The sequence below is a fragment of the Prevotella sp. KH2C16 genome (assembly GCF_900113305.1).
In the GTDB taxonomy this organism is placed as follows: Bacteria; Bacteroidota; Bacteroidia; order Bacteroidales; family Bacteroidaceae; genus Prevotella.
In genome coordinates, this window is record NZ_FOOW01000006.1 from 1 (window position 1) to 57671 (window position 57671).

The window sequence follows — 57671 nt, forward strand, 5'->3', positions numbered from 1 at the left end:
AAGACTTTCCATAATAAAGTTGTATTCATAATGGCCGTCGTGAAATACTTTGAGGGACTGCATGGCTGGAAGGATTATCCATACGTCGGATATGGTCATCAGTTGCAGCCGGGTGAGCACTTCACGGCAAACATGACGGAACGGCAGGCGGACTCGCTGCTCCGTGCCGACCTTTGGAAATGCTTTGAACACTTCAAGGGATATGGCAAGGACGCCCTGCTGCTGACCTTGCTTGCCTACAATGTGGGCGTGGGACGACTGCTCGGCTATGACAGGCACCCCAAGAGCCGACTGCTGCAAAAAATAGAGGCTGGGGATAGGAACTTTTATCGGGAGTATGTTTCATTCTGCCGATACAAGGGAAAAGTTTTACGTGGATTGGTCAAGCGGAGGCAAATAGAATTTGCCTTATTTTTTATACACTAATTATAAAAAGAGGCAGCGCAAAAGCCGCACTGCCTGTTCATGAATTTTAGTCTTCAATGTGTAATAAAGGGTAGCATTTTTAAGAAAAAAGCTAATGCTTCTGGCTAAAGGAAGCATAATGTGAGAAATCCCACTATTACAATCATCTTTAAAAATGTTGTTCCGCTCATCTCAAAGCCTATGGAACATTTCGAGGTGCTTTTAAAGTCGCCATCTTTACCTCTCTCAAGATGGGTTGACTATTTGAAAATTAAATTCATAATAGCAAAGATAAGAATTTTATCTCAATATACAATAAAATTCTCTATTTTAAAGTATAAAATCAGGAATAGGCTAACTTTATGAGTAAAATGAAAACATCATCAACGTGACACTACGTATTTGATTTCCTGCGACTTTCTTTTGCTTCTTTGCTTTGGTCGCCTGCTTGTTCAAAGGCAAAGAAAAGAAGCCACGCAAATTTTCGGTTTGCGTGGCTCGTGGTCTTATTCAAGATGCTGTTTCTACACTTTCGCTATTCTGTCTATCCGTTCATTGGGGTGTCTGTCAAATGCCCAATTTATCTCATCATCGGGCAGGGTGCTGTGAATGCTTCCACCCATGACCAGCCCACAATCTTGCAGGACTTTCTGCCGTGCTTCCTCCTTGCTCTCTGCGACCACATCGAATACGCCATCGAAAACATATTGCGTATATACCAAAAACCTCTGTTTCTTCTTCATATGGAAAATCCACTCGAAACTGGCCCGGTTGACCTACGCAAAGTGGTCCACTCAAGTTACTGCACATCTGATATGTTAAAATGTTCCTCATTCTTCCTTTGAGCTGTTCTTTTTTCCTACGCCATTGTCAGTAATTGTTTTTTGCAAATATAAACATTATTTTTGATGTGGCAAGCGTTTTAATTCTTTTTTACTTGCATTTTCCGTAGAGATTCTCCTTCAAGTTCTATCCTGATGGCCTGATGCACGATTCTGTCCATGAGAGCGTCTGCTACGGTCTTGTCGGCAATGGCGTCGTACCATCCCCGTACGGGTATCTGTGAGGCGATGATGGTTGACTTTCTTTCATGCCTGTCCTCGATGATGTCCATGAGATGGTTCCTGGCCTGTGTGTCGAAGGGCTGTAGTGCGAAGTCATCGAGTATGAGCAGCTCCGTGCGCTCTATTTTCTTGAGTTCCTGCAGGATGGTTCCCTTAGTCCTGGCCATCCTGAGCTGTGCCATGAGCCTTGCCATGTTGGCATAGAGCACCTTGTGGCCTTTCTGGCAGGCCCTGTATCCCAGGGCCGTGGCCAGATAGCTTTTCCCCGTTCCCGTACTTCCGGTGATGAACACGTTCCGTCCCTCTGCCATGAAGCCCAGTTCCGCCAGGCGCTGTACGAGATTGCGGTCAATCCCCCTCGGGGTGCCGTAGTCAATGTGCTCCACCGAGGCCTGATAGCGGAAGCCTGCCTGCCGGATGAGCCTCTCTATGGTACGGTTGCACCTGTCGTCCCACTCGCTGGTGACGAGCCAGGAGACGAACTCGTCGGTTGTCATCCTGTCGGTGGTGAAGTTCTCCTGTGAGGCCCTGGAGGCCGCGTGCATGCCCAGCAGGCGCATCTGCAGCATCCTGCCCAGTGTTTCCCTGTTCATTTCCATTGCTTTGTTCCTTTAAGTTTGTCAGTTATAATAATCCTTTCCCCTTATGTTTCCGTGCCTTGGCGTTGATTCCGGCATCGTCCCGTCCTCGGGGGCCGAGGTGCGGTCCTGTCCGGTTCTTAATATATGCTCCACTGCCGCGTAGTTGTAGGCCTGCAGCTGCATGGCCAGCCTGCAGGCGGCCACGAGGCGTTCTTTCCCGGCCTTCTGTCCAAGGGAGAGGATGCCCCTGCAGGCATTGCAGGCCTGCTGCGGTACTTTCTTGCCCGTGACGACCATCCTGAGATACTGCTGAACTGCCGGGTGGATGTCCCCGGCCTGGCGTATATACGGCGTGGGGTCGTCCTCCATGGCCATGCGCTGTCCCGGGGGCAGGTGCTCCGCGGCGGTGGTATATCCAAAACCCTCCGCGCTTCTGGGATGGTGCGCGATAAGCCGGTAATGGATGTACACGTCCACATCGGAAGAGTTGTAGAATACGCTCACTTTCCTGCCCGCATAGCTGTAAGGGACACTGTAAAAATGGCCGTGCAGGCGTATGTGCCCGTTGCGCTGCACGGTGAGCATGCACCGGTTGTGGAGCTCGAAGGGGCGTTCGGGAAGCGGACAGAGCGCCGGGCGCTCAATGTCCTCGAACTGTTCCCTGCGGCTGTACGGCCTGCCCGTGAGCGGTGTGTTGTTGTGAGCTTCCAGGCCCTTCCTGATGGCTGCGTTGAGCAGTTCCACGGAGACCGCGTCCTCATCGGAAATCATGGGATAGATGCGCTGGTAGGTCAGCCTGACGGCATCCTCCACGAGCGCCTTGTCCCTGGGCCGGCGCACCCTTGCCGGAACGACCGCGCAGCCGTAATGCTCGGCAAAGGCCTCGAAGTCGTCGTTGATCACGGCCTCATAGCGGCCGGGCTTCTTCACGGCGGACTTGAGATTGTCGGGAACGATGATTCTCGGAGCGCCGCCGAAGAACTCCAGCGCATGCCGGCATGCCGCAATGAGGTGTTCCTTGTCCTGGCTCATGACCGCCTCAACGTAGGTCAGCTGGCTGCAGGGCAGGATGGCCACGAATACCTCCACGGCAGTCCGCTTCCCCGTTATGGGGTCGGTCAGGCAGAGCCTGTCGCCGGCAAAGTCTATGAACATGCGCTCGCCGGCCCTGTGCTCTATGTGCATGACGGTCTTGCCCTGCTCCATGTAGGCCAGCAGGAAGGAGTTGAAACGGCTTTTGGAGTAACCTGCGGGATGCTCCCTGCGGTACTCCTCGAAGAGACGTTTCTTGGTCATCCCACGCTTCCTCAGCCGGCGGGCATACGAAGGAAGCAGAGCCATGAGTTCCCTGGCCGACGGACTCTCAGGGCGGCCGGAGTTGGGATTGACCTGAAAGAGTTCATACAGCGTGGCGTCGTCCTTGGAAAGGAGTTCCCCAAGGGACAGACCCAGCCGGTGGTAGATACGGAGGTACTTCCTCACCGTCGTACGGGAGAGACCGAGCATCACGGCGATGCTGCGGGTACCATGGGCGCTGCCGCCCAATCTTAATACTTGACGAAGTTTGTTCATCTTGATGGCATTGTTAGGCATAGGCATCTGCAATTAGTCCTCTTTAGAATAATTAACAGATAAAGATAGCCATTCTCGGGCAATCAGAGGAACATTTAACAAAGAAAATGGGTGGGCCATTTTCAGCAGGTCAGGTGGACCACTTTCGGCAGGTCAGGTGGGCCACTTTCAAATTGGCCGGGTGGACCACTTTGGATGGGTTTCTCCACCGGCGACTATGTGCTCACCTTCGACCTTGCCAACTACACCATAGAGGCGAAATATACGGGCAACTAAACGCAAGGCGGCATGGCGCGGCGGCAGTATAGTCAATGCCTGCCCAAGGCACTACAAGCACTAACCGCCCACACTGCCGGACTACGACAACAATGAATAAGGTGAGAGCAATTCATACGAAGCTCTCACCTTATTGTCTTTACAGGCAAAGGGAATTGACCCACACAATGCATAATGCTCATTCCCAAGTCCTTAAGAACACAAATCTCACATTCCGCGGCATCCTTCCGCCGTGGCACGACGGCCCGTCGACGGGTTCGTCTCACCCGTGGCATTTCACGCACGCCATAAAACCGCAGGAATGAGGCTGTCATTTCGGCGATTTCATCCCTTAATTTCGGCGGTTTCATAACCAGCCTCGGTTTTGCCTCCCTCAAGCAGGCATCGGCGACAGGGAATCACCCCTTTGGCACCAGACGCAAGCCCCGGCACCATGACAACACGCCACGGGGCAGAAAATCATGCAAGCAAAGGGCCGATAAACTTTTGCCGTTTGCTTTTTTTTGATTATCTTTGTGGTCAGTAAGCAGAAACAACGATTCATACATATTTCCACATCGCGGCATCCCATGACACTATCAACCGAAAACATATTCCTGCTGGGTTCGATTCTCGTATTGGTAAGCATACTCATCAGCAAGACGGGCTATCGCTTCGGCATCCCCACGCTGCTGCTGTTTTTGTTCACGGGAATGATTTTCGGCAGCGACGGCGTCGGCATCGAGTTCGACAGCCTGCATAACGCCCAGAATATCGGCATGCTCTCGTTGAGCGTAATCCTCTTTACCGGCGGCATGGACACCAGGATAAAGGACATCAGGCCCGTGCTCGGGCAGGGTCTGCTGCTGTCGACGCTCGGCGTAGTGCTCACCACCCTGCTCACCGGACTGTTCATATTCTTCATAACGAGCCGCTTCGGGCTGTGCGTGGAACTGTCGCTGATAGTCTCGCTCCTGCTCGCCGCCACGATGTCGTCGACCGATTCCGCCTCGGTGTTCAGCCTGCTCCGTTCGCAGGGAATAGGCCTCAAGCACCACCTGCGACCCATACTCGAGCTCGAGAGCGGCAGCAACGACCCGATGGCTTACATGCTCACGCTCGCCCTGGTGGGCGTGGCGGTAAACATCGGACACGTGTCGGCATCCGGCATCCTCGCCCAGCTCGCACTTCAATTCATGGTCGGAGGCGTGGTCGGATGGCTCATGGGAATGGGAGGCTCGATGCTCATAAACCGCATAAACCTGCCGAACACGTCGCTCTATCCGGTGCTCCTGCTGAGCATCGTGGTCATGACCTACCCCATCACTGACCTGCTTCACGGCAACGGATACCTCGCCGTTTACATAGCGGGCCTGGTGGTCGGCAACCGCAAACTGTCTTACAGGCGCGAGATGACAACCTTCATGGACGGGCTGACGTGGCTGCTTCAGGTGGTGATGTTCCTCACGCTGGGACTGCTTGTCAACCCCAACGAGATGATAGACATCATTCCTCTGGCCGTGGCAATAGGCTTGTTCATGATGTTCGTGGCCCGCCCCGTCACAGTGTGGCTCTGCCTTCTTCCCTACAGGGGGATGCCACGCAATGCAAAGCACTTCCTTTCGTGGGTCGGCCTGCGCGGAGCAGTGCCGATAATCTTCGCCACCTACCCTATGCTGGCCGGACTGGAGAACTCACATATCCTGTTCAATATCGTTTTCTTCATCACCCTAATGTCGCTTTCGCTGCAGGGCACCACCATCTCATGGCTTGCCCGCAGGCTACATCTCGACTGCGAAGAGGAGAAGCCGAGCGAGTTCGGGATAGAGATTCCCGAAGAAATAGGCTCGCGGCTCTGCGAGAGGAAGGTCACGCCGGAGATGCTCACCGCGGGAAACACCATCAGCGAGATGAATTTCGGACAAGGCACTCTGATAATGCTCGTCAAGCGCGGCGACAGCTATATCGTGCCCAACGGCCAGCTCGAACTGCATCCCGACGACGTGCTGCTGTCGATATCACTTAAGGAATAGCGCCACGCCGATAAGCAGGCGCCGCCATGCCATTTCAAGATAGGCATAAACAAACGGCAATCGTATATGGAAACCAGCATCCCCCTCCGGGGCGCACACCTTAATGATATGATTCACTGAACACCAAGCGGACATCAACGCGCGCGCTGATTGCATTCGCCGGCCGGGCAGATGCGCAGGCATTGCTTCGATGGCGTGCCGGCCGGCGGAGGAAAGACGAGCGCTTCGGATGCACCGGAAACGGTGGCCGAGGTGTTGCGCGCGATGACAAAAGGCAATTGAGACAGCTCAAGAAAGAACAATAAGAGCAGGAAATACGTCATTGTCTTGGTTATTTCAGTATTTTGCCGTAACTTTACAGCCGAAAGGCAAACGGCCTTTTAAGGGGTGCTCGAGTGCTCGGGCTGAGATCAGACCCTTTGACCTGATCCGGGTAATGCCGGCGTAGGGATTGAAGAGAACCCCTTATTGTATTATGTTCTAATATAAATAAGGTAAATGAACAAAATTCTTTTTTCGGCCATTGCGGCGCTCTTTGCAGGCACGGCGACGGCTCAGACAATGGATTCGCTGCGGGTCGAAGAGCTCGGCGAGGTTGTGGTGAGGGGCGTGAAGGCGCACAAGGACGCGCCGTTCGCCGTGGCAAACATCGACAGGAAACGGATTTCCGAATTCTCGACGACCGCGAGGGAGCTGCCGTTCCTGTTCGCCCAGACACCGGGCGTGGTGGCCTGGAGCGAGAACGGACTGGGAATCGGCACGACGTACATGCGCATACGCGGCGCCGGAGACTCGAGAATCAACGTCACCATCGACGGCGTGCAGCTCAACTCGCCCAAGGACCAGAGCGTGTTCTGGGCGAACATGAATTCATACTCCGCGCTGCTGGGCGGAGTGCAGATACAGCGCGGCGTGGGAACGTCGACCAACGGCGACGGAGCTTTCGACGGAAACATAGCGCTGACAAGATGCGCAGACTACACAAAGACAAGTGTTTGCAGAACTCTTGGCGTGTGGAGTGGAGCGTGTATCTTGGCTCTTGACACTACAAAAGCTCCCGATAGTGTTACTTCAAGTTATGTTCTCACCGTCTATCGTTGGCAGAGCATTGACCTCGATGAGCAGAACGATTGTCCCTGTCAGCTCGGTGTATAGTTTCTCATACTCCGGACTTGCGTCGAAGTCGTCCGTCAGTTCGTACTTGTCGAAAACGCTTTGCACAGCCTTGTTCTTCAGAAGTAGCGGGGAAAGCCTTTCGGGAGCGGGGAGGGCAGTTCCTTCTCAAACTCATTCTCCAGCACGGAAACAAGCGTGTCGTACTTGGAAAAACGCAGCCCTCGGTACAGCACCTCGCTTGCCATTGCCTCCGCTCCGGGATGTGAGAAGCCTTGCGCCACTGCATCGCAGTAAGTGGTAAGGGCTTCATCGGCTCTTGCCGTTATGAACGGCTTGTCATTCTGCATTTCGGGGAAATGCTCACTGAGGTAGTTCTCCAACTTCAGACGGAAGTAGGACAGTTCTTTCTTTGTTGTTTCCATTGTTAATTTTTATTTTTAGAGCTATACATTATTATATTATCGGATGCCCATCGCCTTGTTGAACTTGCCGAGTTTGTCAGCGAGCTGCTCCATGTCATGCTCAATCTTTTTATTCGTAATTCGGGCATATATTTGTGTGGTCTTGATGTTGGTATGCCCCAGCATCTTCGACACGCTTTCCATCGGAACGCCCTTGCTCAGTGACATTGTGGCGAATGTATGTCTTGCAAGGTGGAAGGTCAGATTCTTCTTGATGCCACAAATATCGGCAATTTCTTTCAAATATGCGTTGGTTTTTTGATTCGTTAATATGGGAAAGAGTTTGCCGTCCCGATAGGTCTTGTGGCTGTACTTGGCGATGATAGCCTTGGGAATATCCAGCAAGAGTACATTTGTTTCAACATTCGTCTTTTGCCGCTTGGTCATAATCCACTGCTTGTCATCGAGCGTAACGATGTTGTCAGGCGTGAGATTGGACACGTCGATATATGCCAGTCCCGTGAAACAGGAGAAGATGAAAATATCCCTTACCAATTCCAATCGTCCTATGCTCAAATCCTTGTTGGCAATCTTCATGATTTCCTCGTCCGTGAGAAAGCCGCGATTGACAGGCTCCAAGTGAAAACGATGATTGAGGAACGGGTCGTGAAGAAGATAGCCTCGCTTTTGTGCATAGATGGTTACGGTCTTGAGTGTCTTCATTTTCTTGACCGAAGTATTGTAAGCGCAACCTGCCACAGTACCCAGATATAACTCAAAGTCTTGTACCACGGATGGCGTGAACTCTGTAAGTCCTATATCCTTCCTTCCATACTTATGGATAAGAAATTCTGAGAAATGTCTTCTCAAAACGCTGTACTTTTGTAAGCTGTCTTTGCTGATTGTGTGTCCGACACGCTGCTTGATGTCTTCGTTGAACCTGTCGAATACTGGGAGAAAAGTTGTGTACTCTCTGCCCTTCCCCACAAAAAACGAGCGGATTTTATCCAATGACAGAGATTCGTCATCCTCTAATTTGTGATAGATGTTATTCAGTGTAACAGAAATAGAGTCCAATGCGGCATTGGCGGACAAGGCTTCAGTCGTCCTACCTTTGATCCGGCTCGTAGCATTGTTCCACATTGTCTTGTCCACGAAGATTTTCGTAGATCCGAAATTAGCCATCTCTCCGTTAAGGAATACTCGGAGCATTACAGGCGACTTTCCTTCTTTGTTCTCATAGTTTGAGCGTAGGTAGAAGGACACCTTGAAGTTTTTTCTCATAATGCATCTTTCTTTTGTGTAGCACTCGGCTGCAAAGTTAATACTTAATATGTTAAAAAAGAAAGAGTTGATGGCGTCAATATGGTATTCAGAATCCCGTCACTGCTACATTTTTTGCTACTGTAATTTTTGTGTAGCAATAAGTGTAGCAGAAATTGACCGAAAGATGACCGTCAAAACATAGGGTTATGCCGTCAGGCAATGGAGGTATATACAAAGAAAAATCGTTGTAAAACCTTGATTTTACAACGATTAGCTAATTTTTGAAGGCTTATTTGAAGACCCTTATGAAGTCCTTTTAAAACCTCTTAGCGGAAAGGGAGGGATTCGAACCCCCGGTACCTCTCGGTACGACGGTTTTCAAGACCGTTGTAATCGACCACTCTACCACCTTTCCTTGCGATTCCAAGAATCGGCTTTGGTCGAAAAGCGAGTGCAAAGGTATGGATTTTATGCGAGAAAGCAGAAATGGAAAGAGAAAATCACCATACGATTAACTATTATTAACAAACCTTGCTGGCGGACATTATCTTAAAAGGAGTAATTTTGCAATACCGTGCGAAGTGCCTTCCGCTGTAAGGAGTGGCATCGGCAACCATCACACGCAAGAGACAAGACGATGATATATCCAAAGAACTTTGAACAGAAGATAGGATTCAGCGAGATTCGCGAACTGCTCAACGCCCGCTGCCTGACGGCATTGGGCAAGGCATGCGTCGCCCGGATAACCTTCTCCACCGACGCAGAGCTCATCAACAGCCAGATGGAGCAGACGCGCGAGTTGCGCCGCATACGGCAGGGAGAGGACGGTCTGCCCCTCGGAGCCTTCTTCGACATCCGTGAAAGCATGAAGCGGCTGCGAGTGACGGGCACCTACCTCGAGGAAGAAGAGCTCTTTGATCTTCAGCGAACGCTCCAGACAATACATGCTTTGGTAAAGTTTCTGAAGAGCGGCGAAGAGGCGGCCGACGGCCGGACGGTCTACGACTATCCTGCCCTGGCCGAACTCACCGACGGCGTCATCCCCATGCCTACCGTCATCCAGCGCATCATGCAGGTGCTGGACAAGTTCGGGCATATACGCGACAACGCTTCGCCCGAACTGGCCGACATCCGCAGGGAACTGGCCCGGACGCAGAATTCCATATCGGGCATCCTGAACAACATCCTTCTCTCGGCGCAGAAAGACGGGCTGGTAGACAAGGATGTGGCACCCACCCTGCGCGACGGACGCCTGGTACTGCCCGTGGCCCCGGGCCTGAAGCGCAAGATACGGGGCATCGTGCACGATGAGAGCGCCAGCGGTCGCACGGTCTACATAGAGCCGGCGGAAGTCGTAGAAGCCAACAACCGCATTCGCGAACTCAAGAGCGACGAGCGACATGAGGTGGTGCGAATCCTGCGTGAGGTGGCCGATTTCGTCCGTCCGCACAGCGAGGAAATCCTCTTCTCGCTTGAATTCCTTGCACAGGTAGACTTCCTTCAGGCCAAGGCCGACCTCGCCGAGAGCATGCGGGCGATGGAGCCGGAGGTGGAAGACCACCCTCACATCGACTGGATTCGCGCCGAACACCCGCTCCTGAAGCGGACACTTGAAAAGCACGGGGACAAACCGCTCGTGCCTCTCGACATCCTGCTGACGGCCGAGAAGCACATTCTCATCATCTCGGGACCCAACGCCGGCGGAAAGTCGGTATGCCTGAAGACCGTGGGACTGCTGCAATACATGCTCCAATGCGGCCTGAGCATCCCTGTAGGAGACCGCTCGAAAACCGGTGTCTTCGAGGACATTATGATAGACATAGGCGATGAGCAGAGTCTGGAGAACGACCTCTCCACCTACTCCTCGCATCTGCTCAACATGAAAAACATGATGAAGCAGGCCGGCAAGGAGACCCTCATCCTCATCGACGAGTTCGGAACGGGAACGGAGCCCGCCATCGGAGGTGCCATCGCCGAAGCCGTGCTCGACCGTCTGATGCGCGATGGAGCCTGGGGTGTGATAACCACCCATTACCAGAACCTGAAGCATTTTGCCGACAATCACGAAGGTGTGGCCAACGGGGCGATGCTCTACGACCGGGGCGAGATGCGCCCGCTCTTCCAGCTGGCGATAGGAAGACCGGGAAGTTCGTTCGCCATCGAGATTGCCCGCAAGATCGGCTTGCCGGAAGAGGTCATCCATGAAGCCTCCGAAATCGTGGGCGCCGACTATATACAAAGCGACAAATACCTGCAGGATATCGTGCGCGACAAACGCTATTGGGAGAACAAACGCCAGAACATCCACCAGCGGGAAAAGGACTTGGAGCAGCGCATCGCGCACTATGAGACCGACATCACTAACATCAATCAGGAACGGAAGGAGATCCTGCGCAAGGCAAAACAGCAAGCCGAGGAACTCCTCAGCGAGACCAACCGCAAGATAGAGAACACCATCCGGGAAATCCGGGAAAACCAAGCACACAAGGAAGAGACGCGCCGCATCCGTGAGGAGCTGGAGCAATTCAAGCAGGATGTCGCAGAAATCGACACCCGGGAAAACGATGACAAGATTGCCCGCAAGATAGCCCAGATACAGCAGCGCAAGGAAAGAAAGGCCCAGCGCAAGGCTGAAAAGGCCGAACGCGAGGAGAAGGCAGCGGAAAGCCTCCGACGCACAGCGCGAAAAGCTGCGGAAGCAGACAGTTCCGCACCCTTGAAAGAAGGCGATTCCGTTCGCATAAAAGGCACGAAGTCGGTCGGTACCCTCGAGAGTATGGATGGCAAGATGGGCACCGCCATCTTCGGAGGAATGAAAACCCGCCTCCGACTTGACAGGCTGGAACGCGCGGAAGGGTCTTCAGCCCAGGAATCGGAAGCCCCATCCAAGACCAAGGCCGACGAGCTCAAGGAAAGCCTGCAGGCCTTCCACATCTCCCACATAACACAGAATACCATCGACGACCATCGCAGAAATTTCCGTCAGGACTTGGATATCAGGGGCATGAGGGGCGACGAAGCCCTGAACGCCGTACAGTATTTCATCGACGACGCCATCCTGGCAGGCATGCCGAGGGTGAGGATTCTCCACGGCAAGGGCAATGGCATCCTCCGCCAGCTCATACGCCAGTATCTGGCAACGGTGCCCAATGTAACGCACTTTGCCGACGAGCATGTACAGTTCGGGGGAGCGGGAATCACCGTGGTAGATATGTAAGGGAGAAACAGAAAGGAAGCCCGGCCTCAACCGAGCTTCCTTTCTTCAGGTGAGCCTCTTGTCGGATTCGAACCAACGACCCCGAGATTACAAATCACGTGCTCTGGCCAACTGAGCTAAAGAGGCGGGTGGGCAAGCGATTCTTATCGCGCCGCTACAACCTTCTGCCCTTGCTATGTTCCCATCCTGGGGGATTCAAAGGGAGCTGGCCGTAAGAGACTTGCCCGTTTTGCGCATGCAAAGATAGACATTTTAAACGAAAAACGAAAAGTGATAAATGAAAAACAGCCCCCCTTTAACTTATTTTATAAAATAACTAAAATTTCAAAAGATTATACCTTTAGTATTAGATAAAATGCGTATTTTTGCATCTGATATGACTTTTGCAGAAGCATTGACACAGATAAGGGCCTTTGCCCGTCAGGATGGATTTATCCTGGCACTCGCATGGATAGGGAGTTTTGCCTCTGTCCTCTATGTCCCGCAGTCAGTAATAGGGTCTCTTCTCGCCATGGCGACGCCCTTCATCGTGATATGGAGGCTGGTCAGATTCCGCAACGACGCACTGGATGGAATCATCTCTTTCCGCCGCGGACTTGTCTATTCATGGTTCACCTTCTTTTATGCAAGCCTGCTTTTCTGTCTTGCCCAGTATGTCTACTTCCGCTTTTTGGACAAGGGACTGTTCAATTCCATACTTATTAACGCTACCCAAGTCATGTCGGAGGTCTACCAGACACAGGGAATCGACGCGAAGGATTTCACGGATGCCGTCAGCGTATTCACGAGCATGAAGCCCATCCAGCTGTCGTTCGTCTTCATGATGCAGAATATATTCATGGGCACCATCATGTCTCTACCCATCGCGGCACTATGTATGCGGCGCGGACCCTACAAAAGAAACTACAGAAAATGAAACAAAATGGAGATAAGAAAATGGATATTTCTGTTGTAATACCGCTTTTCAACGAGCAGGAATCCATACCGGAGCTCTATCATTGGATAGAACGCGTCATGAAGGCCAACGGCCTCAGTTTCGAAGTGATATTCGTGAATGACGGCTCTACGGACGGCTCCTGGCAGGTGATAGAAGACCTCTGTAAGGAATCGGAAGCCGTAAAAGGCATCAAGTTCCGCCGCAACTATGGCAAGAGTCCGGCCCTCTACTGCGGATTCAAGGAGGCACAGGGGGATGTCGTCATCACGATGGACGCCGACCTGCAGGACTCCCCCGACGAGATTCCCAGCCTTTACAAGATGATAAAGGAGGACGGCTACGACCTCGTGAGCGGCTATAAGCAGAAGCGCTACGACCCTATTTCGAAGACCATCCCCACCAAGATATTCAACTGGACGGTGCGCAAGGTGAGTGGAATCCACAACCTCCACGATTTCAACTGCGGCCTGAAAGCCTACCGGAAGGAGGTTGTAAAAAACATAGAAGTCTATGGCGAGATGCACCGTTTCATCCCCTATCTGGCCAAGAATGCCGGCTTCGACAAGATCGGCGAGAAGGTGGTTCACCACCAGGCACGCAAATACGGCCAGTCGAAGTTCATGAAGCTCAACCGCTTCGTCAACGGATACCTCGACCTGATGACGCTCTGGTTTCTGGGAACATTCGGCAAAAAGCCCATGCATGTCTTCGGTTTCCTCGGCAGCGTGATGTTCTTCATCAGCTTCATAGCCCTCGCCGTTCTGGGCGTCAACAAGATCATTGAGCTCAGCAACGGCACCTACGGAAACCTGATCACGGACTCCGCCTGGTTCTACATCTTCCTCACCACGATGCTGATAGGCACGCAGATGTTCCTTTCAGGCTTCCTCGGCGACCTCATAAGCCGCTCCAATCCCAATCGAAACGACTATCAAATAGAGGAGAAACTGAAATGCAAAGAATAATCCGCCCCTTATTCTTAAGCCTCATATTGCTGGCGATGGTGTCGTGCGCAAGCATCGACTGTCCGCTAAACAACATGGTGTACGCAAAGTTCAAGTTTGCCAAGAGGGTTACCGACACCCTCACCGTGGCAGCTGAAATCTCCGACGGCAGGGATTCCATACTCTTCAACAGGGGCGTGGATGTAGACAGCATCCAACTACCTATGAGCTACAGCCGCTCGCAGGATGTATACTACTTCGAATTCAAGGACTCCGTGAGCACGAAGACCGACAAGATTACCGTTTCTAAGGAAGACCGGCCTCACTTTGAATCGGTAGACTGCAATCCTTCCGTTTTCCATACGATAACAGGAGTGTCGACCACTCACAATGTAATTGATTCTATCGCCGTCAACAATAAAGATGTAACCTATGACGCACGCAAGCCACATCTCATCATATACCTCAAGGGCAATTCTGATTAGCCTGATGTTGCTGCTTTCCCTGGGCGGCCAGGCACAGCGACGCAAGAAAATCGTAGAGCAGCCCGACACCACTCCCTTTTTCCGGGGAGCCGCCGTCTCCGTCGACCTCGTGGGGGCAGGACAACTCCTGCTGAGCAGCTACGGCCAGTATGAGGCAGCCCTCCGCATAAACCTGAAGGATAGATACTTCCCCATCATAGAGGTGGGTCTGGGTAAGGCCGACGAGGACGATGTCTCCACGAAGCTGCATTACGGGACCTCATCCCCCTATGGAAGGGTCGGCATTGACTTCAATGTGATGAAGAACAAGCATGACGACTACCGCATCTATGTGGGCGGCCGCTACGCCTTCAGCAGCTTCAAGTACGACATCTCATCGCACGGAATGACCGACCCGATATGGGGCGACCACACGGAATACAATTATCAAGACAACAAAGGCTCCTATCACTGGTTAGAACTTGTCGGCGGCATCGATGCCAAGATATGGAAATTCGTACGCCTGGGATGGAGCGTACGCTACAAGCGACGCCTTTTCCATTCCGAAGCCGACATCGGCAATCCGTGGTATGTACCGGGATTCGGAAAGCAGGGAGGCACGAGACTTGGAGCCACTTTCAATGTAATTTTTGAACTGTAACCATATGAAAACCCGGAAACGCTTGCTTTGGCAGATTCCATTTCTGCTCTTCCTCATCATAGGCTCCATCGTCATCATCCGCCAACAGCGCTCCCTCCCCTATCAACACGACGAGGGATTCATCTTCGGAACGGTCTACCACATCACTTACCAAAGCGACCGCAACTACCAGAAGGAATATATCGAGGATGTGGGCGAGCTCAACTGGGTGAACGACGAGTTCTCCATGTTCGACAAGAACTCTACCGTCTCCCGTATCAATGCCAATAGGACTCCCATCAATATTAGCGACCGTTTTCTTTCTGTCTACCGCCTCGCGCAGGAAGTAAGCCGGGAAACCAACGGAGCTTTCGACATCACGGTTGCCCCCTTGGTAAATGCGTGGGGGTTCGGATTCAAGCATCAGAAGCTCCCAGACAAGAAGCAAGTAGACAGCCTGCTGCAGTTCGTGGGCATGGACAAGTTCCGCATCACGCCCACCCGACGCTACGAGAAATCCGACTCGCGGGTGATGCTCGACTTCAGCGCCATCGCTAAAGGCTATGGAGCGGATGTCGTAGCCCGCTTTCTGAAAATAAAAGGCATCAAGAACTTCATGGTCGAGATTGGCGGAGAGGTCGTGGCGAGCGGCATCAGCGAGAAACGGGTGCCTTGGAAGATTGGCGTTACAAAGCCAGCCGACGACTCCACCAGCACCGACATGCAACTACAGACCGTTCTGAACATTACCGATATTGCCATGGCCACCAGCGGCAACTACCGCAATTTCTATTATAAAGGTGGGCGGAAATACGCCCACACCATCGACCCGAGGACGGGATATCCCGTGCAGCACAACATTCTGTCGGCCACGGTGCTGGCAGACGAGTGCGCCAAGGCCGACGCCTATGCCACGAGCTTCATGGTACTGGGACTCGAAGGAGCCAAGAAAGTTCTCGCAAGACACCCGGAACTGATGGCTTATCTCATCTATTCCGATGCTAAAGGCAACAACGCCGTCTGGTATTCTCCTTCCCTGAAAGACAAGATATCTAAATAACCGCCAGCCCCGACCATGCCCAACCTTCATTTATACGACAAGCTCCTGCAATTTCCGCTGTTTCAAGGAATGAGCCGGGACGACCTCGGCGAGATCGTGGCTCACACCCGATTGGGATTCCATAAGCTGAAAGCGGGGGAAGACATCGCCAGGGAAGGAGATGATGCCGACTACCTGCACTTTCTCGTCAGCGGAAGAATCAAGATTATCACTTCGGCTGCCGACCGCAGTTTTACCTTTTTCGAGTATCGTGATTCGCCCGAGACATTCCAAATGGAAGCCCTCTTCGGCCCCAGCTACCGCTTCTCCCATACCTATCAGGCAGCCTCGGAGTGCAGCCTCATCACCATCAGCAAGGAAGATGTAAGGAGGTTTTACAACAGTTTCCTGGTCTTCCGCATCAACTTCATCAACCTGATTACCGCACGCTTGCAGAAGGCTGACGACAACATGTGGAGAACCACTCCCGCCGACACGAGGCATCGAATCATAAGTTTTTTCCGGTCTCATTGCCTCTATATGTCGGGAGAAAAGGATATCGACATCAAGATGACGAGACTGGCCGACGAGCTTAACGAGGGGCAGAGGCACATCTCCCAATCACTAAACGATATGAACGAGGAAGGACTCATCCGGCTGTCCCGTGCCAGAATACACATTCCCGCCCTCGAGAAACTGCTGATGTAAAATATAAGTTAAAAATCAACTTATTAATAAGGTGTGTCTAATATTTTTGCTACTTTTGTAGGAAATATAAGCAACGAGATTAGTATGAGTGAAAAGATGCCGGAGAAAGAGAAGCATGTGAACCCCTTTTTCTTCCCCTATCAGACGCCGCACGACACGGTGCCATTCAATCGCATCCAGACTGCCGACTACGAGGAGGCTTTCATGGAGGGCATCCGTCGCGACAACGAGGAAATAGACAAGATTGTCAACGACCCCGAGACACCCACCTTCGAGAATACAATCGTCCGCATAGACACCTCAAAGGGCGAGCATTACTACGACCTGCTCGACCGCGTGTCGAATGTGTTCTCGTGCATGCTCAGTGCCGAGACTAATGACGACCTCGATGCGCTAGCTCAGAAAATGAGCCCCATCCTCACCAAGCATGCCAACGATGTAACCCTGAACAAGCGCCTTTTCGAGCGCTATAAGTATGTCTACGAGCACCACCGCGAGCTCACGCCCGAGGAGCAGACCTTTCTTGAGAAAGGCTACGAAGGCTTCGTGCGCAGCGGAGCCTTGCTCGACGATGAGGGAAAAGCGCACCTGCGCAAGCTCACCGAGGAGGCCAGCATGCTGGCATTGCAGTTCTCGCAGAACCTACTGAAGGAGAACAAAGCCTTCGAACTCCTCCTTAACAACGAACGGCAGCTCGAAGGGCTCCCTCCTACGGCCGTAGAAGCGGCTCGCAAGGCCGCCAAGGACAACGGGAAGGAGGGGTGGCTTTTCACTCTCGACTTCCCGAGCTACAGTCCCTTTATGACCTACTCCACCCAGCGCGACCTGCGGAAAAAGATGTATATGGCACGCAACACGGAGTGTACCCACGACAACGAGCAGAACAATCTCGAGATTTGCAAGCGACTCGTAAACCTCCGCCGCGAGACGGCACAGCTCCTCGGCTATGCCACCTATGCAGACTATGTGCTCAAGGAGCGCATGGCCAGCAACACGGCAAATGTCTACAGGCTGCTCGACGACCTGATTGCCGCCTATAAACCAGCCGCCATCAAGGAGGTCGACGAGATAGAACAGCTGGCCAAAAAGCTGGAGGGCGACGACTTCGAGGTTCAGCCCTGGGACTTCAGCTACTATTCTCACAAACTTCAAATGGAGCGTTTCAATCTCGACGCAGAGATGCTGCGTCCCTATTTCAAGCTCGAGAATGTCATCAAGGGCGTGTTCGGCCTCGCCACGCGCCTATACGGCATCACCTTCAGGGAGAACAAGGACATCCCCGTCTATCATCCCGATGTGAAGGCCTATGAGGTCTTCGACGGCGACGGAAGCTACCTCGCCGTGCTCTACGCCGACTTCCACCCCCGCAAGGGGAAGCAGGGCGGTGCCTGGATGACGGAGTTCCAAGGGCAGTGGATTGACCATAAGGGCAACAACATCCGGCCGCAGGTAAGCCTGGTGATGAACCTCACGAAACCTACGGAGGACAAGCCGGCCCTGCTGACGCTCGGAGAAGTGGAGACATTCCTCCACGAGTTCGGCCATTCCCTCCACGGCATGTTCGCCAACACACGCTTCGCCAGTCTCTCGGGCACCAATGTGTGGTGGGATTTTGTCGAGCTCCCGTCGCAGTTCATGGAGAACTATGCCGTGGAAAAAGACTTCCTGCGCACCTTCGCCTTCCACTACCAGACCGGCGAGCCGCTTCCCGATGAGCTTATCGAGCGCATCGTCAAGAGTCGCAACTTCATGGCCGCCTACGCCTGCATGCGGCAAGTGAGCTTCGGATTGCTCGACATGGCTTATTATACCAGAAGCGACGAGTTCACGGAAGACATCATCCCGTTTGAGAAAAAGGCCTGGCAGAAGGCCATGGTTACCCGTCAGCTGCCCGACACCTGCATGACCACCCAGTTCTCGCACATCATGGCCGGCGGCTATGCCGCGGGCTACTACAGCTACAAATGGGCAGAAGTGCTCGACGCAGATGCCTTCAGCGTGTTCAAGAGAAACGGCATCTTCGACCGCAAGACAGCACAGAGCTTCCGCGACAACATCCTTTCCAAGGGGGGCACGGAGCATCCGATGACGCTCTACAAGCGTTTCCGCGGTCAGGAGCCCACCATCAACGCACTTCTGGAACGCAACGGAATCAGGAAGACAACATAACCGTAAAACAACGCGCACAGACCTATGGAACAAGACAACAAGCAACGCGACCTTGACTACCGATACCTGCGCATGGCACGCATCTGGGCAGAGAACAGCTACTGCGAACGCCGCCATGTGGGAGCCCTGGTGGTAAAAGACAAGATGATTATCAGCGACGGCTACAACGGAACGCCCAGCGGATTCGAGAATATATGTGAAGATGCCGACGGCGTTACTAAGCCCTATGTGCTCCACGCTGAGGCCAATGCCATCACGAAGCTTGCCCGCAGCAACAACAACAGCGATGGCAGTACGCTCTATGTTACCGCCTCGCCTTGCATTGAGTGCTCCAAGCTCATCATCCAGGCCGGCATCAAGCGGGTGGTCTACGGCGAGAAATACCGCCTCGAGGACGGCATCAACCTCCTCAAGAGGGCCCATATAGAAGTAGTCTATCTAAATCCGGAAGAAAATGAACCAGAACAAGAATAATCGATACACCCCGCTGTTCATAGCCGTCTCCGTGGTGGTCGGTATCGTCATCGGCACTTTCTTTGCCAACCACTTCTCAGGCAACCGCCTCAACATCATCAATAGCGGCAGTAACCGCCTCAACAACCTGCTCCACTTCATAGACGACCAGTATGTCGACGAAGTGAACATCGACTCCCTTGTTGACAAGGCTATCCCGCAGATTCTATCTCAACTGGACCCCCACTCGGTCTACATCAGCGCGAAAGACGCCCAGATAGCTGCCGACGACCTGAAAGGCTCGTTCTCGGGAGTGGGCATTGAGTTTACCATTCGCCAGGATACCATCCATGTGCAGAATGTAGTCAAGAACGGGCCGGCCGAGAAAGCCGGCATCCTTGCCGGCGACAAGATCGTCAGCGTGGATGGAAAACCGTTCGTGGGGAAACAGGTTACCAACGAGGAAGCCATGCACCGGCTGAAAGGCCCGAAAGACACGAAGGTGAAGATAGGCGTAGTGCGCTATGGCACCAAGGACATCAAGTATTTCACCGTAACGCGTGGAGAAATCCCGCAGCACAGCATCGCCGCCACCTACATGCTCGACGAGACCACCGGATATATACGCATCAAGAGCTTCGGGGAGACCACCTACGCCGAGATGCTCATCTCGCTGGCCAAGCTCTCGCAGCAAGGCTTCAAGAACCTGGTCATCGACCTGCGCGACAACACGGGCGGCATCCTCACCTCGGCCACCCAGATGGTCAATGAATTCCTGCCCAAGAACAAGCTCATCGTCTATACGCAGGGCCGCAAATCGCCGCGTCAGGAATACCCTTCCAACGGCCACGGCAGCTATCAAGACATACCGCTGGTGGTGCTCATCAACGAGGGCTCGGCCTCTGCTGCCGAGATTTTCGCGGGTGCGATACAAGACAACGACCGGGGAACCATCATCGGCCGGCGCTCGTTTGGCAAGGGACTGGTGCAGCAGCAGGTGGAATTCCCCGACCACAGCCTGCTCCGGCTCACCATCGCACGCTACTACACGCCCTCCGGACGCTGCATCCAGAAGCCCTATAAGATGGGCGACGAGGCCAACTATGCGCAGGACATGCTCACCCGCTACCAGCACGGCGAGATGTTCTCGCAGGATTCCATCAAGCACACAGGCCCGCAATACCACACGGGCATCGGCCGCGTAGTATACGGAGGAGGAGGCATCACCCCCGATATCTTCATTCCCGAAGACACGCTCGGCATGACTTCCTATTACAAGAGGGCTGCCATGAGCGGACTCATCCTGCAGTTTGCCTTTACCTACACAGACGACAATCGGCTGAAACTCAACACCTTCAAGGAGATGCAACAGCTGGCCGACTATCTGGTGAAGCAGAATATGGTGGAGAAATTCGCCTCCTATGCCGACAAGCACGGGCTGCAACGCCGCAACCTGATGATCAGGAAGTCGCACAAACTGCTCGAACAGTACATCAACAGCCGCATTATCTACAACATGCTCGACGAGGAAGCCTGGAACGAATACCTCAATCTTGGCGACCCGGCCATATCCGCGGCAATGAAACTGTTCGAGAATCATGCGGCCTGGCCCAAGAAGCCCATAAGGAAAACAGAGACCAAGGAGACGAGGCGCACAGCCTGCATAGTGCCGAAAAGCTACGACTATGCACCCACCCACGACCGCTATACGACGCTGGCACATGCTTAAGAAGAAGCTCAGAGAGGAAATCAGGCGGCGCAAGCGACAATTCACACGGGAACAGCTGCGCGAACGCTCGCTCCCAATCGTGGCCCGGCTGCTCGCCCACCCCCGCATCAGGGAGGCGGAGACCGTGCTGCTCTATTACTCACTGCCCGACGAGGTGGACACTCACAACATGGCCGACGAGCTCCTGCGGCAAGGAAAAACCGTTCTGCTGCCCGTTGTCATGCCTCGCTGCGGCATGCAACTCCGCCGCTATGAGGGGCGCGGAAGCATGCGGGAAGACGAGTTCCACATCCTCGAGCCCACGGGCAAGCCCTTTACCGACTACGCACAGATCAGCGTGGCCGTGATACCCGGCATGAGCTTCGACGCCCGCGGCAACCGCCTCGGGCGTGGGAAGGGCTATTACGACCGCTTCCTCAAACAGCTTCCCCATACCTATAAGATAGGAGTCTGCTTCGATTTCCAGCGGTTGGAACAAGTGCCCGTCGGAGCAAACGACATCCCCATGGACGAAGTCGTCAGTTGAGGGTCCGCTTCCCAACCGCAAATCCGGGAAAAAGAAATTATCATTCATGATGTTACAAACGGCTTGTAACAGGATTACACGCTGCTTGTAATGTGATTATACACGGCTTGTAATCGGGCGAGAAGCCGTCAGAAGAACTTGATTTCGGTAATAATCATGCCGCCCACCTGCTCGTTCAGGCGCTTCAGCAGTTGCGTGCGCATCATGCTCAGGTCCTGACGCAGGGCGGGATTGGTGATTTTCACGAAGAGAGTCTGGTTCTTGATGAACTTCTCGCCGGTATATTTCGCCACGGTCTTGCCCGCCACCAGCTCCCAGGAGTCTATCAGCCGCTTCTGCTTGAGCGGCGTCTCCAGTCCCTCTTCTCGGAGCAGCTTGTTGATGACATCCGCCAGCGACTCCACCTTACGCCTAAACATCTCCGGCCTCCTTTCGCTCGCGGATCTCCCCGCCGTCGACTTCAAACAGCCTGTAGTCAAAGCCATTGTGGGCTAGAATCTGATCAAGATGGTCGCGATTGGTATCCGTAATAAAGATTTGTCCATAGTTTTCGCCCGACACTAGCCGCACGATCTGCTCCACGCGGCGGGCATCGAGCTTATCGAAAATGTCGTCGAGCAGGAGCAGCGGCGTCGTGGTGGAGGCCGTGCGCTTGAGGAAATCGAACTGGGCGAGCTTCAGCGCAAGAGCAAAGGTCTTGTTCTGCCCCTGGCTGCCCTCATGCTTCATCTGATAGCCATCTATCAGCATCTCCAGATCATCACGGTGAATGCCATGCAGACTGTAGCCCACGGCACGGTCCTTCGCCCTGTCGCGGCGTATGACCTCCAACAGAGAACCTCGCTGGCAATGGGATATATAGCTCAGTGAGACCATTTCGCTACCGCCGGAAATGGTCTGATAAATTGACTGGAATATAGGTATCAGTTCCTGCACGAAGGCTTCCCGCTTCCGAAAAATCAACTCCCCCTGCGACGCCATCTCCTCCTCCCATATCTCGAGGAGGGTCTGGTCGGGCTCTTCCTCCATCCGCAGCAAGGCATTGCGCTGCTGCAAAGCCTTGTTATAGCGACTGAGGGCCTCGATATAGGGACTGTCGTACTGAGAAATCACCACATCCATCAGGCGACGCCGTTCCTCGGAGCCCCCTTCGATGAGGGTGGAGTCAGACGGCGAGACGAAGATGAGGGGAATCAGGCCTATGTGCTGCGAGAGGCGGCGATACTCCTTCTTGTTGCGCTTGAAGTGCTTCTTCACCCCCCGCTTCATCCCACAGTAGATGTGCTCGCTGTCGCCGTTCTCGTTCTCGTAGGTTCCCTCGAGCACGAAAAAGTCCTGATCGTGGGTGATCACCTGGGAGTCGACAGGATTGAAGGCGCTCCTGCAGAACGACAGATAATAGACGGCATCGAGAAAATTGGTCTTCCCCACACCGTTATGCCCGATGAGGCAATTCATCTTGGGCGACAAATCGAGCGTCGCCTCCCGGATGTTCCTATAGTTGAGAATCGAGATTTTCTTGAGAATCATACGCCTGAAACCCTACCGTATCACGCTTTCCGGCAGTCTTGTGATTGCAAAGTTACGCCTTTTATCATTGAAAAACGAAAAAAACAAGGAATATATTTCAATATGTGAGATAATTTGAGTAAATTTGCCGAGCTATTATAGGCTCACCAGCTAATGGAGACGGCCGACAGTAAAGGCATAAAAACAAAAAACAAACAATAGAATGGCAAAAAAACAAGAGCAAGCGCCCGCAGCAGAGGCGCTCAACATCTCTGAGGCTTTTATCACCAAATACAAGAAGCCTCTCATCATCGCAGGCATTGCACTGCTCGTAATCATCGCCGGTATCTTCAGCTACAAGTACTTCGTTTCCGCCCCCCGGGAGGAGAAGGCAAGTACGGCTCTCGGCCTGGGACAGCAGTATTTCAACCAGGAGAGCTTTGACAAAGCCCTCAACGGAGACGGCGCTTCCTACGCAGGCTTTGCCAAGATAGCTTCCGACTACAGCGGTACTGACGCCGGCAACCTCGCCAACCTCTATGCCGGACTCTGCTATGCCAACCTCGGCAAGTGGCAGGAAGCCGTGAAATACCTGGATGAATACTCACCCTCCGACGACGCCATGGTGAGCCCGGCAGCAGTAGCTGCGCTCGGAAATGCCTATGCTCATGTCAATCAGCTTGACAAGGCGGTGAGCAATCTGAAGAAAGCAGCCGGCATGGCAGACTCCGAAGCCCGAGACGGCGTCAACAACAGCCTCGCCCCCACCTTCCTCCTGCAGGCAGCCATCATCCTCGAAAGTCAGAACAAGACCAACGAGGCTCTCGACATCTATAAGAATATCAAGGAAAAATATGTGAACTCCGCACTCGTCCAGAGTCAGGAGATTGACAAGTATATAGAACGCGCACAGGACAAGTAATGGCCACCGCACTACATCATCTGTCAGACTACGACCCGGCCAAAGTGCCTGATGCCAGCAATATGTGCTTCGGCATTGTGGTCGCGGAGTGGAATCCGGAAATCACGGGAGCCCTGCTTGACGGTGCCGTCAAGACGCTGGAGAAGCACGGATGCCTGCCCGAGAACATCCATGTGAAGACCGTTCCGGGAAGCTTCGAGCTTATCTACGGTGCCCAGCAGATGACCAAGAACGACGGATTCGACGCCGTCATCATCCTCGGCAGCGTCATCCGGGGCGAAACGCCGCACTTCGACTATATCTGTCAGGGCGTTACCTACGGCATTGCCCGCCTCAATGCCAGCCAGAACATACCCGTCATCTACGGGCTCCTCACCACCGACAACCTGGAACAGGCCAAGGAGCGGAGTGGCGGGAGACTGGGTAACAAGGGCGACGAGTGCGCCGTAGACGCCATCAAGATGGCCAAATTCTAATCAGGGAAACCGGCAATCGGGAAAAAGGTCGTTGAAAGACTTCGCAGCGATAGACTTCGAGACCGCAAACGGAAGCAGAAGCAGCGTTTGCAGCGTGGGTGTGGTGATAGTAGAGAATGGCGTGATTGCCGATTCATACTATCACCTCATTCGTCCCATACCCAACTATTACACCACGTTCACAACGACCGTTCACGGCCTCACTTATACCGACACGGAGGATGCTCCGCCTTTCCCGGAAGTGTGGGCGGAGATAGCCCCCAAGATCAGATACCTGCCGTTAGTGGCTCATAACAAGGCTTTCGATGAGAATTGCCTGAAGGCTGTGTTCCAGGCCTACGGCATGGAATACCCCGACTATCCGTTCTACTGCACGCTCATCGGCGCACGGAGGACTTTTCCACGAGGCACCATCGCAAACTATCAGCTGCAGACCGTAGCCCTGCGGTGCGGTTTCGACCTGACGAGGCACCACCATGCGCTGGCCGACGCGGAAGCCTGTGCCCACATAGCCATGAAGATCTTATGAAGAAACAGGTACATAGTCCCGAAGAACTGGAGCGTCTCGTGGAGGAGATGGGCTTCCTGCCGTTCTTCTGGAATGACATCCCTGGATTCTCGTTGGGGGCATATACAGCTCCCGAATACTGGTTTCCGGAGGAGGGCAACGGCGTGTGGGACTGGAAGGGACCCGTCATTGTCGAGGGCGGAATTGCCTACGGCAAGTTCTTCGAGAACAAGGCGGGGTTCATCAGCATGGACTGGTTTCCCGACTTCCTCAACTATCGGCGCAGCACCTACAAGCTCTCCACACAGGAAAAGCGCATCCTTGACACGCTGAAAGAGCACCAGACGCTGCTCTCGAAGGACCTGAAGAAGCTCTGCGGATATACCACTCCCCGCACTCCGAGGCCCCGCAACCCGCTTGAGCGGCAGATGACGGCAGAGACCCGCGCCGTGGTGAAAAAGCCAAAGAGCACCCGCGAGGCCTTCGACACCGCTATCACCCGGCTGCAGATGGGCACACAGGTCATCACGGCCGATTTCGAATACAACTACGACAAGCAGGGCAAACGATATGGATGGGGCGTCGCAAGATACTGCACACCCGAGGATTTCTTCGGCGAGGAACACTTCCTGAATCTCGAAAGAACGCCGAAGCAGTCGGCCCGGTGCATCTTCGACCACCTGCGCCAGTTGCTCCCCCATGCCACGAAAACGCAAATCTTAAAAATTATAGGATAGAATATGAAACTTACGCACTTACTTCAGGCTTACAGCTTCGACGAGCTGATGCCCGTTATCAACGAGATGTTTCCCGGCACAAGCAAGTTTCGGCCGCAACTGGAGGCCGCTTACGACATTATGGTGAGCATGCGCCCGGTGCCTTCAAAGAAGACCATCCGATTCCAGACCTTACACGACGAGAAAGGCTCGCTGTCGTATCTGGGTGCAGAGGACAGCTGCTTCGACGCCACTTGGGAGGTCTGCCTCGGCAAGGAAGTAACAAGAGAAGGAGGCGTTGACCTAAGCAACATAGAGCTTGCGGCCAACTGCCTCGTAAACCTGTGTCTGCTGGGGCATTATCCAAAGACCTTTGAAAGTGCCCATCAGCAACTCATGAAGGGATAGTCTTATCTGTGTCCGTTGCCGAAACTGCCGCGTGAAGGGGTGTTCTGACGCTGCGGGGCATTCGTCGACCGGCTACTGTTCCCGAATGTAGAGGAACGGGTTACGGTGGAAGGAGGCGTCGTAGAGCGACTGCCGAAGCTGCGGTTACTGCTGCCTTCCGTGCGCTTCCGGGTGGGCATATTGTTGCTGCTGCCAACCCTGCTCCTGGTCGTGTTTGTCTGTTGACGGGCATTGCCGCCACTAAAATTGCCATTTCCGTTTACGCGTCCGGTAGATGCCCTCTGGCCATTGCCTACCCTTCCGCCGAACACGCGCCCATTCCCATTGCTCGAACCGCCGTTATATTGTGGAACGGTTCTTGTCGTAGAGCTTCTCACCTGAGTATTCCGGCGGATGTTGTTGGTCCTTCCGCCGAAGCTGCGATTTGCATAATAGCTGTTACCCGTGCGATTATGGCCGCCCCGATAAGACGCATAGTTGTTCGGACGCTCATAATAGTAATAGCCCGGATCGCGATACCTATTATATATATTATATACTACGGTGTTGTTATAATATCCCAGCGGACGGTAGAAATAGCCGGCTCCTGTATAGTAATTATACTGGTAGCTGGAGAGCACATACCGCAAATCGGAGTTACGCCGAGCCCAGTAAGAGCCATAGAAGTCGTTGTAACTGCGCATGTTCAGCAGATAGTCGAGGTTGATTTCGTAGACTGCCGCATACTGGGCAGCGTTCAATCCCATCTCGTAAGCCATCTTGTCTGACAAATAAAGGGCCTGGTTCCGGGCGTCGCTATAGCTTAACAAACCATAGTTGCTATAGTCGTCGTAGTAATAAGAGTCGTCATAAGCCGAAACTCCCGTGCCTACGCTTAAGAACGAACCACATGATGAAAGACTCATCGCCATCATCATAAGCCCCACCATTGTTAACATATTCTTTTTCATAATAGCACTCCTTTAATTGTTATACATCTTGTTTTATACCGCAAAGATAGAAACAAAATCCATACGGCAACGGGGGTTATCCCTAAATTGCAGGTGTTTTTCCCTATTGTTGAGTGTCTTCAGGAAGTCAAGGAGAGGGCTGTCTCAAGACTATACACCGTCTTCCTCAGATTCGTCGGATGGCCCCTCCGAGGATGTGGTGTCCAGCTGAGTGTCCTTGCTGATGGTGATGTTGCCCATGCGACCAACCTTTACCACCAGCGGAATATATTCATCGCTCGACTTGTCGGGCGATCCCACGCTTGCCGCGAAAATCAAGTTATCGCCCTCGGCCTTGTCGAAGACCACGCCGAGAAAGGCTCCGTCTTTCCCGAAAGATCCGCTAATGTATTGCAGGAAATCGCTCTTTGCGAATTCACGCTTCAGGAATTCCGAGCCGTCTTTCCGCAGGATGCGGAGCGTGGTATGATTGTCATAGTATCGTTGTTCCCCATCGTAGACCACAGGCAGCGAGGTGTCGGCACGGAAGTCGAGGTCTACCGTGTACTCTGAACCCACCCATGCCACCTTTGTCTGCTGATGATAGTCGCCCATCTTACGCACAGCAGAGGGCTTCACGGCCTTGGGTTTATGAGTGATAATCTCATTCTCGTTCTTCTTTTTGGCGCACGAGGCGAACAGGAGTGCCGACAGGAGCAACAGGGCAAGGGAAAGTCTACTCTTCATTTTCTGACTGGTTTTTATTCGTTACAAAGGTAATCAAAAATCCCGAAATCACAAAACGGGCGCCCCCGATTTACGGAGACGCCCCAATCAATTTACCTTTATAACCTATTGAAACTTCCAACTATATACGCATTATCCTTATTTCTTCTCACAACCTTCCTTTCCGCAGTTGCCGCAGCACGACTCCCCGGCCTTTCCTTTCTTGTGGTGAAGTGCGTGCGTCATGAACTGCCTGCGGTTTTGCTGATATTGCGCGAATTTCTCGCTGCCGAGGATTTCCTTCAGCTCCTTGTCGTATGCCTCACGCACCTGCTTCCGCTCGGCAATCTTCTTCTGGACCTCTTCCTTGCTCAAGGCGCGTCTCTGGGCGATGGTACCCGCCTTTCCGTCCACCTGAGCCTTCTGGTCGCCACCCTTGTTCATGTGGTGGTGAGGACGCCCATGTCCCCTTCCGCCATTGCGGAAACCACCCGCCATGGGCAGCTTGTCGGCATACTCCTCATTCAGCTTCTTCAGCCTTGCGGCCTGCTTGTCGCTGAGGTCATACACTTTGACCATCCGGTCGGTGCGGCGCTGAATCAGCTCTGCCTTGTCAAACTGCTTTCCTTCTTTCTTGTCTACATCCTGTGCCAATGCTGTGCCTGACAATACGAATATGGCTACGATAGCCAGAATCAGTCTTTTCATATTTCTTTTGTTTTCAATTAATAATATTTTTTCTTAAACACAACTGATTCTTTGACGGAGGAATCTGGCAAAAGTTTAACTGATTAAGATTTTTTCAGGTTTACCGTCATCATTTTGTCGCTTTTTTCTTACCTTTGCCCCTATATTAACTATTTATCAGGAATGAAACAATCAGTTCTATACCTCACCTTATTCATCATGCTGCTATCCTCCTGCTCGGGAAAGAAGGAGGCGTCGGATGCCCCTGCCCTCGACACCATTCCCATGATGGTGATGCAGATACAGCGGTGCTCACGCCTCTATACGGCTGAATACCAACTCCACAAAATCATCACTCACGACGACACGAAGAAGCTGGAGGGCTCGTTCATGAACAAGGACTTCAGCATCGACCTCCCCCTGGGCAAGCGCAAGATAGCCCTCCCGCTGGACGCCACGGTGAAGGCCTACATCGACTTCAGCGGTTTTTCGGAGAAGAACATACGCAAGCGAGGCGGCCGAATAGAGGTGATACTGCCCGACCCGAAAGTGGTGCTCACCAGCACGAAGATAAAGCATGAAGATGTAAAGCAGTATGTGGCACTCACCCGGAGCAACTTCACCGACGAGGAGCTGACAGGCTATGAGCAGCAGGGGCGCGACCAGATCGTGAAGGCCATCCCGCAGCTCGGCATCATCGAGACAGCACGCTCCAGCGCGGCCAGCATCCTCATCCCCATGATGGAGCAAATGGGCTACAAACGGGAGAACATCAAGATTACCTTCCGCAAGGACTTCACGCTCGACGACATCCAGCGGCTCATTGACAAAACAACGATAGAAAATGGAAAAGCAGACCAATAACTTCTGGGATACACTCAAGTGGCTGATCACGCGCATCTCGATTACGGCATGGATGATCATCGCCTCGGCCATCCTCATCGTCATCGCGGTGGTCTTCGCCCTGGCGTGGCTCAACCACGACAACCACTTCTCCTTGAGCACAAACGACAGCATCAACATCACCTCGACGCAGATAAAATCAATAGAAAACATCGGCGAATGGGAGTTCCTTTCCATCAGCGACGAGGAACTGGTGGACACCATTAGCCGCGGATTCTTCGGCGACAGCGAGCTCGTGCGCATCTATTACGGCACGCTGCGGCTGGGCGTGAACCTCCACAAGGTGAAGCCCGGATGGATAACCACCCACAAGGACACCGTCGTGGCGACGCTACCCGCGATAGAACTGCTCGACAACGACTTCATCGACGAGGCCAAGACCCAGTCGTTCTATGAGTCGGGAACCTGGTCGCAGGCCGACCGGAAGGCGCTCTACGAGAAGGCCTACAGGGCCATGAGGCAACGCTGCATGAACCCGAAGAACATCGAGATAGCCGAGAAGAACGCAGCCCTGCAGTTCGACAACCTGCTCCGCTCGATGGGATTTGAGTTTACAAGAATAAAATTTGACAAACCCGAGAAGAAATGAACATCAAGAACCTGATTCTTGCCGGCATCGCCCTGCTATCCGCGGGATGCTCGCAAGCCGGAACGAAAGACGCTCCCGACCCGGACACCTACCAGACCCCGTCAGGGAAGACCGTAAGGATCATCCCCGTCAAGCATGCCAGCATCCGAATACAATATGACGGACTGGAGTTCCAAATCGACCCCGTGGGTAAGCGGCTCAACCCTGAGACCGACTACAGCCAGGGACCCAAGGCCGACTACATCCTCGTTACCCACGAGCACTCCGACCACTTCGACCCAGACGCCATACGCCTGCTCACCAAAGACGCGACACGCCTCGTGCTGAACGAGAACTGCCGGAAACTCTTTGGAGGGGGCACGGCCATGGGCAACGGCGACTCGCTAAGGCTGGCTCCGGGTATCATGCTCTATGCCGTACCGGCCTATAACACCACGCCCGGACACACGCAGTATCACCCCAAAGGGCGCGACAACGGCTTCATCCTCTCCCTCGACGGACTGAGAATCTATATCGCCGGCGACACCGAGGACATCCCCGAGATGGCGGAAATCAAGGACATCGACATCGCGTTCATGCCCTGCAACCAACCGTTCACCATGACGCCCACCCAGCTCAGGAAGGCTGCCGAGATGGTGAAGCCCAAGGTGCTCTATCCCTACCACTTCTCCGAGACTCCCGTCGGGGAAATGGAGAAGGCGCTCGAAGGCCTCGGCATCGACATCCGCATGCGCCCCTTCAAATAGGGAAAACTGCTGACAGCCACGAAATTAGCACTAAACCAGCCTCCGACAGGCAGCTGCCCCGTCTGCCGGAGGTTGCTCCCCGCAATGTTACAAGCGGCGTGTAACACGATTACACGCCGCTTGTAACATGGCAATATGCCGCAACAAGGATTTGTCTTGACGACCTTTCCTCCTCCCGTTTGTCCTCCGCACTACCCGCACAGGCGACAGCCAAGAGCCCAGCTACATCGACAGCAGCTGCTCGTCTTCCACCTCACAATGAGTGAAGCCCATCTCCCGCGCCTTCTCCTGCGGCATCGCATAGTACACCACATCAGCTTCCACGCAGATTTCAGCATTGCTGTTGGCTATCGTGGCATGCATGAAGACGAGGTTACGCCGCTGCTCAGTGATGCGCGCCTTGACGGTGAGCAGTGAGTCGGTCGACTTCACCGGGTGGCGGTAACGCAGGTCCAGACGGCTCGTAACGCCCGTGGTCTGCAACTTTCGCGTAACCACCCATCCACAGGTCTCGTCGATGAGGGTGGAAAGGATGCCTCCATGCAGCGTCTCCACCCATCCCTGATAGTGCTCCGAAGGGTGCCAGAAGGAGATGATGTCGTCGCCGTCCTCGAAAAACTCCATGTGGAGTCCTATTGGATTGCCCGGCGCACAGCCGAAGCAGTCATATCCCTCCTTGCCCGTCCACGGATTCTTGATCTTTCTCATACGCTTGTCGTTTTCTGCAAAAATAGGAAAAAATATCCACATTGGCCACAAACAAGTCGCGTTTTTTCAGCAGCAAGCCCAGCGCAGGCCCCGGCAAGTCCCGATAGGAGTGGCACGGACTGGAAGATTTTTCCATGAAAAGGCGATGTTTTTACAGATTTTATTCGTAATATTGCAGTTGCAGGCTGGTTCTGAAAACCAAAGACGCTACTAACGACAATCTCTAAAATACTATGGACTGGAAAAAACTACAGAACGGATCGGACATCCGGGGCATAGCCCTCGAGGGTGTGGAAGGTGAAAGCGTGAACCTCACGGCAGAGGTGGCAGGTGCCCTCGCCAGGGCTTTCACGGCTTGGCTCATGGGAAGAAACGGACAGACGAGTCAGATAATTGCTGTGGGCTGCGACTCTCGTCTTTCAAGTCCGGCTCTCGTGAAGGCATTCGCCGAGGGAGCGGCGGCCATGGGCTGCAGGGTGCTCGACTTCGGCATGGCGTCTACGCCGGCCATGTTCATGTCGACGATAGACGAGGAACTGCGCGTAGACGGAGCCGTGATGATAACGGCGAGCCACCTGCCGTGGAACCGCAACGGGCTGAAGTTCTTCACGGCTGCCGGTGGTCTCGACAAGGGCGACATCCGGGAGATACTCGAAATGGCACCGCAATTCCTCAATACGACGGGTAGACAGGGAGGCGGCAGCATCGAGCCGACCGACTTCATGCGGAAATATTGCGGATTCCTGACAGACTATATCCGCCGGGGAGCCGGCATCGGTTCCCAGCCACTGAAGGGAATGAGAGTCATCGTAGACGCCGGCAACGGGGCGGGCGGCTTCTTCGCCGACCAGGTGCTCGAGCCTTTGGGAGCCGACACGACGGGGAGCCAGTTTCTCAATCCCGACGGCCGATTTCCCAATCACATACCCAACCCGGAGAACGAGGCGGCCATGGCCTCCGTCAGCAAGGCCGTAACGGACAACCGCGCCGACCTCGGAATCATCTTCGACACCGATGTAGACCGCTCCGCCATCGTCGACCGCAGCGGCTCGCCCATCAACCGCAACGCGCTCATCGCCCTCATCGCGGCCGTCATCCTCCGTGAGCATCCGGGCAGCACCATCGTTACCGACTCGGTAACATCCGACGGCCTCGCTGAGTTCATCGGCCGCCGTCAGGGCAGGCACCATCGTTTCCGCCGCGGATACAAGAATGTCATCAACGAGGCCATTCGCCTGAACGGCATCGGAGAAGAATCGTGGCTCGCCATAGAGACCTCCGGCCACGCCGCCCTGCGCGAGAACCACTTCCTCGACGACGGTGCCTATCTCGTGGCGAAGCTCCTCGTCGAGGCGGCGCGGCTAAGGACCGAGGGCAAGGAACTGCAAGACCTCATCGCCGACCTGCGGCAGCCCTGCGAGAGCAAGGAAATCAGGTTCGGCATCGGCAACGCCGATTTCAAGGGCTACGGGCAGACGGTGCTCGACCACCTGAAGGCCTCCTGCACCACGCAGCCCGGCTGGCAGCTAGTAGAGCCGAACTATGAAGGAGTGCGCATAGCCTGCACCAGCCCCGACGAACAGGGATGGCTGTTGCTGCGCCAGTCGCTCCACGACCCCGTGCTGCCGCTCAACATCGAGTCGGATGTCGACGGAGGCATCGCCCGCATCGAGCAGCGGGTGATGAAGCTCCTCGCCGGATTCAAGGACCTGAAGAGATAAAGGCAGGACCGACGGCCGCCAGCCCTGATGGTCAGGCTATGCTAAACAGGGGTTTTGCTCGTGAATTGATACCGCAGCCGCTCGCTATTCTTGATGGTTTCCATGGTGAGGTCGTTTTCTTTCCTCGCCACGATTTCAAAGACATAGCTGCTGCCATGGGCAGGCTTCATCTCGATTCGACCGCCAAAGCGTGAGTCGTCAGGAATGAGAGTGCAGCTTCCCTCTTCCACCACCTCGGGCTCTTTCTGCCCGTTTCGGTCGGTGAAGGTAAAGGTGTACTTGCCTTTCCGGAGGTCAAGCGACATTTCCCCCCAGTAGTAATTGGCGCGGTCGCTGCCAACTGTAGCGCCATCATACACCTTGATGTTCAGCAAGGCCCAGGACGATCCGTTGAAGATGAGCTCTGCCGTGGCCTTTTCGTTGCCGGCAGGCTCTTCCTCGTCGGTCTTGCCGCACGACGCTACGGTCAGCGACGCAAGGACAAGGATCAGGAATGAAAACAGTTTTGAGTTTCGCATCATCTACTATTATTTTATCCTTCTAAGGTTGATTACTTTTACATGATTCCCCTGTTTGTCAGTCTCCGTGGAAACAAGCCGGCATGCGTGCTTCGTCAGCACCGCCACGAAATAGGAATCACGCTCGGTCTGTCCGCTGTCGTTCTCGTATTCAATGTATAGTTCCTTCTGACTGGCAAGGCTGGAGCCATAGAGCCAGCGGAACGGAATGGTGGTGTCGCCTGCGGCAATATCATGCACGAAGATGGTTCCCGTAAATGTGCCTTGCACATATTCCCTGGCCTGGAACTCATATTCCACGCTCCCTTCTGCCACTTCATCTGCATCATACACCTTCTCCCACTTGCCGTCCAGCATGTGGATGTCTATTTCTTCGTCATCACTGCAGCCGGTCAGGAGGCCGGCAAAGAGGCATGCCATCATGGCAAATAATACTCTTGTTTTCATCATTGGTTTGGATTTTAACTATTTGTGATATTGATTCTTTCCTTTGTCTCAAGACGAGATTCACGGAGACTGGCGGGAGCCTCGCCCCTTACTCCTGACTTCCCCGAGCCTCGTCAAACCCGGCGAACAGCAAGGCCGACAAGCCCTCTATTGCCTTCTGAATGCGACCAACGCCCTCCGCCGTATTCAGGTCGATACCGCTGAACGGCGCCCGGTCCTTATGCAGGACCAGATAATAGATGCCTCCGACCAGCAGCGCGGAAACGGCCACGAGATCCAGCCCTTTGTCCTGAAGGCTCTTCTCGTTGTTCCGGGCAAGGGGAAGCGTGAAGAATTCCCGCAACATCGCCGTGCGCCGCGTCGTGTCATTGTCCGTACTGATTTCCCAGCGCAGCAGTTCCGACATGACGGGATTCTGCAACAGGGAGCCCAGCAGGCCCTTGAGTATCGAGGAATAACCGGCCTCGCCCAGCTCCGTAGCCTGCCCTACGCTCACGATGTCATGAAACCAATAGTCGTAGTCGCGGACGAATTCATCATGGAACTCCTCCAGATTGTGGTATCGGTTATAGAAGACAGACGGCTCTATCCTGGCCCTCGCCATGATGTTCGTTACCAGTGCGTTCGAGAAGCCGTGCTGCTTGATTTCCTCGACCGCGGCATTCTTGATGTCCTGCTCTACCTCCGCCTTGGTACGCCTGACGCGCGTTTTGGCTGTATCTGCCTCTGTCATATCATATATACAATATCGATTGTTTATTTAACTGCAAATATAGGCAGATTTATAGATATGAAAGACAAACAGAACGAATTGTTATGATAATTTAACCAATATGTATTATATAAAACAAAAGACCCTTGGATATTGGCTGCCTGAAGGTACAGAACCGGCTCATTCAGGAGTTCCGAAAGGCAAGAAACCTCCCTTTCGGGAAGGGCTGGAAAAGGGGACTAAAGTAAAAGGCCGCTGGAAGGAAAGCTTTTAGCCACCTTTTACTCTCCTTTTAGCCGTTAAAAGGAAAGCTTTTAACCGCCTTTTACCTGGCCGCCTCCTGCGACCCTTCCCTATCCCCCTCCCGTAGAGGCGGAAACGGCATCACTTCTTGCTTGCCCGGGGAGGCTGCCCGGGGGATAAAAAGGCGGCTTGCAGGCGGGCGGACTGCGTTCAGGGAAGCGGCTTGTCCATGATTTCCGAGAGGCTGGAAATAACCCTGTCGGGGATGCTTTCATCGCAGGTCTCTGCCGTCCAGCCCTCTCCCTTCAGCCAGAAGGCGTGGCACCCCGACTCCTTCGCCGGCAGGATGTCGTTGCGGAAACTGTCGCCCACCACCACGACCTCGTCTGCCCGGAGCCCCAAGACATCTACTCCCAACTGGAATATGCGGGGGTCGGGCTTGCGGATGCCCACCGCCGCCGACTCTATCACCTCCCGGAAGATGGCGTCGAGACCGAATTCCACAAGGACGCGGTGGAGGTTTCCATAGAAATTACTCACCAGTACGAGGGGATATTCACGCCCGAGAGCCTCCAGCAGGGCACGGTTTTTCCGGGTCGTAGACTTCACCTTATTATATAGGTCGGCCAGAACGGCGGCATGCTTCTCCGCCACTTCCGCCTCCGAAACCTGCCACCGACCGCCCTCCACAAGTCGGCTCATCTCCAGGCGAAGCTTCAGGTCGAGCGTCTGGCGGAAGGTGTCGTCGGGGCCGACGAGGTCATCCGCGTCCATGGCACGCTCTCCATAGACATACGCCTCGCGGAAATCAGCCTCGCTCACGGCCACCCCCGCCCGCTCGAAGGCATGCCAGATCATCCGCCCCCAGTGGTAGCCGTCGGTGTCGAGTGTGCCCCCATAGTCGAAGATAAAGCCCTGCGTCATCCCATTTCCTCCGTCATTCTCCGGCACAAAGCCTCGTGCCGGCGGTGCATATACAGGTAGAGGATGCCCAGCACCACGATCTCAATCACGAAATAGAGCCACGGCAAATCGAGCAGGCAGGCGGCGTAGAGGCAGATGGCACGGAGGTTGAACGATAGCAGATTGGTGTATTTCATCAATGGGCGACTGCCATTCAGGAACTTCTCTCTCAATTCCTGGGGCATCGCCTCCACCTCGCCGTAGGTAGACTTGAAGCGGGCATAAAAACGCTGAAAGGCCGGCGTGCGGGCTTCCTGACTTCGGCAATAGTTCGCATAGCTGTAATAGAAGGCCCTATCAAGCCACTTCCCCTTGGGCAGCGACTCATAGACGGCGTGCTGGCGTGTAGATTCGTCCAGCTCGCTACCCGACTTTCCAAGGAGGAAATATAGGTGAATCTGGCGGTAATAGTCGCTAAGGGAGGCCTGGCGGGAATGGCAGACAAGCCCTGCAACGGCGGCGAGCAGCCATATCCATACGCCCCAGCGCACCTCGGTGCCGGGGATAAACCGGGGCATCAGCCTCAGGCAGAGGGCTAAATAGATGCAGAAAAACCACACATCGCCCGAGAAACCGTCGAGCACACGACCCAGGAGGCTCTTCTTCCCCGACAGGCGAGCCATCTGCCCGTCGGTGGAATCACAGAAATTGGCCAGCATCAGGAACGCCACTCCCAGCAGGTTATGCGGCAAATCGGTGAAATAGAACATGTAGCCGGCGGCCATCCCGAGAAAGATTGATAAGATAGTGATGACATTGGGATGGATGCCAAGGCGGTTCCATAGGAGCGCAAAGACCAATCCTATGGGTCGCGTGAAATGAATGTCGAGCCACTCCTCGGTGTCCCTCGACTTCAGCGAAGCCCTTAATAATTCCTTGAAACTGTTCATTCGCCTGTCAGTTTAGCGATTGCGGCGGCCGCTTCCTCCCTGCACGGGGCAAAGCTGGGCCAGTCGTTGAAGTCGATGATGAAATGCTGTCCATGCTCATCCACGATGGCATCGCCGCCATAGACCTGGATTCCCGTGAGGCGCGCCACCCTCTCCGCGTCCGCCCGCAGCGCCTCCGCATGGAAAGGATAGTGATGGGGAATGCCGTTCAGGGCCTCGTTGCCGAACTTGGAGGGCTGTCCGTCGCCGGAATAATAGAAGCGGAAGAACGCGTCGCCCACCGCATAGAACTTCACCAGATCGCCCCTGACATGGCTGCTCACCACGCAGTCGGTGATGCCCCGGAGGGCAAACTGCCGCTTCCGAGCCTCCAGTGCGCGGCGGTCGGGACAATAGACCACATCGTCTTCGGCCTGCGCCGCGCCGTCTCCGCGCTTCAGCCAATAGCCGTCGGCACCGTCAGGAGGGGGCATGGGAATCCCCTCCGCCCGCATCAGGGCCTCCAGACGGCTGCGTCGGCAACGCTCCACAGCATAGCCGCTGTTGATGACCCGGCAACCTCCGGTCTCCGCCTCCTTCAGCAGTTCGAGGGTGCGGGGCAGCCTGCCCATCGACAGGATGGCGTCAAAGCCTTCTATGTCGCTCAGCTTACCCTCCTCCATAAGCACCACTTTGCCCCCTAACCGACGGATCGCCGACTCCATGATTGCCCTGTCCTTATCCACCGAATTCGGTGAGAAGCAGACATTACGCAAGACAGCAAGCGTCTTCATGGTTGTAAGAATTCTTCAGCTTTCTTTATGTCTGAGGCATGGTCGATGTCCAACACCTTAGAGAAGGGATAGGCCTTGAGCATCAACCCGTAGGCAAGGAGCGCCCTCTGGAAGTTACGCAGGCGGCTTTCGCCCCGTCGGACACAGTCGTGGAGCACGCGAAGAGTGGCTGGGGTGAGCCCGTAAATGCCGGCCGAGACATACCTGCCCTCTGAAAAACTGTCATCATAGAATCCCCATATATCCAGTTCCTTGTCCAATCCTACATAGAGAGGCTTCTCGTCGTCAATGTGGTCAGTAACCCCCATCAACCCGTCGAAACCTTCGGAAACTATCGCCTGGAACTGCTCGAGATAGTGCCCGAACTCCTCTTCAAGGAAGACCGTGTCTACCGTCGTCAACACAAACGGCTCCTGCTCCAGATATTCACTGATTTCATAAAGGCTGTGCATGGAGCTCGGAGTTGACTTTACCACAAACTGTAAAGGAATATCGCACCCGTCCAGCCCGTTCTTCTGTATGTTCCCGAGATGCTCCGACACCTGCGAAGTCCTGTCGTTACAGATTACGACAATCCCATCGGCGTCATGCCGCAGGAAAATCCGCAGCAGCCGGTCGATGAGAGGCTCGCCGCCCACCCTCACAAGAGGCTTCGGCTCCCGAATGCCTTCTTGCGACAATCGGGAGCCTTCGCCAGCGGCTACAATTGCATATTTCATTCTCCTCTACGCCTTTAGTACCTCGCAAAGTTAAACAATTTATGCAAGAAAAGAGAGATTTATAGTTCCTTTTTTTATTTTCCTACGGTTTTACCACCCCTCTGAATTTCTGTATAAGAAGGCGTTCACTTTTCACTTATAGACTATTTGCTTAAGAAATCAGGAGTGCGATAACTCAAACCTACATTCTCCAAATGCTTCAGATGAACTGGCAATCTATTCACGAAACTACTCCAATCAGCAACTTGACTCCATGAGAGTTCAGAAAAAGCCTGCAAAGAGGGGAACAAATGCTCTCCCATCTTCGTCTCATTTGGGATTGTCTCTGTCCATACACATGTCTGATACCCTTTAATATTTTGTCTTACAACACCCCTAAAATTCGGCAAGAAATCAAAATTATATAGTTCTTTTAAGAGTTCATCAGAAGGATCCGCACTAAGATAGAAGTGCCCCCACTCCATAAAAACTACAGACAAGCCCCGTTGGGTCATTTCCCCAACTTGATCAGCCTTCCAGTCTCTCCAGAAGGTATATAATAACTGCTGCGGATTTTCTGCATGAAAAGCATCATCCCATGCCATCGGCTTCTTACCTTTGCTGCGAACAAATTCTGCCATCTCATGTACAAAATAATTTTGCAGACCATCCATGTCGCCGAGATTCTGAGTTTGAATGAGTTCTTTGCAATCTTTACAAGCCTTCCAAGCGGTCTTCTCTACCTCATCTGCACCCAAATGGAAGTATTCACTGGGGAACAAGTCTGCCACTTCAGAAATGATATCCTTCAACATGTCATAATTCTGGGTCTTACCTGCACATATCGGATTGGAAAATTCTTCGCCCCAACCAGTTCCACCTGTACAAGACAACTGAGGAAATGCCTTAATTGCCGAAGAGAAATGACCGGGCATATCTATCTCAGGAATGACATCTAACCCCCTTTCAGTAGCATACTTTATGAAATCTTTCAACTGATTCTGCGTATAGTATCCACCATATTCATCACCATTTCTAACAAAGCGCTCATCTATCGCAAATGAAGGATCTGTTTTTGCCTTTTTAAGGCATTCCATGTCATATTTGTCAAAATGCCTCCAACCGCCTACAGTTGTGAGAGCCGGATATTTTTTGATTTCTATGCGCCAGCCTTGATCATCTGTTAAATGCATCTGTAATCGATTGATTTTATAAAGAGATAGCTGATCTACTAACTTCTTCAGAAACTCCATACTGAACATATGACGAGCCACATCTATATGGAATCCACGCCATTCTGTTTTAGGATTGTCTAAAATAGTCAGCTGAGGGATATTTACTCCTGCTGTCGTTTTCATCCCCTGCAATATGATTTGACGCAATGTCTGCACCCCCCATAGTAAACCTTGGGAAGTTGCGTATGACAGATATATACCTTCTTCATTTATAGAAAGCTTATATCCCTCAGGCGTAATTGTATTATCCTCTATAGCCTGAATAAAAGCCTGACCATTCTCAACCGTTGATATTTTACCTGAACTGCCGAGCATTTCTTCTAAAGTTTCCTTTAGCAGTGAAGAAGGAATCTCTGCTATACTATTTGAAATACTGACATTCTCTGGCAAGATGATATCCGAAGATCCATAAACGACCGAGACTGGCTGTGGAATGATAGATACATGAGATGCATAAGTAGCAGAACCAACACCAGCATCATTATCTGAACAAGCATAAAGTATTGTCAATTGCAAGACTGCCACTACTGGCAATAACAATAATCTGCGATTCTTTTTACCAACAAATTTCATATCATAAATTTTTAAATGTTTTTAATTGTCGTAACCGTGCTCTGCCTACCCAAATAGAAAGTCCTGGCCTTGATTACCTTTGCATCACACACTACAGGTTTTTCCCATAAGGCTGAACTTTGAACAGGTTCCGTTCCGTCTGTTGTATATCTAACTTCTACCCCTTTCAAAGGAGTATTTGCATACAACATCCCCTCCCTTAACATCAATCCAGGATTGGGAATACGGAAAGTCAAGTTCGACAGTTCCAAATACGGCAGCTCCTTTAAGGCAATCTTTTTATAGAAAAGAGACAAATCCTTGTAATAGGCTTGATGCTCTTCTTCCCCATGAAGTCTTTCCCAAACAGTATGAGCGTTCCAGCCTCTTTCTACCAATCCCAACATTTTGGGGAAGATATAAGCCAAAACATCATCAAAAGAACGAATCGTTTCACTAAAGAGCTGTGCTTGCACACCTTTGATATTTTTTTCACACTCTGGTCTCAACTTCACTTTACCCGTTTCAACAGAATCAAGATTAAGGGGATTCTCCTTCACATCAGTACGCGAAGATCGATAGATAGAGAAAGGAAGTGCCGAAAAGGATTTCGCCTCACTAACTGTTCCTGCCCAGCATAGCCCTTTTTCATCAAAGTTAGCAGTATACATCAAATCTACATAGAAATTATTCACATTACAGAGAATGACATCATATCCCTTATTTGCGACAGTATAAGGTACGATATCTCCACCCCATTCTGGGACTGTATTCCAACAATAGACACTACTGACATTAGGCAACAACTTCGCATCTGTAGACATTGTATTATGCAAGCCAACTTCTTGCCATCCAGAGAATTTTATTCCTAAGTTGTTAGCTGTTTCAGCCATACGAACATAAAAAAATTCAAAGAGATCGTGCTGGGCCTTCAGATTATTTCCTTGCATCAATGCAAGGCAAAGGGGAGAACCCATCCACGCACCCTCAGGAACCTCATCGCCTCCTAAATGGATTTCGTCCAATGAAAGTCCCGCATCTCTATACATTTTCTGAATTTCAGAAATCACCTTCTTCATGAACCGATAGGTAGATGGCATGGACATATTAATAACATTGTCGGTATATGATTGAGCCGAAATATACTGAGACTTGTCAGCAGCCTCATTCAATAAATATTCGGTAGCTTTAGCTGAATCACTCTTGATATACTTGTTGTATCTAGCTTTCATGGAAACAATAGCTGCACGGGCATGACCTGGCGCCTCTATTTCGGGTATGACCTGAACATGGCGTTGAGCTGCATATTGCAATAAATCTACAAATGCGGGACGAGGGTAATAACCATTACCTGAAGTTGATGCAGTTGGATTGAAGTTGCCATCATAGCAGGGATATAAACATTCTGATTCATCAGGCGTATATCCTCTCCTACCACCAACAGCCGTAAGCTCCTCCAAGCCTGGTATCTCTAATCTCCATCCTTCGTCATCCGTCAGATGCAAGTGAAGTTTATTGATTTTGTATGAAGCCAACACATCGACTATCTTCTTCACATTCTCTAGACTAGTGAAGTTGCGTGCCACATCAAGCATGAAACCGCGATATGCCAAATCTGGATAGTCAGTTATTACCTGATAAGCAAGTCTCTTTTTCGTTTTTTGCGCTTTAAGGAGAGACAGCAAAGTCTGTGTTCCATTGAAAATACCATGAGTCGTGGAACTTTCAATCTTTATTCCCTCCTTATTCACACTCATCCTGTATTTTTCCGGATTATCGGTAAAAGCAGTATCTGCAGAAAGCATTAAAGAGATGACGCATGCAGATTTATCACTTATTTGTATACCATAAAGCCGAGCAAGTTTTTCTTTTAACAGCGTCGCTTCATTTTCCAATTCTGCACCATTTCTCAATATAACACCCTTATCTAACTCTAAGACGCCTTCTTCGCTCAACATCTCTATCATCTTTACAGATGGTATAATGTCTGTCGATCTCAAATCGGGAACCTCCGTCAACAATGCATTGTTGTCATATAGTTGCCTTGCATACTGGTTTAAAGACTCCGCACGCAATTCCGGCTTTACTATCTTCAAGTTTATTGGGAGAGGCTGCCTTTCACTCCCATTGACGCTTGCAACCCAGTATGCACCTTCCGGAACTTGTGAGATACCCAGAGTTGGATTTGTAACTTCGTATCTTACTACCAAGGAATCGCCAGGATGCAAGCCCTTAAACCCCTGGGTAGGTCTAATTCTAAAAAAGTTGGCATTAACAGCTTCTACAACGGCCTGATCAGTTAATATTCTCTTGATACCCTTAGGTAACTGAGAATAGTAAATACACCAATTGCTATCAATATCTGACGATGATACATTCTTGATTACAAATGCATTATGCCTGATCGCACTATCAGTCATCTGACTTTCTGCATGCCATATCAGTTCGATAGGTGCCTGACTCCCACCAATAGAACAAGATTGAATCAGAAACAGTAACAAGAACAATCCGACACTACTAAAAATAAATTTCAATGTTTTCATCTCAATCGCAAAAATCAGTAACTCAAGCGTTCTATATTTAAAGTTTCATGCCCTACTCCCTGTGATGTATCAAAGGTCAGGCGGAAATACCCTGGTATAAAATTAGTATCTGAGGTGATACCATTCGAGTTCGATATTTTAAAGCCATCCGTATCACCACGCAAAGAACCGGCTTGCAGCAACATTCCGTTATCTTTACCCCATGCTAAATCTGAATAAATTTCCACTTCAAAGGAACCCCATTCATGATTATTATTAAGATATACTGTAGTTTGATATTTATGATCATCTACTTTGGCGATATAGGCTAAACGGAAGATATCCTCCAATCCCCATCCACCAGAAGCATAATCCTCATTCCAATTTGGCGATGCCGTAAAACCATGTCCTACCAACCAATATGCAACCGGTGCTATGTCTGTCATATGCGCAACCCACATGTAATTATATTTAGGTGAATAATAAACATCCCATGTACCTGATTGGCCTATGAAAGTTAATGAATTGTCAGAAGAATTGTATTCAAAGAAATCACGATTATACGCATCTTCTAAATTAGCAATTCCCGTAACGACTACATTTGAATTGGCTGTGAGACTCAGGGTCTTTTTATAATAGCCCCCTACCATTTCCATCTCTGCATCGTTAATCGTGAGTTTCTGATAAACCCCAACAGCTCCTAACTTAAATGTATAAGCATTAAAGGTTACTTGTCGGACATTCCAATCTGTATAGTCGAAATTGAAAGTCGCTCCTGTTGGATTGATTAATTCCGTATATCCTGCCGTTTCTGAATAGCCCCAAATGTATTTTGATTGGTTTAAATCGACAGAGGTAGAGATTCTTCCGCTAAATGTTTCTGGGAAATCACCTATTTCTGTAGCGTAGACATAAGGATTGTCTGTCTGCCGTATCATCTCTACCACTTCATCACCATAATGCAAGTAAAGGACCTCTGGCAAATCTGGGCGTACCAATTCCAGCTGTCTTACGATTTCCTGTTCCCCGCCCTCTACATTGATTGCCGTTAATATTAATGTTACGCTCTTGCTCTCTTGATCCGTAGAAAATGGAATGCAGAGACCATGCCGATTTATCTGTACCTGATTCCCTTTCGTCCTGACAGATTCAGAATAAAGCTTCTTACCTTCTGATACCAAAACAACTTCCAGAGTGGACAGTGGAGTTTCTGGATCATCGATATTCACAGAGAAATACAAACTGTCGCCATAAACCATCTGATACTCAGAAGACATCAAGAATCCTGATAGTTGTGGCGTAGAGGCTGGATAGACCATGCGTTTTGTTTCTTCATAACATGAGGATAAAACCAATGTGCCACAACATAATAATATCGATAAAAGATTTTTTATTTTCATCTCAATTTCATTTTGTAAGTTATAATAAAATCAATAACCTTCATTCTGTGTCAAATTAGTATTCTTATCCAATTCTCCTTGTGGTATCGGCCATAAAGCCCTATAATCCTGCAACCCCGGAAACAGTTTGTTTCCATTCTTGTCCTTATGGCCCTTCATTACATCAAGAAGCCGATTATTTCTTACCAAGTCATACCATCTTTGACCTTCCATATAGAGTTCTAACTGCCGTTCGTTCTCTACAGCTAATCTTGCTGCAGACTGAGATATTGTACGATTTAATAAATTACCTGTTAAACCAGCTCGACTTCTTATCTCATTTACGATATCAATCGCCTCTGCAGATTGCCCTAGCTCTACTAATGCTTCAGCCTTCAACAACATGATATCAGCTAAACGCATTAGAATTATATCAGAATTCTTTTCTCTGATTTTATAAGAGAATGGATAGTTATCCGCACTCCAATAAGCATCATATGGTGCTTTCTTCCATTGAATACTTGCTGCATAGCGCTGGTCATTCGGTAGGAACTTTGCAACCAAATCATGTGTGGGTGTGCAATATCTTCTCCATGTAACAGACCCGTCGTCCTCCTTTAACAATGTCCAATATGCCCAATTAGGAGAATCCGCTGTATAATACACTTCAAAAATACTTTCACTCGTGAACTTATTATCAGGATCCCAAAGAGCATTGAAGTCTGACACCAGCCGATAACCTTCTGCCATGACCTTATCACAATATGATACCACCTGCTGATAATTGCGTTCTCCTACATCCTTATAGGTTGCATATACTTTAGCAAGTAATCCATATGCAGCTCCCTTTGTTGCCTGAAATGCTCCTGTATTCTTGGAAGGCAGATGTGAAACCGTTTCCTCATTCAAATCTTTAAAGATCTGGGTATATACATCTTCTACGCTGGCGCGTTGAGGATACATAACGGGATACCACATGTCAAGATTCTCTGCCGTAATGGTTGGTATAATTTGCAAGACCATAGGCAGATCTCCATAAAGCCGAACCATATCAAACAAAGCCCACGCCCGAATGAATTTTGCCTCTGCCATCACATCATTTCGTTCTTGATCTGTAGCTCCGCCTTTCATTAGTCTCAGGTTTTCTATCACATTCGTAGCATTTCCTGCCATTGCCATATACTGAGACCAGACAAGGGCGACCTTGGCATTCGTTGCTGATAATTTCAACATATCAACAGCTTCTTCATTCGTACCATCTCCCCCAACATAGCAGTTGTCTGACTGCACATCATTTATCATGAAATTTTCTTGTTGGAAAATATCATTTTTGAAACTATTATATGCTCCTTGCAATTCTGCTTTTGCATCTGCTATTGTCATATATTTTGAAACTACGGAATCACCTACCGTCGCTTCAGCCGTAAAGTCTGATTGTGGCCGTTCATCCAAGAAGTCTTCACAAGAAACGAATAATACAGATACAAGAAATAAGAGAAATAAATGAAAATATTTTGTTTTCATAATCGTAGACAATTAAAATTCAATGTTCAATCCAAATATTACCGCTTTCGACTGAGGATATGTTCCATAGTCTATACCTAACAGTACTGCATTGCTTCCATAAGCATTCACTTCCGGATCGTACCCAGAGTATTTCGTCAAGGTTAAAAGATTCTGCCCTGTTACATACAATTGCAAACGAGAAAGTCCCCATTTACGAATTTGCTCCTTATCAAACAAATATGCTAATGTTGCTGTCTTTAGGCGTAAATAAGATCCATCCTCGACAAAACGAGACGAGTTGTGGATGTTCTCCACATTTCCTGCACGGGGAATTTCTGTTATCATGCCAGGACGACGCCATCTATCCAATACATTCTTAGATTGATTCCTGAAGTCCATCATACCTTCTGTATCAATGCGAGTTGCATTGTATATGTCATTACCCTGGCTACCTTGTAAGAAAAGAGAAAGGCTAAAGCCCTTATAACTGAAAGTATTAGTGAGACCATAAATGAAATCAGGCTGTGCATTACCAATCACAGTACGATCACCCGGATCCGTAATACCATTAGGATTGAGATCTGCATACTTGATATCCCCCGTTTCCGGGTCTACACCTTCTGATATATAACCAAAGAATGAACCAAGAGACAATCCTTCTCTCAATACAATTACAGGTTCCTTGGTCTCATACATTTCTCCATAATAATATACTTTATTCAATCCAAGTTTAGTCAACTTGTTTTTATTAAAGGAGATATTGAAGTCCGTATTCCATCGGAATTCTCCTTTTAGATTGTCTGAAGAAAAATTAAACTCAAATCCTTTATTAACCATTTCGCCATCATTTCTGGTGATACCGCCAGGAAGATTTACATTATCAGGCAGGCTAACTGTTAACAACAAGTCAGTAGTTTTCTTATAATATGCATCAACAGAGAAGTTCAGCCGCCCATTCCATAAAATTACATCCAAACCGGCATTCCACTGAGCTGTTTTCTCCCATGTCAATTCTTTGTTTGCGGCTGTATTCGCTGTAATTGCCAAGCCGGGATAAAGGTTGGCTGCTGTTGGTGCAACCTTACTCGCACTCATACCTGCTAAGTATGAATAATTACCTATTCCACCTTGATTACCATTCATACCCCATCCTATGCGTAATTTCATATCATCAACAACAGACCTCCAACTTTCCATGAACGGCTCGGAAGACAGACGCCAGCCTGCTGATACAGAAGGAAAGTATCCCCACCTGTGCCCTTTTGCAAACCGCGAAGATCCGTCTGCACGGAAATTCATTGTTAGCAGATACTTACTATCATAATTGTAGGCGATACGCCCAAGAAATGAAGCTAAAGACCATGCCGACGCTCCTGCACCGGTAGCATCTTTATCTATCTGATTAGCTGCCGCAATTGAATGTATTTCCGGGTATGCTTCAGAAAGATCAAAACCCGCCATCCACGAACCTTTATATTGTGCGTGTTGTTGAGTTGCGCCACTCATCAATGACAAGTTATGCTTGCCAAAAGAAGCTTCGTAAGTCAGAATGTTTTCCAATAACCATTCCACATTTCTTGAACTGCTTTCTTCTACTCTGCCTTTTGTAGACCGCCCATCGGATGTAGATACAGGATCCAGATAGTAGTTCCAGCGCTCATTATTCAAATCAAGTCCAAAAGTAGTCTTCCAATTCAAGCCTTTTGCTAAATGAACCGTAACGCCAAATGACCCCTTTACATAATCTGTTCCTGTTTCATTATCTGCGGCATTAGCAGCCAATGGATTCAATATACGAGAGCCATACGCCTGTTCATCATACCAATTTTCATTATCAGGACTCCATTTTTGCATGAATGGTGGGGTGTTGATAACAGACAAGATAGATCCCGATCTCATCGAGCTACTGCTTTCTCTTACCCATCGCCCGTTTGTGTGGGCATAAGAAAAATTGAGAGCAAGGTCTAACCATTTTGTCTGTTTACTATCTATATTTGCACGGAAATTGTATCGTTTGAAATTAGATTTTTCTACGATACCTCCTTGATCAGTATAACCTCCAGATATAAAATATTGTAATCTTTCACTACCATTTTGGAAAGATAATTGATAATTCTGTTCGATTCCGGTCTTAAAGAATAAATCCGTCCAGTCTGTGTAACGATGCTCCGTATCCGGGATCGAGGGTGCGACATTGGATACTTTTTTTAAATCAGCCATCAGGTCTTTATACTCTTCTGTATTCAGGGCATCTAACTTCCGCCCCAATACAGAGAATCCTGCATAGGCACTAAACTTCACCCGCGGTGTTCCCACAGCTCCTCGCTTCGTCGTGATTAACACAACACCATTTGCTGCACGCGCACCATATATTGCAGCAGATGATGCATCCTTAAGAATCTGCATTGTTTCTATATCATTAGGACTAATGTCTGAAATGTTGTCTGTTGGCATCCCATCTACGACATAAAGCGGTTCGTTGGATGCTTGTACTGAGGTTGCTCCCCTTACTCTCACACTAAGTCCTGTACCCGGGGCACCAGACGGTTGCACTACCTGGATGCCCGCAGCCTTACCTTGTACCGCCTGTACTACCGACATTAAAGGGCGTTCATCTAAATCCTTCGTGGAAACAACAGATACTGCGGTTGTGATGTCTTTTCTTTTCATAGAACCATATCCGACAACGACAACCTCCTCTAGTAAAGTGTCATCTTCTGTCAAGACAATATTATATGTTTCTGCATTTCCGACACGAAGAGTCTTACCCTGAAAGCCAACATACGAATATCTAATCAATGACCCTGATGGTGCATCTATCTGGTATTGACCATTTACATCAGAGATCGTTCCGCTGTTTGTCCCATCTATACTGATACTGACACCTATGAGGGGATCACCCTTAGGGTCTGTTATTATTCCTTTAATCAACTTTTTTTGCTTAACAGGGGCTGCGATCTCCTTTCTGCTCTTTTGTGTTAGTATGATTTGTTTACCCGATTCAATGCGATAAGAGATCTCTGTATCCACTAATAAGTGATTCAGAACTTTTTCTATATTCTCATTGCTTACAGACAATGTTGTTTTTTGATTAAGCCCGGCGAGTTTGTCACTATAAAAGATACTATAGCCGGTTTCTCGCTCTATCTGCCGTAGAACTTGCTGTATAGTTTTGTTCTGCACCTTGATTGTGATTTGGGCATCTGCCAGAAAGACAACCAACAACATACAGCAAAGGGCTATACTTTTTTTTATCCAATTAGAATGATGATTCTTCATATAACAAAGGTTGATTAGATATTATTAGTCAGTAGGTTCTATCATAAAATAAAAATCATAACACATGATACAATGATATTAAGCTTTCAGTTAAGGAGGACTAGAGTGATGATTCATAGGCGTATATTTTGTTTGAAATTATTAATTATCATTTATGACTTAGATAAACTGTATCTTTCCGGAATTCATATTTTACCGGATAGGTAAAGCTTATAAGGTGAAATACATTTTCCAAACTATTATTCTTTATCGTACCAGAAAAGGTTACATCTTCCAAATCTTTTGAGACGAAAACCACCTTGATATCATACATTCTTTCTATTGTCTTTGCTATCTCGGACAATGGGGTTGAATCAAAATATAAGATGTTCCTTCTCCAAAAATCAATCTCATGCAAATTTTCAAATTCAGAAACAGAAAACGAATGGCCATTGCGTGTATAAACCAAACTTTGCCTTGGTTCAAGAGTTACACCTGAATGTCGATCTGACACACGCACGCTCCCTTCTATCAATGATGTCGTAATGACGGAATCCGCATGATAATTTTTCACATTGAATACCGTTCCTAAAGCTTCGACACTCACTTCATTACATTCCACGATAAAAGGTTTGTCTTTATGCTTCGCAACCTCAAAATAGGCCTCACCGTCTAATTTCACCTTTCGGTCTTGCAGATTGAAACTACCGTCATAACTAAGCTGGGTTGCGGAATTCAGCCACACTTTTGTACCATCCGGCAAGGTGAGCTGGGCCTTCTGCCCTTTCTTGACAAGGGTCTCGATAACATCTCCTTTTCTCGCAACTAATATTTGCTGCATGTGATATGCATACCAACCCAATCCTATACTGACTACAAACAAGATGGCCGCGGCCATCTTATAAAAAGGCAATCTGGCATGAATGTTTTCCACATCCGTTTCCGGCATCTTTCCCTTGATACATTCAAACATGTCTGCTTCAATATTCTCATTGATAGCGTTGGGAGTCTTAATCCATAGCTCATGGCACATTTCATCAAACCCGCCATTTTCATCTGGATGTGATAGCCACTCTTGCAGCTCAGCAGATTCTTTTGGCGTCATCTGCATTCTAAATAGTTTAGCTATTAGTTGGAGATATTTCTGATATGCCATGATTATTCTTTATATTAAATAGTAAGATGAGACCAAAATATACTACAGCGAATGAAAGAAATAATTAAGATTCTAATCTTGAATGGAAGTATTGCAAGGAGCGTTGAATCTGAGTTGCGACGGTTTTGGGTGATATTGACAACTGATCAGCTATTTCTTTATAGCTCAACCCTTCTTTCCAATATAGAGTAAATATGCGCCGTCGAGCTGCAGGCAATTGTTCTGACAGTTCCTTTATATAATCTTCCATAATGGACATATCCACTTCCCGTTCTATGCGATCCGGTTCATCTGCCTCCTCCCCTTTGGTATGGCTCACATATATCTGTTGTTTTAGTTTTTTTTGCACATGATGATATATTACATTGCGTGCTATACGAAAGAGGTAGCCCTCAAAATTCTTATCTATGTCTATCTTCTCCCTATAATTCCATATTTGTAAGAATACATCTTGCGTGATATCCTGAGCCGTCTGCGAATCTTTCGTTATGTTATAGACAAAATTGTGTACCCATCCACTGTATAGATGGTAAATGGTCTCAAAATGGCTTGCCTTACCATTCTTTAACCCTTTCAACACTTTTTTATCTATCATGGTTTTATAGATTCTTATCTATAATTAGATAGTAGTTTTTCTGATGAATGGATGACAGAACACTGAAAAAACAATGTACTATAGAATCAACCAGCAAGTGCAAAAATAGTTTATTATCTTGTAAAACTTATCTTTTGACGCTTCAAAATTGTTTTTTAGTCTTAATTCCCGTTCGGTTTTCTTTCTGAATGTTACAAATACTCTTCCTGCTTCTTTCCGATGGAACAAACTTACAAATGTTCACCTTCCCACTTCATGGGGAGATGAAAATGAAGGAAGATAAGAAACTAAGACTTACAGCCGACAAGTGTAAGGCTCGTTTTACGGAGGCTTACACCTGTCAGACTGTAGAGGAGCAAATCTATGATTACAAGAAAGAAAAGACAGGCAAAGCTATCAAGGTGTTCCAGTTTGCCATTTTTTATTTTCCTACAATGAGATTTTCAACATCAATGTCGCCCGAGCCTTTCAGAAGCTTATCCAAATGGTTCACATTTCCCGAGAGCGTAATGTCTCCCACACCGTAAAGCCGGCAGCTCACGCGGTCGCAATGGTCGTAGTTCACATCGATGTCGCCGACGCCCTTCAACAGGATGTCCGAATGCTGGCACTTCACTTTCTCGACATCGATGTCGCCCGTGCCCCTCATCGTAACATTGAGCACATCGCAGAGCACATTCTCCAGATGGATATCGCCCGCACCCCTGAGACTGACATCAAGCACATCGGTGTCCAGAAGCCCTTCGATATCTACATCTCCTGCTCCCTCCACGGAGACTCCGGTCAGGTCGGGACTGGTGATATAGACATCCACCTGGCCGCGGCCGGAGAAACCCAGCAGCCTACGCGACTGTGTATTGTCTATCTTCAGCACCCCATTTTCTACCTTCAGGGCAATATCTTTCACGGCTCTCTCACGACCCACAATCCTCACCGAGAGGGTGTCTGCCTGCCGATAATGCACGCTCTGATAAGCCCTAAGCTCTATTTTCTCGAACTCTCCGACCTTGTATCTGCGTTGGACGGTGTTCTCCGTGCGATGTTTCAGGCCACTACCGCACGATACGACTACAAGCGATGCAAGGACTATCACCAGAAAGATGGATATTCGTTTCATATTCTTCAGCTTTTATTTGATTTATCTTTTTGACGAGGATGATGCTCAAAAAGTTGCATAACCGTACAAAAAAGGCTGAATATTTTTCCCATTCTGAAAAAACTTCGTAAATTTGTAGCATAATTAGGGAAGGCTATAATGCGCAACAATAATTATAAGGTGGGGCTGGATGTTGGTTCTACGACTGCTAAGATTGTCGTTATCGACGGTCGGGACAAGATTATTTATTCGCGATACGAGCGACACAATGCCCGTGTGGGGCAGCTTGTATCTTCTTACCTCGACGAGATTGTCCATCAGTTTGGCGACTTGGAGGTGAACCTCTGCGTTACCGGCAGCGTCGGCATGTCCACCGCCGAGCAGCTCCAGGCCGAGTTCATACAAGAAGTAGTGGCCGCCACGGTCTTTGCCAAAGCCCGTTATCCGGAAGCCAAGGCACTGATAGACATCGGCGGGGAAGATGCCAAGGTGGTCTTCTTCAACGGTAGGAACACCGAGCTGCGCATGAACGGCAACTGTGCCGGCGGCACGGGAGCCTTCCTCGACCAGATGTCGGTGCTCATGGGAATAGACAACAACACAATGAGCAACCTCGCCATGCAGGCCGAGCGCATCTATCCGATGGCCGCTCGGTGCGGTGTCTTTGCCAAGACCGACATTCAGAATCTCATGGCGCGTAACCTGCCCGAAAGCGACATCGCGGTCTCCATCTTCCACTCCATAGCCGTCCAGACTGTTACTACCCTTTCCCACGGGTGCGACTTCCAGCCGCCCATCCTGCTCTGTGGAGGGCCGCTCACCTTCCTGCCGGCTCTGCGAAAGGCCTTTGCCGACTATCTCAAGCTCGACGAGGGCGACTTCATTGTTATTCCCGAAAGCAACCTCATACCCGCTTTGGGTTGCGCCATCCGCGGAAAGGGCAGCACCGTGAAGCTCTCGGAGCTGCGCAAACGACTGGACACGCAGAAAGAACTGGCATGGCACAGCGATCTCCGCCCGCTCTTCAAAAACGAGATAGAGCACCAGAAGTGGCTCGAGCGCAAGAGCGCCTTTGCCACGGAGATTCATCCGCTACGCAAGGGATCAATGCAAGTAGTGCTCGGAATCGACAGCGGGTCGACCACCACCAAGATTATCGCCCTCGACATGGAGAACTCCGACATTGTATTTTCCTTCTACACCCTCAATCTCGGCAACCCCATCAAAGCCGTAAGGGAAGGACTCGAGCGGCTGCGCAGCGAGGCCGCGATGATGAATTGCGACCTCAAGATTGCCGGAGCCTGCTCCACGGGATACGGCGAGGAGCTCATCAAGGCCGCCTTCAACCTCGACGAGGGCATCATCGAGACCATCGCCCACTACCGAGCCGCGGAGAGCCTGATGCCGGATGTGAGCTTCATCCTTGACATCGGCGGGCAGGACATGAAGGCTATCTTCGTGGAAAACGGCGCCGTGGTGCGCATGGAACTTAACGAGGCATGCTCCTCCGGGTGCGGAACTTTCATACAGACATTCGCCAACAACCTCAACTATAAGGTGCAGGACTTTGCCAAGATAGCCTGTACCGCCCCTGCTCCCTGCGACCTCGGCACCCGCTGTACGGTGTTCATGAACTCGAAGGTAAAGCAGGTATTGCGCGAGGGGGCGACGATAGCCGACATCTCGGCAGGCCTCTCCTACTCCGTGGTGAAGAACTGCCTCTATAAGGTCTTGAAGCTCCGGGGCAACGATTCGCTGGGCGAAAGCATCGTCGTCCAGGGCGGAACCATGCGCAACGACTCCGTGGTGAGGGCCTTCGAGCTACTCACCGGCACGGAGGTAGCCCGCAACAACATGCCTGAGATGATGGGAGCCTACGGCTGTGCGCTGTATCTGAAGGGTAAACTAGACGCCAAGGCCGCCACAGGCGCCCGCACTCTCGACCAGTTGCTGGCAGGAGCGGAGTATGAGACACGCATGCTCCAGTGCCACGGATGTGAGAACCGGTGCTTCGTGTCGATGTATCAGTTCCAGGGCGGACGCAAGTTCTATTCAGGCAACAAGTGCGAGCGTGTGTTCAACAACAAGGGTACCGATGCCGTGAAAGGCGAGAACATCTACGCCTATAAATACCAAAGGCTCTTCCGTGAGCCGGCCGTGAAGCCCCGTGAGGGCAGCCGCCGCATCGGCATTCCCCGTGTGCTGAACATGTATGAGGACTATCCTTTCTGGAGCACGCTGCTCCGCCAGGCCGGCTTCGACACCGTGCTCAGCTCCGAGTCCACCTTCGTCCGATACGAGGGAGCCTTGGGCAGTGTGATGAGCGACAACATCTGCTTCCCCGCAAAGCTCGTGCACTCCCACATCCACGAACTGGAAAGCCTGGGTGTGGAGCGCATCCTGATGCCCTATGTGGTGTATGAGCACAACGAGGACGCACGCACCCTGAACAGCTACAACTGCCCCATCGTGTCGGCCTACTCGGATGTGGTGCGCAGCGCGATGAATCCCAAGGTACCCGTAGACTCCCCCGTCATCAACTTCTCGAACCAGAAGCTGCTCGTAAGGCAGATTGAAAAATATCTCCACGGCCTCGGCGTGAGCCGCAGGAGGGCGCAGGAAGCCTTCCGCGCAGCCCTCGAGGCGCAGCGGTCTTACATCCGCGACATCAAGGCGGAGAACACCGTGATCCTCCGCAAGAGCCGCGAGCAGGGGCAGTTGACCATCCTGCTGGCCGGACGGCCCTATCACACCGACCCCCTCATCCAGCACAAGCTCTCGGAGATGGTGGCGTCGCTGGGCGTGAATGTCATCAGCGACGACATCGTCAGGGGCGACGACTCGGTGGACTCCGGGGAGACTTACCTCGTGAAGCAGTGGGCCTACATGAACCGAATCATCAAGGCCGGGCAGTGGGCGGCAGAGCAGGAAGACGACCTTCACTTCGTCCAGATGACCTCTTTCGGCTGCGGACCCGACGCCTTCATACAAGACGAGATACGCGATATACTGAAGCGGCACGGCAAGCCGTTCACCCTCCTGAAGATAGACGATGTGAGCAACATCGGCTCGCTGAAACTGCGCGTGCGCAGTCTGATCGAGAGTCTGAAGGCCAAGAGCGACGACTACCACCACCGCACGCAGCAACTTGAGACCACACGCGTCTTCCGCCAGGCTGACACGAGACGCAAGATTCTGGCTCCGTACATGACCGCCTATCTCACTCCCCTCCTCTCCCCGCTGCTCGATCTCATGGGATATGATGTGGAAGTGCTGCCCATGAGCGACGACGAGAGCGCACAGCTGGGGCTCACTTATGCGAACAACGAGATCTGCTACCCCGCCACCCTTATCGTGGGCGACATCGTGAAGGCACTCAAGTCGGGGAAATACGACCTCAATAACACAGCCGTAGTCATGACGCAGACAGGCGGACAATGCCGCGCCACCAACTATGCAGGGCTCATCAAGCGAGCCATGATCGCCAACGGATTCAACGAGGTGCCGCTCATCACCTTAGGCGTAGCCACCAACGCAGAGGGCGGAAACGAGCAGGAAGGCTTCTCCGTACCCTGGACGAAGTTTGCCAACATCATCACCACGGCCATCCTTTACGGCGACACCATCTCCAAGATGTATCACGCCACGGTGGTGAGAGAGCGCAAGCCAGGCGTGGCGGCCCTGCTGAGAGACAAGTTCATGCAGGAGGCCGACCCGCTCATCCGCCGCAACGACGCCAGCGGCTTGCTGGCACTCATCGGCAACGCGGCCGCCGAATTCGATGCCGTCTGTGTGGATAAGGAAACCCGGAAGGTGGGCATCGTCGGCGAGATATTCCTCAAGTTCAACCCGTTTTCCCACCAGTTCCTCGCCGACAAGATCATCAGCCGGGGCATCGAGGTGGTGCCGCCGCTGCTATCGCCGTTCTTCCTGCAGGAGTTCGTGAATGTCATTGCCCAGAAACACATGGGGCTCTCGTGCTCGCGAGTACCCGACTTCGTGGTAAAGGGCATCTACGGGCTCATCCTCCGGCGGGAAAAGAAGATTAACCGCATCGCCGCGCGGTTCCGCTATTTCCGCCCGTTCACCAACATCTTCGACGAGGCCAGGGCCGTGAACGGCACCGTGTCGCTCGCCGCCCAGTTCGGTGAGGGATGGCTGCTGCCGGCCGACATCATCAGCCTCGTCCACGACGGAGTGAACAACATCGTGAGCCTGCAGCCCTTCGGCTGCATCGCCAACCATGTGGTGTCGAAGGGCATTGAGAAGCGGTTGCACCGCGACTATCCGCAACTGAACCTCGTGAGCCTCGACTTCGACTCGGGCGTGAGCGCCGTGAATGTTACCAACCGGCTGCTGCTCTTCCTCGACAGCATCGCCGTCTGACCCTTCAGCGGCCATCCGCTGCCAACTCCGAAGCCGCTTCCCGCAAGATTACAAGCTGCGTGTAATCGTGTTACAAGCCGTGTGTAACAGGATTACACACGGCTTGTAACAACAGCGCATGCAACCACCCTAACTCCCGACGGCCGCCAGTCGCCCGGGCGGCAGACACTACAGCCCTTTTGATTTCCCGTTTCCGCAAGAGACGGAAAATATAAATATTTCCTGCCTTAGTTGTCGGTGTCTCAATTATATTTACTAATTTTGTACGCGAAATAAAACCAACAATTGAAAATGGAATTTGAACTCATCGCCAAAACCTTCATGGGCTTGGAGCCCGTTTTGGCTCAAGAGCTTACCCAGCTGGGGGTGAACAATGTGCAGATAGGGCGCCGCGTAGTGTCTTTCACGGGCGACAAGGAAATGATGTATCGTGCTAACTTCCAGTTGCACACGGCCATCCGCATCCTGAAACCCATCAAACACTTCAAGGCCCGCTCGGCAGAAGAAGTATATGAAGAAGTGAGGAAAATCGACTGGAGCCAGTATATCCTCGAGGGAAAGACTTTCTCCGTAGACTCCGTGGTCTACTCCGAGGAATTCCGCAACTCCCGGTTCGTAACCTATAAGGTGAAGGACGCCATCGTAGACCAGTTCCGCGACAATACCGGCAACCGCCCCAACATCTCCATCTCCAATCCCGACATCCGGCTTCACATCCATATCTCCGACGAGGACGCCACTCTTTGCCTTGACTCCAGCGGTGAGTCGCTCCATCGGCGCGGCTATCGACAGGAGAGCGTGGAGGCTCCCCTGAACGAAGTTCTTGCCGCCGGTATGATCCTGATGACGGGGTGGAAGGGCGAAACAGACTTCATCGACCCCATGTGTGGCTCCGGCACCCTGCCCATAGAGGCGGCCCTCATCGCCCGAAACATATCGCCGGGCGTATTCCGTAAGGGCTATGCCTTCGAGAAATGGCCCGACTACGACGCCGAGCTCTTTGACACCATCTACAACGACGACTCCCAGGAGCGTGAGTTCGAGCACCACATCTACGGCTACGACATAGACATGAAGGCCGTGAACCGCGCCCTCAAGAATGTGAGGGCGGCCGGCCTGACGAAAGACATCACCGTAAAGATGCAGGACTTCAAGGACTTCCAGCAGCCCCAGGAGAGGAGCATCATCGTGATGAACCCGCCCTATGGCGAGCGAATCTCCACTCCCAACCTGCTGGAAACCTACAAGATAATCGGCGAAAGACTGAAGCATGCCTTCACGGGCAACGAGGCCTGGATACTCTCCTACCGCGAGGAATGCTTTGACCAGATAGGCCTGAAGCCCTCGATCAAGATTCCTCTTTTCAACGGCAGCCTCGAATGCGAGTTCCGCAGATACCAGCTCTTCGACGGCAAGATGAAGGTGTTTCGCTCGGAAGGCGGCATCGTGAAAACAGAGGAGGAACTCAAGGAAATGGCCGAGAAGCACCGCTTCAAGAAAGAACGCGAGTTCAAGAAACGCCTTGAGGAAAACGAAGAAAACGCAGAAGCCGACATCCGATCGTTTAAGTTCCATTCCCTGGAGCATGACATGGAACGAGAACTGCGCCGTTTCCGCAACCGCAGGGACGAATATGACGACTGGCATGGCGACCGCGGGCAAAGGCGATTCGACC

Annotated in this window: 51 protein-coding genes, 2 tRNA genes, 1 other RNA gene, 2 pseudogenes and 1 riboswitch (1 of these 57 running past the window's edge); of the genes and pseudogenes, 26 read left to right on the forward strand and 30 right to left on the reverse strand. The window is 51.2% G+C overall.

Annotated elements, in window-relative coordinates; translation table 11 throughout:
* Positions 1-30 precede the first annotated feature (30 nt).
* Positions 31-426: a glycoside hydrolase family protein gene (locus BM114_RS05670; RefSeq protein WP_092111570.1), complete on the forward strand. Its 396-nt coding sequence runs from the start codon at positions 31-33 to the stop codon at positions 424-426.
* 503 nt (positions 427-929) lie between these two features.
* On the opposite strand, the gene BM114_RS05675 is transcribed toward BM114_RS05670, so the two are convergent.
* The 3 genes from BM114_RS05675 to istA form a co-directional block, all read right to left on the reverse strand.
* On the reverse strand, positions 930-1148 hold the full coding sequence (locus tag BM114_RS05675; RefSeq protein WP_092111308.1) for a hypothetical protein: 219 nt from the start codon (positions 1146-1148) through the stop codon (positions 930-932).
* A 179-nt stretch (positions 1149-1327) separates the two neighbouring features.
* The gene (gene istB / locus BM114_RS05680; protein WP_092111310.1) at positions 1328-2068 is read right to left on the reverse strand and encodes an IS21-like element helper ATPase IstB; all 741 of its coding nucleotides are present in this window, start codon (positions 2066-2068) and stop codon (positions 1328-1330) included.
* A gap of 21 nt (positions 2069-2089) precedes the next feature.
* On the reverse strand, positions 2090-3622 hold the full coding sequence (istA, locus tag BM114_RS05685; protein ID WP_177207058.1) for an IS21 family transposase: 1533 nt from the start codon (positions 3620-3622) through the stop codon (positions 2090-2092).
* 111 nt (positions 3623-3733) lie between these two features.
* On the opposite strand from istA, the gene BM114_RS14325 reads away from it, so the two are divergent.
* Both BM114_RS14325 and BM114_RS05690 read left to right on the forward strand, forming a co-directional pair.
* Positions 3734-3898: a hypothetical protein gene (locus BM114_RS14325; RefSeq protein WP_177207059.1), complete on the forward strand. Its 165-nt coding sequence runs from the start codon at positions 3734-3736 to the stop codon at positions 3896-3898.
* Positions 3899-4467: 569 nt separating this feature from the next.
* On the forward strand, positions 4468-5910 hold the full coding sequence (locus BM114_RS05690) for a potassium/proton antiporter (RefSeq protein ID WP_092111572.1): 1443 nt from the start codon (positions 4468-4470) through the stop codon (positions 5908-5910).
* 134 nt (positions 5911-6044) lie between these two features.
* Here the strand turns inward: BM114_RS05690 and BM114_RS14100 are convergent, their stop codons facing one another.
* Positions 6045-6233 carry a hypothetical protein gene (locus BM114_RS14100; protein ID WP_143089261.1) on the reverse strand — a complete coding sequence of 63 codons (189 nt, stop codon included), beginning with the start codon at positions 6231-6233 and terminating at the stop codon, positions 6045-6047.
* Positions 6234-6283: 50 nt separating this feature from the next.
* Positions 6284-6379, forward strand: a riboswitch (TPP riboswitch).
* 29 nt (positions 6380-6408) lie between these two features.
* On the opposite strand from BM114_RS14100, the pseudogene BM114_RS05695 reads away from it, so the two are divergent.
* Positions 6409-6885, forward strand: a pseudogene (locus BM114_RS05695) (TonB-dependent receptor plug domain-containing protein); the annotation flags it as partial.
* Positions 6886-6981: 96 nt separating this feature from the next.
* Here BM114_RS05695 and BM114_RS05700 read toward each other — a convergent pair.
* The 3 genes and pseudogenes from BM114_RS05700 to BM114_RS05710 form a co-directional block, all read right to left on the reverse strand.
* Positions 6982-7448, reverse strand: a pseudogene (locus tag BM114_RS05700) (DUF1896 domain-containing protein).
* Between the two features lie 36 nt (positions 7449-7484).
* Positions 7485-8711, reverse strand: coding sequence for a site-specific integrase (locus BM114_RS05705; RefSeq protein ID WP_092111316.1), 1227 nt, complete (start codon positions 8709-8711; stop codon positions 7485-7487).
* Between the two features lie 312 nt (positions 8712-9023).
* A tRNA-Ser gene (locus BM114_RS05710) sits at positions 9024-9108 on the reverse strand.
* A gap of 222 nt (positions 9109-9330) precedes the next feature.
* Here BM114_RS05710 and BM114_RS05715 point away from each other — a divergent pair.
* The gene (locus BM114_RS05715; RefSeq protein WP_092111318.1) at positions 9331-11910 is read left to right on the forward strand and encodes an endonuclease MutS2; all 2580 of its coding nucleotides are present in this window, start codon (positions 9331-9333) and stop codon (positions 11908-11910) included.
* Positions 11911-11962: 52 nt separating this feature from the next.
* On the opposite strand, the gene BM114_RS05720 is transcribed toward BM114_RS05715, so the two are convergent.
* Together BM114_RS05720 and ffs are read right to left on the reverse strand one after the other, a co-directional pair.
* Positions 11963-12036: transfer RNA gene (locus BM114_RS05720), tRNA-Thr, on the reverse strand.
* Position 12037: 1 nt separating this feature from the next.
* Positions 12038-12136, reverse strand: an RNA gene (ffs, locus tag BM114_RS05725) — signal recognition particle sRNA small type.
* Positions 12137-12286: 150 nt separating this feature from the next.
* Between ffs and BM114_RS05730 the strand changes: the two genes are divergently transcribed.
* From BM114_RS05730 to BM114_RS05775, 10 genes are all read left to right on the forward strand, one after another.
* On the forward strand, positions 12287-12826 hold the full coding sequence (locus BM114_RS05730; RefSeq protein WP_255406440.1) for a DUF4199 domain-containing protein: 540 nt from the start codon (positions 12287-12289) through the stop codon (positions 12824-12826).
* Positions 12827-12846: 20 nt separating this feature from the next.
* The gene (locus BM114_RS05735; RefSeq protein ID WP_092111574.1) at positions 12847-13812 is read left to right on the forward strand and encodes a glycosyltransferase family 2 protein; all 966 of its coding nucleotides are present in this window, start codon (positions 12847-12849) and stop codon (positions 13810-13812) included.
* Positions 13800-14276: a DUF6452 family protein gene (locus tag BM114_RS05740; protein WP_092111322.1), complete on the forward strand. Its 477-nt coding sequence runs from the start codon at positions 13800-13802 to the stop codon at positions 14274-14276. The genes BM114_RS05735 and BM114_RS05740 overlap by 13 nt, the downstream gene beginning before the upstream one ends.
* Entirely contained in the window at positions 14224-14916 is a 693-nt protein-coding gene (locus BM114_RS05745) for a DUF6048 family protein (protein WP_255406441.1), read from the forward strand. Before BM114_RS05740 ends, BM114_RS05745 begins: the two co-directional genes overlap by 53 nt.
* A gap of 4 nt (positions 14917-14920) precedes the next feature.
* The gene (locus BM114_RS05750; protein ID WP_092111324.1) at positions 14921-15955 is read left to right on the forward strand and encodes an FAD:protein FMN transferase; all 1035 of its coding nucleotides are present in this window, start codon (positions 14921-14923) and stop codon (positions 15953-15955) included.
* Between the two features lie 15 nt (positions 15956-15970).
* Positions 15971-16642, forward strand: a complete 672-nt coding sequence (locus tag BM114_RS05755; protein WP_092111325.1) for a Crp/Fnr family transcriptional regulator — start codon at positions 15971-15973, stop codon at positions 16640-16642.
* Positions 16643-16726: 84 nt separating this feature from the next.
* On the forward strand, positions 16727-18811 hold the full coding sequence (locus BM114_RS05760; RefSeq protein WP_092111326.1) for a M3 family metallopeptidase: 2085 nt from the start codon (positions 16727-16729) through the stop codon (positions 18809-18811).
* 24 nt (positions 18812-18835) lie between these two features.
* The gene (locus tag BM114_RS05765) at positions 18836-19285 is read left to right on the forward strand and encodes a dCMP deaminase family protein (protein ID WP_092111327.1); all 450 of its coding nucleotides are present in this window, start codon (positions 18836-18838) and stop codon (positions 19283-19285) included.
* Complete coding sequence (locus BM114_RS05770) at positions 19266-20993, forward strand: S41 family peptidase (protein ID WP_092111329.1); 1728 nt, start codon at positions 19266-19268, stop codon at positions 20991-20993. Before BM114_RS05765 ends, BM114_RS05770 begins: the two co-directional genes overlap by 20 nt.
* A complete protein-coding gene (locus tag BM114_RS05775) occupies positions 20986-21519 on the forward strand; it encodes a 5-formyltetrahydrofolate cyclo-ligase (protein ID WP_092111331.1) in 534 nt (177 codons plus the stop codon). The genes BM114_RS05770 and BM114_RS05775 overlap by 8 nt, the downstream gene beginning before the upstream one ends.
* Before the next feature lie 128 nt (positions 21520-21647).
* On the opposite strand, the gene BM114_RS05780 is transcribed toward BM114_RS05775, so the two are convergent.
* Positions 21648-21938, reverse strand: coding sequence for a DciA family protein (locus tag BM114_RS05780; RefSeq protein WP_092111333.1), 291 nt, complete (start codon positions 21936-21938; stop codon positions 21648-21650).
* Complete coding sequence (locus BM114_RS05785) at positions 21931-23049, reverse strand: DNA replication/repair protein RecF (protein ID WP_092111335.1); 1119 nt, start codon at positions 23047-23049, stop codon at positions 21931-21933. Before BM114_RS05785 ends, BM114_RS05780 begins: the two co-directional genes overlap by 8 nt.
* A gap of 202 nt (positions 23050-23251) precedes the next feature.
* Between BM114_RS05785 and BM114_RS05790 the strand changes: the two genes are divergently transcribed.
* From BM114_RS05790 to BM114_RS05810, 5 genes are read left to right on the forward strand one after another with little or no spacing between them, the layout of a single operon-like run.
* On the forward strand, positions 23252-23950 hold the full coding sequence (locus tag BM114_RS05790; RefSeq protein ID WP_092111337.1) for a tetratricopeptide repeat protein: 699 nt from the start codon (positions 23252-23254) through the stop codon (positions 23948-23950).
* The gene (gene ribH / locus BM114_RS05795; RefSeq protein ID WP_092111340.1) at positions 23950-24426 is read left to right on the forward strand and encodes a 6,7-dimethyl-8-ribityllumazine synthase; all 477 of its coding nucleotides are present in this window, start codon (positions 23950-23952) and stop codon (positions 24424-24426) included. Before BM114_RS05790 ends, ribH begins: the two co-directional genes overlap by 1 nt.
* Before the next feature lie 31 nt (positions 24427-24457).
* The gene (locus tag BM114_RS05800; protein WP_092111342.1) at positions 24458-24955 is read left to right on the forward strand and encodes a 3'-5' exonuclease; all 498 of its coding nucleotides are present in this window, start codon (positions 24458-24460) and stop codon (positions 24953-24955) included.
* A complete protein-coding gene (locus tag BM114_RS05805) occupies positions 24952-25671 on the forward strand; it encodes an AlkZ-related protein (RefSeq protein WP_092111344.1) in 720 nt (239 codons plus the stop codon). Before BM114_RS05800 ends, BM114_RS05805 begins: the two co-directional genes overlap by 4 nt.
* A 3-nt stretch (positions 25672-25674) precedes the next feature.
* Positions 25675-26058: a hypothetical protein gene (locus tag BM114_RS05810; protein ID WP_092111346.1), complete on the forward strand. Its 384-nt coding sequence runs from the start codon at positions 25675-25677 to the stop codon at positions 26056-26058.
* A gap of 2 nt (positions 26059-26060) precedes the next feature.
* On the opposite strand, the gene BM114_RS05815 is transcribed toward BM114_RS05810, so the two are convergent.
* From BM114_RS05815 to BM114_RS05825, 3 genes are all read right to left on the reverse strand, one after another.
* Positions 26061-27008 carry a hypothetical protein gene (locus BM114_RS05815; RefSeq protein WP_177207060.1) on the reverse strand — a complete coding sequence of 316 codons (948 nt, stop codon included), beginning with the start codon at positions 27006-27008 and terminating at the stop codon, positions 26061-26063.
* A gap of 150 nt (positions 27009-27158) precedes the next feature.
* Positions 27159-27734 (reverse strand): DUF4738 domain-containing protein, encoded by a 576-nt coding sequence (locus BM114_RS05820; RefSeq protein WP_092111350.1) that lies wholly within the window; start codon positions 27732-27734, stop codon positions 27159-27161.
* Positions 27735-27872: 138 nt separating this feature from the next.
* Complete coding sequence (locus BM114_RS05825) at positions 27873-28421, reverse strand: DUF4890 domain-containing protein (RefSeq protein WP_092111352.1); 549 nt, start codon at positions 28419-28421, stop codon at positions 27873-27875.
* 162 nt (positions 28422-28583) lie between these two features.
* Here BM114_RS05825 and BM114_RS05830 point away from each other — a divergent pair, with 162 nt between their 5' ends.
* The 3 genes from BM114_RS05830 to BM114_RS05840 are packed head-to-tail and all read left to right on the forward strand — an operon-like array spanning position 28584 to position 30638.
* Entirely contained in the window at positions 28584-29264 is a 681-nt protein-coding gene (locus BM114_RS05830; protein ID WP_092111354.1) for a DUF4230 domain-containing protein, read from the forward strand.
* Positions 29245-29892, forward strand: coding sequence for a DUF4230 domain-containing protein (locus tag BM114_RS05835; protein WP_092111356.1), 648 nt, complete (start codon positions 29245-29247; stop codon positions 29890-29892). Before BM114_RS05830 ends, BM114_RS05835 begins: the two co-directional genes overlap by 20 nt.
* Complete coding sequence (locus BM114_RS05840) at positions 29889-30638, forward strand: MBL fold metallo-hydrolase (protein WP_177207061.1); 750 nt, start codon at positions 29889-29891, stop codon at positions 30636-30638. Before BM114_RS05835 ends, BM114_RS05840 begins: the two co-directional genes overlap by 4 nt.
* Before the next feature lie 222 nt (positions 30639-30860).
* Here BM114_RS05840 and BM114_RS05845 read toward each other — a convergent pair whose 3' ends face one another.
* Positions 30861-31346, reverse strand: a complete 486-nt coding sequence (locus BM114_RS05845; protein WP_092111358.1) for a PaaI family thioesterase — start codon at positions 31344-31346, stop codon at positions 30861-30863.
* Between the two features lie 233 nt (positions 31347-31579).
* Between BM114_RS05845 and BM114_RS05855 the strand changes: the two genes are divergently transcribed.
* Positions 31580-33067: a phosphohexomutase domain-containing protein gene (locus BM114_RS05855; RefSeq protein WP_092111361.1), complete on the forward strand. Its 1488-nt coding sequence runs from the start codon at positions 31580-31582 to the stop codon at positions 33065-33067.
* Positions 33068-33108: 41 nt separating this feature from the next.
* Here the strand turns inward: BM114_RS05855 and BM114_RS05860 are convergent, their stop codons facing one another.
* The 15 genes from BM114_RS05860 to BM114_RS05930 all read right to left on the reverse strand — a co-directional run bounded on the left by BM114_RS05860 (position 33109) and on the right by BM114_RS05930 (position 51631).
* Entirely contained in the window at positions 33109-33588 is a 480-nt protein-coding gene (locus BM114_RS05860) for a hypothetical protein (protein WP_092111363.1), read from the reverse strand.
* A 6-nt stretch (positions 33589-33594) separates the two neighbouring features.
* Positions 33595-34035, reverse strand: coding sequence for a hypothetical protein (locus BM114_RS05865; protein WP_143089262.1), 441 nt, complete (start codon positions 34033-34035; stop codon positions 33595-33597).
* Positions 34036-34120: 85 nt separating this feature from the next.
* A complete protein-coding gene (locus BM114_RS05870; protein WP_092111366.1) occupies positions 34121-34765 on the reverse strand; it encodes a TetR/AcrR family transcriptional regulator in 645 nt (214 codons plus the stop codon).
* A gap of 432 nt (positions 34766-35197) precedes the next feature.
* Positions 35198-35911, reverse strand: coding sequence for an HAD family hydrolase (locus BM114_RS05875; protein ID WP_092111368.1), 714 nt, complete (start codon positions 35909-35911; stop codon positions 35198-35200).
* Complete coding sequence (locus BM114_RS05880) at positions 35908-36840, reverse strand: CDP-alcohol phosphatidyltransferase family protein (RefSeq protein WP_092111370.1); 933 nt, start codon at positions 36838-36840, stop codon at positions 35908-35910. Before BM114_RS05880 ends, BM114_RS05875 begins: the two co-directional genes overlap by 4 nt.
* Positions 36837-37613, reverse strand: a complete 777-nt coding sequence (locus BM114_RS14605) for an ATP-grasp domain-containing protein (RefSeq protein ID WP_092111372.1) — start codon at positions 37611-37613, stop codon at positions 36837-36839. The genes BM114_RS05880 and BM114_RS14605 overlap by 4 nt, the downstream gene beginning before the upstream one ends.
* Complete coding sequence (locus tag BM114_RS14610; RefSeq protein WP_092111374.1) at positions 37610-38332, reverse strand: nucleotidyltransferase family protein; 723 nt, start codon at positions 38330-38332, stop codon at positions 37610-37612. The genes BM114_RS14605 and BM114_RS14610 overlap by 4 nt, the downstream gene beginning before the upstream one ends.
* Before the next feature lie 143 nt (positions 38333-38475).
* Positions 38476-40119 (reverse strand): beta-N-acetylhexosaminidase, encoded by a 1644-nt coding sequence (locus BM114_RS05895; protein WP_092111376.1) that lies wholly within the window; start codon positions 40117-40119, stop codon positions 38476-38478.
* 11 nt (positions 40120-40130) lie between these two features.
* Positions 40131-42641: a family 20 glycosylhydrolase gene (locus BM114_RS05900; protein ID WP_092111378.1), complete on the reverse strand. Its 2511-nt coding sequence runs from the start codon at positions 42639-42641 to the stop codon at positions 40131-40133.
* 14 nt (positions 42642-42655) lie between these two features.
* Positions 42656-44020, reverse strand: a complete 1365-nt coding sequence (locus BM114_RS05905) for a DUF5125 domain-containing protein (protein WP_092111380.1) — start codon at positions 44018-44020, stop codon at positions 42656-42658.
* A gap of 30 nt (positions 44021-44050) precedes the next feature.
* Entirely contained in the window at positions 44051-45523 is a 1473-nt protein-coding gene (locus BM114_RS05910; protein ID WP_092111382.1) for a RagB/SusD family nutrient uptake outer membrane protein, read from the reverse strand.
* Between the two features lie 12 nt (positions 45524-45535).
* Positions 45536-48784, reverse strand: a complete 3249-nt coding sequence (locus BM114_RS05915) for a TonB-dependent receptor (protein WP_092111384.1) — start codon at positions 48782-48784, stop codon at positions 45536-45538.
* 148 nt (positions 48785-48932) lie between these two features.
* A complete protein-coding gene (locus tag BM114_RS05920) occupies positions 48933-49919 on the reverse strand; it encodes a FecR family protein (RefSeq protein WP_092111386.1) in 987 nt (328 codons plus the stop codon).
* Between the two features lie 64 nt (positions 49920-49983).
* Positions 49984-50514 carry an RNA polymerase sigma factor gene (locus BM114_RS05925; protein ID WP_092111388.1) on the reverse strand — a complete coding sequence of 177 codons (531 nt, stop codon included), beginning with the start codon at positions 50512-50514 and terminating at the stop codon, positions 49984-49986.
* Between the two features lie 421 nt (positions 50515-50935).
* Positions 50936-51631: a GIN domain-containing protein gene (locus BM114_RS05930; RefSeq protein ID WP_092111390.1), complete on the reverse strand. Its 696-nt coding sequence runs from the start codon at positions 51629-51631 to the stop codon at positions 50936-50938.
* Positions 51632-51769: 138 nt separating this feature from the next.
* Here BM114_RS05930 and BM114_RS05935 point away from each other — a divergent pair, with 138 nt between their 5' ends.
* Positions 51770-55996 (forward strand): acyl-CoA dehydratase activase-related protein, encoded by a 4227-nt coding sequence (locus BM114_RS05935; RefSeq protein WP_092111392.1) that lies wholly within the window; start codon positions 51770-51772, stop codon positions 55994-55996.
* Between the two features lie 291 nt (positions 55997-56287).
* Positions 56288-57671, forward strand: the 5' portion of a protein-coding gene (locus BM114_RS05940) for a THUMP domain-containing class I SAM-dependent RNA methyltransferase (protein WP_092111394.1). It continues 227 nt past the right edge of the window; 1384 of the gene's 1611 nt are visible here — the first part of the coding sequence; its start codon is at positions 56288-56290; its stop codon lies beyond the right edge, outside the window.

Excerpts from the sequence above, each read along its gene's own strand:
- BM114_RS05670 (WP_092111570.1), top strand. The coding sequence starts at position 31 with ATGGCCGTCGTGAAATACTTTGAGGGACTGCATGGCTGGAAGGATTAT.
- BM114_RS05675 (WP_092111308.1), bottom strand. The coding sequence starts at position 1,148 with ATGAAGAAGAAACAGAGGTTTTTGGTATATACGCAATATGTTTTCGAT.
- istB (WP_092111310.1), bottom strand. The coding sequence starts at position 2,068 with ATGGAAATGAACAGGGAAACACTGGGCAGGATGCTGCAGATGCGCCTG.
- istA (WP_177207058.1), bottom strand. The coding sequence starts at position 3,622 with ATGAACAAACTTCGTCAAGTATTAAGATTGGGCGGCAGCGCCCATGGT.
- BM114_RS05690 (WP_092111572.1), top strand. The coding sequence starts at position 4,468 with ATGACACTATCAACCGAAAACATATTCCTGCTGGGTTCGATTCTCGTA.
- BM114_RS14100 (WP_143089261.1), bottom strand. The coding sequence starts at position 6,233 with ATGACGTATTTCCTGCTCTTATTGTTCTTTCTTGAGCTGTCTCAATTG.
- BM114_RS05705 (WP_092111316.1), bottom strand. The coding sequence starts at position 8,711 with ATGAGAAAAAACTTCAAGGTGTCCTTCTACCTACGCTCAAACTATGAG.
- BM114_RS05715 (WP_092111318.1), top strand. The coding sequence starts at position 9,331 with ATGATATATCCAAAGAACTTTGAACAGAAGATAGGATTCAGCGAGATT.
- BM114_RS05730 (WP_255406440.1), top strand. The coding sequence starts at position 12,287 with ATGACTTTTGCAGAAGCATTGACACAGATAAGGGCCTTTGCCCGTCAG.
- BM114_RS05735 (WP_092111574.1), top strand. The coding sequence starts at position 12,847 with ATGGATATTTCTGTTGTAATACCGCTTTTCAACGAGCAGGAATCCATA.
- BM114_RS05740 (WP_092111322.1), top strand. The coding sequence starts at position 13,800 with ATGCAAAGAATAATCCGCCCCTTATTCTTAAGCCTCATATTGCTGGCG.
- BM114_RS05745 (WP_255406441.1), top strand. The coding sequence starts at position 14,224 with ATGACGCACGCAAGCCACATCTCATCATATACCTCAAGGGCAATTCTG.
- BM114_RS05750 (WP_092111324.1), top strand. The coding sequence starts at position 14,921 with ATGAAAACCCGGAAACGCTTGCTTTGGCAGATTCCATTTCTGCTCTTC.
- BM114_RS05755 (WP_092111325.1), top strand. The coding sequence starts at position 15,971 with ATGCCCAACCTTCATTTATACGACAAGCTCCTGCAATTTCCGCTGTTT.
- BM114_RS05760 (WP_092111326.1), top strand. The coding sequence starts at position 16,727 with ATGAGTGAAAAGATGCCGGAGAAAGAGAAGCATGTGAACCCCTTTTTC.
- BM114_RS05765 (WP_092111327.1), top strand. The coding sequence starts at position 18,836 with ATGGAACAAGACAACAAGCAACGCGACCTTGACTACCGATACCTGCGC.
- BM114_RS05770 (WP_092111329.1), top strand. The coding sequence starts at position 19,266 with ATGAACCAGAACAAGAATAATCGATACACCCCGCTGTTCATAGCCGTC.
- BM114_RS05775 (WP_092111331.1), top strand. The coding sequence starts at position 20,986 with ATGCTTAAGAAGAAGCTCAGAGAGGAAATCAGGCGGCGCAAGCGACAA.
- BM114_RS05780 (WP_092111333.1), bottom strand. The coding sequence starts at position 21,938 with ATGTTTAGGCGTAAGGTGGAGTCGCTGGCGGATGTCATCAACAAGCTG.
- BM114_RS05785 (WP_092111335.1), bottom strand. The coding sequence starts at position 23,049 with ATGATTCTCAAGAAAATCTCGATTCTCAACTATAGGAACATCCGGGAG.
- BM114_RS05790 (WP_092111337.1), top strand. The coding sequence starts at position 23,252 with ATGGCAAAAAAACAAGAGCAAGCGCCCGCAGCAGAGGCGCTCAACATC.
- ribH (WP_092111340.1), top strand. The coding sequence starts at position 23,950 with ATGGCCACCGCACTACATCATCTGTCAGACTACGACCCGGCCAAAGTG.
- BM114_RS05805 (WP_092111344.1), top strand. The coding sequence starts at position 24,952 with ATGAAGAAACAGGTACATAGTCCCGAAGAACTGGAGCGTCTCGTGGAG.
- BM114_RS05810 (WP_092111346.1), top strand. The coding sequence starts at position 25,675 with ATGAAACTTACGCACTTACTTCAGGCTTACAGCTTCGACGAGCTGATG.
- BM114_RS05815 (WP_177207060.1), bottom strand. The coding sequence starts at position 27,008 with ATGAAAAAGAATATGTTAACAATGGTGGGGCTTATGATGATGGCGATG.
- BM114_RS05820 (WP_092111350.1), bottom strand. The coding sequence starts at position 27,734 with ATGAAGAGTAGACTTTCCCTTGCCCTGTTGCTCCTGTCGGCACTCCTG.
- BM114_RS05825 (WP_092111352.1), bottom strand. The coding sequence starts at position 28,421 with ATGAAAAGACTGATTCTGGCTATCGTAGCCATATTCGTATTGTCAGGC.
- BM114_RS05830 (WP_092111354.1), top strand. The coding sequence starts at position 28,584 with ATGAAACAATCAGTTCTATACCTCACCTTATTCATCATGCTGCTATCC.
- BM114_RS05835 (WP_092111356.1), top strand. The coding sequence starts at position 29,245 with ATGGAAAAGCAGACCAATAACTTCTGGGATACACTCAAGTGGCTGATC.
- BM114_RS05840 (WP_177207061.1), top strand. The coding sequence starts at position 29,889 with ATGAACATCAAGAACCTGATTCTTGCCGGCATCGCCCTGCTATCCGCG.
- BM114_RS05845 (WP_092111358.1), bottom strand. The coding sequence starts at position 31,346 with ATGAGAAAGATCAAGAATCCGTGGACGGGCAAGGAGGGATATGACTGC.
- BM114_RS05855 (WP_092111361.1), top strand. The coding sequence starts at position 31,580 with ATGGACTGGAAAAAACTACAGAACGGATCGGACATCCGGGGCATAGCC.
- BM114_RS05860 (WP_092111363.1), bottom strand. The coding sequence starts at position 33,588 with ATGATGCGAAACTCAAAACTGTTTTCATTCCTGATCCTTGTCCTTGCG.
- BM114_RS05865 (WP_143089262.1), bottom strand. The coding sequence starts at position 34,035 with ATGATGAAAACAAGAGTATTATTTGCCATGATGGCATGCCTCTTTGCC.
- BM114_RS05870 (WP_092111366.1), bottom strand. The coding sequence starts at position 34,765 with ATGACAGAGGCAGATACAGCCAAAACGCGCGTCAGGCGTACCAAGGCG.
- BM114_RS05875 (WP_092111368.1), bottom strand. The coding sequence starts at position 35,911 with ATGACGCAGGGCTTTATCTTCGACTATGGGGGCACACTCGACACCGAC.
- BM114_RS05880 (WP_092111370.1), bottom strand. The coding sequence starts at position 36,840 with ATGAACAGTTTCAAGGAATTATTAAGGGCTTCGCTGAAGTCGAGGGAC.
- BM114_RS14605 (WP_092111372.1), bottom strand. The coding sequence starts at position 37,613 with ATGAAGACGCTTGCTGTCTTGCGTAATGTCTGCTTCTCACCGAATTCG.
- BM114_RS14610 (WP_092111374.1), bottom strand. The coding sequence starts at position 38,332 with ATGAAATATGCAATTGTAGCCGCTGGCGAAGGCTCCCGATTGTCGCAA.
- BM114_RS05895 (WP_092111376.1), bottom strand. The coding sequence starts at position 40,119 with ATGAAATTTGTTGGTAAAAAGAATCGCAGATTATTGTTATTGCCAGTA.
- BM114_RS05900 (WP_092111378.1), bottom strand. The coding sequence starts at position 42,641 with ATGAAAACATTGAAATTTATTTTTAGTAGTGTCGGATTGTTCTTGTTA.
- BM114_RS05905 (WP_092111380.1), bottom strand. The coding sequence starts at position 44,020 with ATGAAAATAAAAAATCTTTTATCGATATTATTATGTTGTGGCACATTG.
- BM114_RS05910 (WP_092111382.1), bottom strand. The coding sequence starts at position 45,523 with ATGAAAACAAAATATTTTCATTTATTTCTCTTATTTCTTGTATCTGTA.
- BM114_RS05915 (WP_092111384.1), bottom strand. The coding sequence starts at position 48,784 with ATGAAGAATCATCATTCTAATTGGATAAAAAAAAGTATAGCCCTTTGC.
- BM114_RS05920 (WP_092111386.1), bottom strand. The coding sequence starts at position 49,919 with ATGGCATATCAGAAATATCTCCAACTAATAGCTAAACTATTTAGAATG.
- BM114_RS05925 (WP_092111388.1), bottom strand. The coding sequence starts at position 50,514 with ATGATAGATAAAAAAGTGTTGAAAGGGTTAAAGAATGGTAAGGCAAGC.
- BM114_RS05930 (WP_092111390.1), bottom strand. The coding sequence starts at position 51,631 with ATGAAACGAATATCCATCTTTCTGGTGATAGTCCTTGCATCGCTTGTA.
- BM114_RS05935 (WP_092111392.1), top strand. The coding sequence starts at position 51,770 with ATGCGCAACAATAATTATAAGGTGGGGCTGGATGTTGGTTCTACGACT.